Source organism: Flavitalea sp. (assembly GCF_035489435.1).
Taxonomy (GTDB): domain Bacteria; phylum Bacteroidota; class Bacteroidia; order Chitinophagales; family Chitinophagaceae; genus DATHKG01.
This window is the reverse complement of sequence record NZ_DATHKG010000066.1, coordinates 1-57,671: the sequence shown is the minus strand read 5'-3', so window position 1 is coordinate 57,671 and position 57,671 is coordinate 1. Positions and strand designations below refer to the sequence as shown.

The 57,671-nt window shown below is 42.4% G+C and carries 40 protein-coding genes and 1 pseudogene (1 of these 41 running past the window's edge); 15 read left to right on the top strand and 26 right to left on the bottom strand.

Annotated elements, in window-relative coordinates:
- The 8 genes from VK664_RS10380 to VK664_RS10345 form a co-directional block, all read right to left on the bottom strand.
- On the bottom strand, positions 1–1,780 hold the 5' portion of the coding sequence (locus VK664_RS10380; protein WP_461398584.1) for a chloride channel protein. The gene continues 62 nt to the left of window position 1, outside the view; the window shows 1,780 of its 1,842 coding nt (coding positions 1–1,780); its start codon is at positions 1,778–1,780; its stop codon lies beyond the left edge, outside the window.
- Positions 1,781–2,024: 244 nt separating this feature from the next.
- Positions 2,025–2,732 (bottom strand): hypothetical protein, encoded by a 708-nt coding sequence (locus VK664_RS10375; protein WP_461398583.1) that lies wholly within the window; start codon positions 2,730–2,732, stop codon positions 2,025–2,027.
- A 530-nt stretch (positions 2,733–3,262) separates the two neighbouring features.
- Positions 3,263–5,329 carry an alpha-ketoacid dehydrogenase subunit alpha/beta gene (locus VK664_RS10370; protein ID WP_461398582.1) on the bottom strand — a complete coding sequence of 689 codons (2,067 nt, stop codon included), beginning with the start codon at positions 5,327–5,329 and terminating at the stop codon, positions 3,263–3,265.
- Positions 5,330–5,473: 144 nt separating this feature from the next.
- On the bottom strand, positions 5,474–6,085 hold the full coding sequence (locus VK664_RS10365; protein ID WP_461398581.1) for a fumarylacetoacetate hydrolase family protein: 612 nt from the start codon (positions 6,083–6,085) through the stop codon (positions 5,474–5,476).
- Between the two features lie 141 nt (positions 6,086–6,226).
- Positions 6,227–6,805 carry an aminoacyl-tRNA hydrolase gene (gene pth / locus VK664_RS10360; RefSeq protein ID WP_461398580.1) on the bottom strand — a complete coding sequence of 193 codons (579 nt, stop codon included), beginning with the start codon at positions 6,803–6,805 and terminating at the stop codon, positions 6,227–6,229.
- Between the two features lie 180 nt (positions 6,806–6,985).
- Positions 6,986–7,633 carry a 50S ribosomal protein L25 gene (locus tag VK664_RS10355; RefSeq protein ID WP_461398579.1) on the bottom strand — a complete coding sequence of 216 codons (648 nt, stop codon included), beginning with the start codon at positions 7,631–7,633 and terminating at the stop codon, positions 6,986–6,988.
- Between the two features lie 33 nt (positions 7,634–7,666).
- The gene (locus VK664_RS10350; protein ID WP_461398578.1) at positions 7,667–8,617 is read right to left on the bottom strand and encodes a ribose-phosphate pyrophosphokinase; all 951 of its coding nucleotides are present in this window, start codon (positions 8,615–8,617) and stop codon (positions 7,667–7,669) included.
- A 222-nt stretch (positions 8,618–8,839) separates the two neighbouring features.
- Positions 8,840–9,061 carry a hypothetical protein gene (locus VK664_RS10345; protein WP_458924065.1) on the bottom strand — a complete coding sequence of 74 codons (222 nt, stop codon included), beginning with the start codon at positions 9,059–9,061 and terminating at the stop codon, positions 8,840–8,842.
- A gap of 245 nt (positions 9,062–9,306) precedes the next feature.
- Here VK664_RS10345 and radC point away from each other — a divergent pair, with 245 nt between their 5' ends.
- The gene (gene radC, locus VK664_RS10340; RefSeq protein WP_461398577.1) at positions 9,307–9,999 is read left to right on the top strand and encodes a RadC family protein; all 693 of its coding nucleotides are present in this window, start codon (positions 9,307–9,309) and stop codon (positions 9,997–9,999) included.
- A gap of 57 nt (positions 10,000–10,056) precedes the next feature.
- Here radC and VK664_RS10335 read toward each other — a convergent pair whose 3' ends face one another.
- The 7 genes from VK664_RS10335 to VK664_RS10305 form a co-directional block, all read right to left on the bottom strand.
- Positions 10,057–10,371, bottom strand: coding sequence for a DUF3467 domain-containing protein (locus tag VK664_RS10335; RefSeq protein ID WP_461398576.1), 315 nt, complete (start codon positions 10,369–10,371; stop codon positions 10,057–10,059).
- A gap of 127 nt (positions 10,372–10,498) precedes the next feature.
- On the bottom strand, positions 10,499–12,025 hold the full coding sequence (locus VK664_RS10330; protein WP_461398575.1) for a SusD/RagB family nutrient-binding outer membrane lipoprotein: 1,527 nt from the start codon (positions 12,023–12,025) through the stop codon (positions 10,499–10,501).
- 18 nt (positions 12,026–12,043) lie between these two features.
- The gene (locus tag VK664_RS10325; RefSeq protein ID WP_461398574.1) at positions 12,044–15,232 is read right to left on the bottom strand and encodes a SusC/RagA family TonB-linked outer membrane protein; all 3,189 of its coding nucleotides are present in this window, start codon (positions 15,230–15,232) and stop codon (positions 12,044–12,046) included.
- A gap of 433 nt (positions 15,233–15,665) precedes the next feature.
- A complete protein-coding gene (locus VK664_RS10320; RefSeq protein WP_461398573.1) occupies positions 15,666–16,091 on the bottom strand; it encodes a hypothetical protein in 426 nt (141 codons plus the stop codon).
- Positions 16,092–16,458: 367 nt separating this feature from the next.
- Entirely contained in the window at positions 16,459–18,555 is a 2,097-nt protein-coding gene (locus VK664_RS10315; RefSeq protein ID WP_461398572.1) for a hypothetical protein, read from the bottom strand.
- A 1-nt stretch (position 18,556) separates the two neighbouring features.
- A complete protein-coding gene (locus VK664_RS10310) occupies positions 18,557–19,402 on the bottom strand; it encodes a hypothetical protein (RefSeq protein WP_461398571.1) in 846 nt (281 codons plus the stop codon).
- 347 nt (positions 19,403–19,749) lie between these two features.
- Entirely contained in the window at positions 19,750–21,831 is a 2,082-nt protein-coding gene (locus VK664_RS10305) for a hypothetical protein (RefSeq protein ID WP_461398570.1), read from the bottom strand.
- A 130-nt stretch (positions 21,832–21,961) separates the two neighbouring features.
- On the opposite strand from VK664_RS10305, the gene VK664_RS10300 reads away from it, so the two are divergent.
- The 3 genes from VK664_RS10300 (at position 21,962) to VK664_RS10290 (ending at position 25,951) form a co-directional block, all read left to right on the top strand.
- The gene (locus VK664_RS10300) at positions 21,962–22,837 is read left to right on the top strand and encodes a bifunctional 5,10-methylenetetrahydrofolate dehydrogenase/5,10-methenyltetrahydrofolate cyclohydrolase (RefSeq protein WP_461398569.1); all 876 of its coding nucleotides are present in this window, start codon (positions 21,962–21,964) and stop codon (positions 22,835–22,837) included.
- A 284-nt stretch (positions 22,838–23,121) separates the two neighbouring features.
- The gene (locus tag VK664_RS10295; protein ID WP_461398568.1) at positions 23,122–23,748 is read left to right on the top strand and encodes a 7-carboxy-7-deazaguanine synthase QueE; all 627 of its coding nucleotides are present in this window, start codon (positions 23,122–23,124) and stop codon (positions 23,746–23,748) included.
- A 280-nt stretch (positions 23,749–24,028) separates the two neighbouring features.
- Positions 24,029–25,951: an OmpA family protein gene (locus VK664_RS10290; RefSeq protein ID WP_461398567.1), complete on the top strand. Its 1,923-nt coding sequence runs from the start codon at positions 24,029–24,031 to the stop codon at positions 25,949–25,951.
- 31 nt (positions 25,952–25,982) lie between these two features.
- Here the strand turns inward: VK664_RS10290 and VK664_RS10285 are convergent.
- A pseudogene (locus tag VK664_RS10285) lies at positions 25,983–26,240 on the bottom strand (DUF4372 domain-containing protein); the annotation flags it as partial.
- Between the two features lie 408 nt (positions 26,241–26,648).
- On the opposite strand from VK664_RS10285, the gene dprA reads away from it, so the two are divergent.
- From dprA to VK664_RS10255, 6 genes are all read left to right on the top strand, one after another.
- Positions 26,649–27,749, top strand: a complete 1,101-nt coding sequence (dprA, locus tag VK664_RS10280) for a DNA-processing protein DprA (RefSeq protein ID WP_461398566.1) — start codon at positions 26,649–26,651, stop codon at positions 27,747–27,749.
- A 287-nt stretch (positions 27,750–28,036) separates the two neighbouring features.
- Positions 28,037–29,536, top strand: coding sequence for an IMP dehydrogenase (gene guaB / locus VK664_RS10275; RefSeq protein ID WP_461398565.1), 1,500 nt, complete (start codon positions 28,037–28,039; stop codon positions 29,534–29,536).
- A 181-nt stretch (positions 29,537–29,717) separates the two neighbouring features.
- Positions 29,718–30,986 carry a lipoprotein N-acyltransferase Lnb domain-containing protein gene (locus VK664_RS10270; protein WP_461398564.1) on the top strand — a complete coding sequence of 423 codons (1,269 nt, stop codon included), beginning with the start codon at positions 29,718–29,720 and terminating at the stop codon, positions 30,984–30,986.
- 4 nt (positions 30,987–30,990) lie between these two features.
- Positions 30,991–31,785, top strand: coding sequence for an alpha/beta fold hydrolase (locus VK664_RS10265; protein WP_461398563.1), 795 nt, complete (start codon positions 30,991–30,993; stop codon positions 31,783–31,785).
- A gap of 34 nt (positions 31,786–31,819) precedes the next feature.
- Entirely contained in the window at positions 31,820–34,444 is a 2,625-nt protein-coding gene (locus VK664_RS10260; RefSeq protein ID WP_461398562.1) for a PKD domain-containing protein, read from the top strand.
- Positions 34,445–34,624: 180 nt separating this feature from the next.
- Positions 34,625–37,228 carry a PKD domain-containing protein gene (locus VK664_RS10255; RefSeq protein WP_461398561.1) on the top strand — a complete coding sequence of 868 codons (2,604 nt, stop codon included), beginning with the start codon at positions 34,625–34,627 and terminating at the stop codon, positions 37,226–37,228.
- A gap of 556 nt (positions 37,229–37,784) precedes the next feature.
- On the opposite strand, the gene VK664_RS10250 is transcribed toward VK664_RS10255, so the two are convergent.
- The 5 genes from VK664_RS10250 to ruvA form a co-directional block, all read right to left on the bottom strand.
- Positions 37,785–38,105: a hypothetical protein gene (locus VK664_RS10250; RefSeq protein ID WP_461398560.1), complete on the bottom strand. Its 321-nt coding sequence runs from the start codon at positions 38,103–38,105 to the stop codon at positions 37,785–37,787.
- Between the two features lie 60 nt (positions 38,106–38,165).
- Complete coding sequence (locus tag VK664_RS10245) at positions 38,166–38,684, bottom strand: hypothetical protein (RefSeq protein ID WP_461398559.1); 519 nt, start codon at positions 38,682–38,684, stop codon at positions 38,166–38,168.
- A gap of 229 nt (positions 38,685–38,913) precedes the next feature.
- Positions 38,914–39,672: an SDR family NAD(P)-dependent oxidoreductase gene (locus VK664_RS10240; RefSeq protein ID WP_461398558.1), complete on the bottom strand. Its 759-nt coding sequence runs from the start codon at positions 39,670–39,672 to the stop codon at positions 38,914–38,916.
- Between the two features lie 246 nt (positions 39,673–39,918).
- Positions 39,919–47,007 (bottom strand): T9SS outer membrane translocon Sov/SprA, encoded by a 7,089-nt coding sequence (gene sov / locus VK664_RS10235; RefSeq protein WP_461398557.1) that lies wholly within the window; start codon positions 47,005–47,007, stop codon positions 39,919–39,921.
- A 119-nt stretch (positions 47,008–47,126) separates the two neighbouring features.
- Positions 47,127–47,711 (bottom strand): Holliday junction branch migration protein RuvA, encoded by a 585-nt coding sequence (gene ruvA / locus VK664_RS10230; RefSeq protein WP_461398556.1) that lies wholly within the window; start codon positions 47,709–47,711, stop codon positions 47,127–47,129.
- A 252-nt stretch (positions 47,712–47,963) separates the two neighbouring features.
- On the opposite strand from ruvA, the gene VK664_RS10225 reads away from it, so the two are divergent.
- Positions 47,964–48,956: a beta-ketoacyl-ACP synthase III gene (locus VK664_RS10225; protein WP_461398555.1), complete on the top strand. Its 993-nt coding sequence runs from the start codon at positions 47,964–47,966 to the stop codon at positions 48,954–48,956.
- Between the two features lie 92 nt (positions 48,957–49,048).
- Here the strand turns inward: VK664_RS10225 and VK664_RS10220 are convergent, their stop codons facing one another.
- Entirely contained in the window at positions 49,049–50,095 is a 1,047-nt protein-coding gene (locus tag VK664_RS10220; RefSeq protein ID WP_461398554.1) for a nucleoid-associated protein, read from the bottom strand.
- A gap of 325 nt (positions 50,096–50,420) precedes the next feature.
- Here VK664_RS10220 and VK664_RS10215 point away from each other — a divergent pair, with 325 nt between their 5' ends.
- The 3 genes from VK664_RS10215 to VK664_RS10205 all read left to right on the top strand — a co-directional run bounded on the left by VK664_RS10215 (position 50,421) and on the right by VK664_RS10205 (position 54,078).
- The gene (locus tag VK664_RS10215) at positions 50,421–51,647 is read left to right on the top strand and encodes a trans-sulfuration enzyme family protein (RefSeq protein ID WP_461398553.1); all 1,227 of its coding nucleotides are present in this window, start codon (positions 50,421–50,423) and stop codon (positions 51,645–51,647) included.
- 85 nt (positions 51,648–51,732) lie between these two features.
- Positions 51,733–52,197, top strand: coding sequence for a GNAT family N-acetyltransferase (locus tag VK664_RS10210; protein WP_461398552.1), 465 nt, complete (start codon positions 51,733–51,735; stop codon positions 52,195–52,197).
- A gap of 570 nt (positions 52,198–52,767) precedes the next feature.
- Positions 52,768–54,078 (top strand): PQQ-dependent sugar dehydrogenase, encoded by a 1,311-nt coding sequence (locus VK664_RS10205; protein WP_461398551.1) that lies wholly within the window; start codon positions 52,768–52,770, stop codon positions 54,076–54,078.
- 144 nt (positions 54,079–54,222) lie between these two features.
- On the opposite strand, the gene fabD is transcribed toward VK664_RS10205, so the two are convergent.
- The 4 genes from fabD to VK664_RS10185 all read right to left on the bottom strand — a co-directional run bounded on the left by fabD (position 54,223) and on the right by VK664_RS10185 (position 56,970).
- Positions 54,223–55,113 (bottom strand): ACP S-malonyltransferase, encoded by an 891-nt coding sequence (gene fabD / locus VK664_RS10200; protein ID WP_461398550.1) that lies wholly within the window; start codon positions 55,111–55,113, stop codon positions 54,223–54,225.
- A gap of 143 nt (positions 55,114–55,256) precedes the next feature.
- Positions 55,257–55,853 carry a GTP cyclohydrolase I FolE gene (folE, locus tag VK664_RS10195; protein ID WP_461398549.1) on the bottom strand — a complete coding sequence of 199 codons (597 nt, stop codon included), beginning with the start codon at positions 55,851–55,853 and terminating at the stop codon, positions 55,257–55,259.
- 171 nt (positions 55,854–56,024) lie between these two features.
- Positions 56,025–56,447 carry a 6-pyruvoyl trahydropterin synthase family protein gene (locus VK664_RS10190; RefSeq protein ID WP_461398548.1) on the bottom strand — a complete coding sequence of 141 codons (423 nt, stop codon included), beginning with the start codon at positions 56,445–56,447 and terminating at the stop codon, positions 56,025–56,027.
- Positions 56,448–56,559: 112 nt separating this feature from the next.
- Positions 56,560–56,970, bottom strand: a complete 411-nt coding sequence (locus tag VK664_RS10185) for a 6-pyruvoyl trahydropterin synthase family protein (protein WP_461398547.1) — start codon at positions 56,968–56,970, stop codon at positions 56,560–56,562.
- Positions 56,971–57,040: 70 nt separating this feature from the next.
- Between VK664_RS10185 and mqnB the strand changes: the two genes are divergently transcribed.
- Positions 57,041–57,671 (top strand): futalosine hydrolase (mqnB, locus tag VK664_RS10180; RefSeq protein WP_461398546.1); only part of this gene is annotated, 631 nt, incomplete at its 3' end.

Sequence of the window (57,671 nt, the reverse complement as noted above, 5' to 3'; positions counted from 1 at the left end):
GAGATATAAAACCTACAAATTGCCTGTCTTTATTAAGCACCGGTAGGTACCAGCTATTTGTCATATCGAATTTCTCCATAGCAGCATGCATATCCTGGTCTTCCTGCAGAACCGCAGCAGGTTTTTTCATGATAGATCGTATTTCAACCCTCGAAAAACTTGAAGGGTCGAACAGCTGCTGCTTAATGTCATGGAGTTCGATTATTCCCGCGAACTTTCCTTTTGTATCAGCGACAGCAAAAATATTTTTATTACTAAGCTTGATGATTTCGACCAGGTCTCCGAGCTTTTTATCGGTACCTATAGTTGCGTATGTATCCTGCAACATTTCAGTAAAACTTATTGAAGTCAGAATGTTTTTCTCCTTTTGCTGTGTAAAAATCTGTTTGTCCAGGGCAAGTTTTTTTGTCTCCATCGAATAAGGCTCGTAGTGCTTCACAATAAAAAAAGAGACAGATGAAACGATCATCAGGGGTATAAAGAGTTCATACCCGTTAGTGATTTCCGCAATTAGAAAGATTGCTGTAAGGGGACAATACATCACTCCGCTAAGCAGCCCTGCCATTCCTACAATTGCGAAATTTCCGACCGGGAGCTTAAACCAGGGCATGGTGTTCAACAGGTTTGAAAAAAAGAAGCCAAGGTAAGAACCAGCAAACAATGAGGGCGCAAAATTACCACCATTTCCTCCGCTTCCGATTGTAATACCAGCTACCAGTGGTTTGAGTAATACTATTACACCCGTAAATAAAATCACCTTCCACTCGTCGGATAAGTATGAAAGCAAACGCGAGTTATCAGGGATCCTGGGAGTGGAATTCGCGAGTTCCTTGACACTGTCATACCCTTCGCCAAACAACGGCGGAAAAAGAAAGTAAATCAGCATCAGCATAACTCCACCTGCCAGGGCTCTTAAATAAACATTTATTTTCCATCGCTGCAAACGATGCTCTACATTTTTAAAGGTCCTGGCATAGTACAATGAACAAAAACCCGCCATCACTCCAAGAATTATATAAAACGGAACATTGTGAGGATCAAAAGATTGTTTGAGTTTGAAATTGAATAATAAAGACTCCTGTAATATGATTTTCGAACTTAAGGCACCGATAACAGCAGAAATTATTAATGGAATAAAATAGCTCACTACAGATTCCACCAGAAGTACCTCAATCGCAAAGATTACACCCGCTATAGGTGCATTAAAAACGGCAGCAATACCTGAAGCCGCGCCGCATCCAATCAACAGTGTTCTCTCCCTGTAATTTAAATCATGTATTCTCGCAAGGTTTGAGCCGACGGCGGATCCGGTTGCAACAATTGGTGCCTCCAGGCCCACCGAGCCGCCTAGTCCGACAGTAATGGAACTTGTAATGATGTGCTGATAGGTATGTTTCAGTGGAATAAATGAAGAATTTCGCGCTATGGCTTTTAAAACCATGGCAATCCCTTTATCAATACGTCCATTAAACATCAGACGTACTATAAGTACGGTGGCAATAAGACCCAGTGCCGGAAACAACAGGTAAGACAATCGTGAAACGGGGATTTCTTCAATGGAACGTTGCAGATAATGAACGAGCGTTTTGAGCAATACTGCAGCAAGGCCTGAAACCAGGCCAACTACAGTGGCTACAAACATAATATACTGTACCCGGTTGAACCGCGTTGCGAGATACTGGGAAATTGCCTGGTAGAGACTTTTCGCCTCTTTTATTTTTCTCTTCAGATACATGTAGACAACGACAAATGTAAGCCTGTTCACTGAAGTACCAATCACGCCTGTTTATAAAAAGGCGGCCCTGAGGAATCAGGGCCGCGAGTCACATGAGAAAAATTCCAGTACCGCAAATTATTTCCGGGAGCTTTCGCGGTATCTATGAGAGTTGCCCCGGAAAATTTTTATTCGTCCGGCACTTCAGTGCCGGAATAGAAAATAGTTTATATGACAATAATCCTGATCAGCTTATAAGACAAAAGACAATAGGTTTAGTTTTATGTCGGGTGCCTTAACTGTTGATGGTTTAGCTATACTGCTTCGCAACATGTAATGGTCGATGATGGAAAATGCTTACCAGCAAATCAAAAATGTCCTGGTGGCGGTGATTAAACCGAAACTCGGTTTCTTTAACATGAAGATAAAGCGTGTTACCATTAAGTCCCCTGAATTTTACCAGCCTTGCTTTAAGCATACTCCAGAACAATTCGATATCATCAACCGGCCCCTTCAAAGCAATAGGTTTAGGTATGCCACTATGAATGCGAAACAATTTCAGATTGTTGAAATCTAAGATCGCTTCATAAGTTGGCAGGTTGAACTGCTTTGCATAATCATTGCTCCTGGAACCAGCTGATTTGAGCCATTCATATATTTCCTGTTGATCAGGTACAACAATTTTATGGACTCTCAGATTTTCCTTATCTGTCCGCAGACCATACAATGGTTTCTTATAGATAATATCGCTTGGTATAAGTTCGGCGGGTGTATCTGCCGGCATAAGGTGGGCAAACGCGGGTGTATTTATCAGGGACCTATCGGTCATGGGCAATCGCTCATCACAATGCAGTGAAATATGTGATCTGATCAGTTTAAGATATGCATTTATTGTTATGCGGCTAATTCCTGTAATACTTGCAATTTGCGTTGCAGTGAGATCATCGCAAAACAATTTCAATAATTCCCGCACTTTCCTTTCAGAAATATGTGCACCTTTTAGATATCTGTTTTTCATGAAAGAAGTATTAGGTGGTTAATTGATTATTTGGTGATTGATCATCTACGATAGCTTACGTAAATAAGCAACAATTTCAGCAAGACCGATTGTTAAAGTTTTATAAGCGGTTAATCGCGGGGATGTGCGATTTTTGAGCTTATCAAGATTAGTGATCTAAAAACCTTTTGTATACATTGCCTGGACTGGCTTTTGGCAGGCTACTACAATTTCAAATTATGATAAACCTTTGCAGGTACGACCTGGCATTGCGGAAAGAAATCAATTTTGCAGGTTAAACTTTGGGCTATATAATTTTAAATGAATTAAACATTGACTGTTTAACAGAACTGAGGGGTTGAATAGCTTGGCTGTTTGGTAGCAGTCGACTGTGAGAGTAAACCTGACTGTTGTAGTAGACTTTTAACGTAAACCTGATTGATTAATTTGAGTAGACTGCTAGCGTAAACCTGATTGATGTAAACGATTGTAGTTGAAAACCTGACTGTTTGAGTAGACTTTTGTGGCTGATAGACCTGACCATTTTGGGATCAGAAATCAAGGAGATACCTGATTCGTTCCGCAACCTTACCCGCATCAGGCAACATCGCTTTTTCTAACCCGGTATTCATTGGAACAGCAGGGAGGTCCAAAGCTCCGATTACCTCTACGGGCGCATCGAGAAAACGAAAACAGTGATAACTGATCCGGGCGGCAAGAGATTGAGCGAATGAGTTTCCCGCTTGTTCTTCGGTTAATACGATACACTTTCCATGACGGCGAACTGAATTAAAGACCATTGACTCATCCAGTGGAAACAAGGTCCGCAGATCGATGATCTCTACCTGTTGGGGAAACTGTGCAGCAGCGGCAAGCGACCAGTAAACCCCCATTCCATAGGTGATGATACAACAGGTGGCTGTGTTCGAACCGGTATCCGGGTTAGAATCTAACACCACAGCCGCCTTGCCCAGCGGCAATACATAATCTGCACCCGGCTCCGGTTGCCTTGCTGTTTCAGTTCCCGGAACCTTGCTCCAGTATAGACCCTTGTGCTCAAGCATAACTACCGGGTTCGGATCAAGGAAAGCTGCTTTCATTAATCCTTTCATATCGGCAGCATTCGAGGGATAAGCAACCTTAATTCCTTTTATTGATAATAACAAGGTTTCTATACATCCACTGTGATACGGACCTCCTCCTCCATAAGCTCCGACCGGTATCCTGATCAACGATTGAACAGGAAATTTGCCGTTACTCAGATAACAGGATTTTGCGATCTCTGTCACGAGTTGATTCATGCCGGGGAAAATATAATCCGCAAACTGGATCTCGACGATAGGTTTGATACCTGTGGCACTTAATCCAACAGTACTGCCAATAATATAAGCTTCCTGTATAGCCGTGTTAAACACCCGGTGATCACCAAACCTTTCGGCGAGGGTTGCGGCTTCGCGGAACACACCTCCTAATCTTCTACCTACATCCTGGCCAAAAAAAATCGATTCTTCGTATCGATCCATAATTTCACGTATGGCAAATAACCCCGCATCTACCATCAATACAGGTTTGGCACCTGCCGGGCTGCGTTCACCAATTTCTTCTGTAACAGGTGTTGGAACAAAAACATGACTGGACACAGAACCGGGATCGGGTTCGGCCGCTTCAGCCGCAAGGCTGAACTGCTCTTCAACGGCGATAATGCAATTGGTTTCTATTTCAGCGATCACCTGGTCAGTCGCTGATGTTTCCTTTAGACTGGCGAGCAGTTTAAGTAAGGGATCGTTCTCTGCATGTGAAGCCAGATCGGTGGAAGATCTGTAAAATTCTTTTCTCACACCGCTTGTATGATGGCCCAGCAGTGGCACTGCAGCCTGGACAAGCCAGGGCCCACGGTTTTGCCTGACATCAGCTATAACCTCATTCATGCACCTGAAAGCTGATTCAAAATCACTTCCATCTACCCTCACTCTTTTGATTCCCCTGAAACCTTCAACATAATCATAAGCATCCATCGCCCTTGACTCCTGGCTGCTGACGCTGATACCCCATTTATTGTCCTGAACCAGGTAGATAATGGGCAATTGTTTCAGAACAGCGAACTGAATGGCCTCACTAACTTCACCCTCGGTAATACTTGCGTCCCCTAAGGAACAGATAACAACAGGTTTTTCAAGCAGAGGACCGCATACCAGTTTATGTGGCAGATATTTCTCCAGGTGCTGAACGCCCTGGGCAAGTCCAGTAGCCGGAATAACCTGCATACCCGTGGCACTGCTCTGATGAATAATTGTTGGCTTATCTGTACCACGATAATTTGGATGACAGTAATAAGACCGGCCTCCCGAGAAAATATCATCTTTTTTTGCGAGTAGTTGCAGCATGAGCTGAAAAGGTGTAAAGCCCAGCCCTAATAATAAACTGTCATCCCGGTAGTAGGGACTAACATAATCGCATGGAAGCAATTGAAAAGCTGTGGCAAGCTGGATAGCCTCATGTCCCCTGGAGGTAGAGTGAACATAACGACAAACCGGCCTGTTTGCCTCATAGGTTTCCGCCATCGTTTTGGCAGTAAACATAAGGGTATAAGCTCTCAATAAAACTTCTTCACTGACCATGAAAAATACGTTTACTGTTCCTGGCTAAATCTACGGTATTATACCATTTTGGTGCTTTATAAAAAATGCTGACGCACAAAAAAGGACAGCGAACTGTCCTTTCAATTATTTAGCAGATTTGTGTTACAAACCGGATCATTTGAATTATTTGACTTCAACACTAAACATGCTGTCATCTTCTATAAAACCTTCCAGCACGTCACCGACCACGCATTCCCCTACCCCTGCAGGTGTACCTGTAAATATAAGATCGCCGATGTTTATTGAAAAGTAATTGGAGATATAAGCTACTATCTTATCAAAATTATTGATCATCAATCCCGAATTACCTTGCTGAACAAGTTCTTTATTTTTATAAAGGCAGAAATTGATGTCTTTTTTGTTTTTGATGTTTGGAAAAGGAATCCATTTACCAATGGCGGCCGAATTGTCCCAGGCTTTCGCTTTTTCCCAGGGCAGGCCCTTTTCTTTTAGTTCATTTTGAATGTCCCTTGCTGTAAAATCGATACCTGCGGTTATGGCATCATAGTATTTATTGGCAAAACGGTCCTGTATATATTTTCCGTTCTTCGAAATACGAAGTACAAGTTCACATTCGTAATGAAGTTCGTTGGTAAATTCGGGATAATAAAACGGGGTATGTGTCTGAAGCAACGCACTTTTAGGCTTCATAAAGATGATCGGTTCGTCAGGTACTTCATTACCTAGCTCCTTAGCATGTTCAACATAGTTACGGCCAACACAAAATATTTTCATATTCAATAAGGGTTTATCTGTAATGACAGTTTAAAGGTTATTACCTGGACAGGTATGTGGGGAATCGCATAGGTTCATTGAATATCAAAACATTAGTCAGTTACGCTAATTACTGCGAAAATAAAGATTCAAATTAACAATTCATAGTTTAAAATCCAATTTATTAACCTCAGTCATTGTGCGTTCTATACCTATTGAAATAAAGCTTTCTATTGCTTCGACGCTTTTCTGAAGCTTTAGGTTAACAACCGGAAGCTCTTCTTCGGTCCATTTACCGAGCACAAAATCAACCTGCATACCTTTGGGATAATTATTACCTATACCATAGCGGAGCCGGGGATATTTATCGGTCAGCAGCATCTCCTGGATGCTTTTTAGACCATTATGGCCGGCATCACTTCCAGAGCCACGCAACCGAAGTTTACTCAAAGGCAATGCAAGCTCATCAAGCAACACAAGAATGTTTTCTACCGCGATCTTTTCTTTATCCATCCAATATTTTACGGCCTTACCGCTAAGATTCATAAATGTAGTTGGCTTAATAACCACGATATTTTTGCCCTTCCACTTTAGCGTAGCAACATCAGCCAGCCTTCCACCTTGGAAAGTAGCATTATGCTTTTGAACAAAAGCTTCGGCGATGTCGAACCCGATATTATGCCTTGTTTTTTCGTATTCTGAACCAATATTGCCTAAACCCACGATTAAGAACTTTGACATCTGGCTTGTTTGAACTTGTGATAAAAATAATAATAAAAAGGAAATCTATCCAATCTATCACGGTAATGTGTGAACGAAGAAATAGACCGGAGTTTGTATCTACATATGGAGAATTTTTTACAAAAATTTTTTGCAAAAAAAAGCCCGGCATAAGCCGGGCTACTATAAAAGCTTATCAGTTTACTTCTTGGCGGCTGGCTTTGCAGCAGCAGCTGCAGCTGGCTTAGCGGCCGCGGCGGCTGGTTTAGCAGCGCCGGCCGGAGCAGTATCAGCTTCCTGTTTCAACACACGTGTCATTACCACAGAGGCGATAGGAATACGTGGAGAGTTCAGGATTTCGACATTGTCTAACTTAACGTCTTCAACACGAATGTTTCCGTTCAGTTCAAGGTCAGTAAGATCTACTTCGATATTTTCTGTCAGGTATTTAGGAAGTGCCTTAATTTTCAGTGATTTAATCTTGGTAATCAGTTTACCCCCTGCTTTAACACCGGCAGCAGCTCCCGTAAATTTGATGGGAATTGTAGCGATAACGGGCCTGTCTTCAACCAGTTCCATAAAATCAACGTGAGCGAGTTCATCGCTTACCTTGTTAAACTGGATGTCTTTCAAAATGCAACGGTAAGTTTTACCCTCAACACTTAAATCTGCTAACTGGAACTCCGGAGTGTAAACAAGGTTTTTAAAAGCCTTGGCTGGTGCAGAAAAGTTGATTTCATTTTCGCCGCCGTAAATTACACCAGGCACGAGTTCCTGAGAGCGAAGTTGGCGGGTGGCTTGTTTCCCGGTTCCGGTCCTCAGTTGACCCTCGATTGTAATTGTTTTCATTGTTTTATAATTGATTTTTAGTTAACAATTTTCTTAGCGATTCCTCAACTGGCTATGGATAAACAGGCTTGTTATACTCCTGTTTTCGTAAGCGTTCCTGATGGCGATCGCAAAAAGTTCGGCGACGCTGAGTATCTTGATCTTTTTAGATTCCTGCCTGAGCGGAATCGTATCACAGACTACCAGTTCTTCCAACACACTGTTTTCGATGTTTTTATAAGCGTTACCGCTTAAAACCGGGTGCGTGCACAGTGCTCTCACACTGGTTGCTCCCTTATCTTTTAACAATCCGGCCGCTTTTGCCAGCGTGCCACCGGTGTCGCAGATATCATCGATAAGAACTACTTCCCTTCCAACCACATCTCCAATAACAACCATACTTGCAATTTCATTGGCGCGTTTGCGGTGTTTATCGCAAATCACCATTTCTGCATTGAAGTATGAGGCCATTTCACGGATCCTGTTTGCAGATCCCACGTCGGGGGCCGCAAAGGTAAGGTTTTCCAACTGAAGTTGCTGTATATAAGGGATAAAAATAGCCGAACTATCGAGGTGATCCACGGGGATATCGAAATAGCCCTGTATTTGTGGCGCATGAAGATCCATGGTGATAACCCGGTCTGCTCCTGCAGCTACAAGCATGTTAGCTACCAGTTTGGAACCGATCGCAACCCGTGGTTTGTCTTTACGGTCTTGCCGGGCATAGCCAAAATATGGTATAACAGCCACAACTTTATAGGCTGAAGCACGACGGGCGGCGTCGATCATCAGGAGCAGCTCCATAATATTTTCAGCCGGAGAAAAAGTACTTTGAACCAGGAAAACCATGTCCCCCCGGATACTTTCCTGGAAAACCGGCTGTATCTCCCCATCGCTAAAATGAGAAATGGTGACCTTCCCGAGGGAGCCACCAAACTTTATCGCGATTTTTTCAGCAAGGTATTGCGAACCTGTACCAGAGAATATTTTTACCGTTTTTTCCATGCCGTTTTTTAATATCCGGCGAAGATAAACCGAAGCGATTGATTCAGGAATAATCGGGGAAAGAAAATTCAACTTGCCGACCTGGATAAAACCTCAACTGCTGAACAACTGCATGACGCATTTACTGTCCAACACGTATTAGTAGTTGGATACCAGCAAAATTCACATTAATATAAATATTATTTTGTTACTGGTAACATGTTATTTGTAACAGATAACAAGTTATTTTGTTACTGATAACATCACCTGGTTGCCAGAATTAAGCATAGCTGTTTTCCTGGAATCAACAGTATTTACTTTAGCAATCGTTTTCTTTGGGTTGATTGCGTAAAAGATAGCAGAACAGATGAAAATAGAGAAAAACAGGGCGACAAAATACATTCCGATACAAAAAAGAAAAGGCTGGTAACCGCCAATAGCAGCGAGTGTAGATTTGTGTTTCATAGCAGGGGATTTAGAGTTTTTAAAAGGATTTGGATTTGGAACATGTTTCTAACGCTTAACAATCAAGATTATTTCGTTAAAAAACTGTTACTGACATAAAAATAGCAGATAACATTGATCCCCACAATCGCAAAACTACTTGATCAGCCGGATGGTATTTACGGCAGGACCTAAGTCCGCCAAAAAACCAAATCTTAGGGCATAATCACGCTGGCTTAATGATCTTTTGGGCTTAGTATTGACAAATGGAGAAACCGCATCATGCTATAAGAGACTGGGCGCCGGATGATCGCCCACGCGAAAAGTTGCTCAGCAAATCTGCCGCCAGCCTCTCGGATGCTGAACTGATCTCGATCCTGCTTAAATCGGGCACGCCGAAAAGGTCGGCGCTGGAACTTGCGCGGGAGATTATGTTGTTAAGTCAAAACAATCTACAGGAACTTGGTAAACTGTCGGCAAAAGAGATCATGCAGGTCAAGGGAATAGGTTCAGCCAAGGCAGCCACCCTCGTTGCAGCTCTTGAACTTGGACGTCGAAGACAATCGGGCGTTGCCCTCGACAAACTGGTGGTCAAACACAGCAGCGATATGGCCAGGTACCTGCAGGCAATGCTTAAGGACTACCAGCAGGAAGTATTCGGAGTAGTTTTTCTGAACCGCTCAAACCGTGTAAACCACTTCGAGATTATAAGCAAAGGTGGGATTACCGGTACGGTCGCCGATCCCCGGATAATACTGAAAAAAGCGCTTGAAGAAGATGCCGTCAGCCTGATACTCTGTCATAATCATCCTTCAGGTAGTATCAGGCCAAGCAGAGCAGACGAAGAACTCACAGCCAAAATCAAGGAAGCTGCTCATTTCCTGGACATCAAAATACTGGACCATATAATAGTAAGCGAATATGGCTATTACAGTTTCGCGGACGAGGGAATTATATGATAATTGCCGAAAGAGGCAAATTGCTGAAAGAAGCCGGCTTAACCAGTTGTTAATCAACTAAGCCTGTGCGGATGGACCACCAAAATTCAGGGGAAGCTGCACTTCTTCAAGGTCCTGGATTTTGCCATTCGCCGCTTCAAAACGCTGAACATTATCGTTCAGGGCTTTCATGAACCGCTTCGCATGCTGAGGAGTCAGAATGATCCGGGATTTAACCTTAGATTTTGGGGTGCCGGGCATCACGTTTACAAAATCAATCACAAACTCAGCATGAGAATGTGTGATTATAGCCAGGTTGGCATAGGTTCCTTCCGCCGTTTCTTCTGAAATCTCTATGTTTATCTGGTTTTCTGCCTGGTTTTGATTCTGCATATTGCCCGTTTTAATCGAAGTTAAGGGTGGTTATTTACATCAGATCATAAGTAATAAAATAAGTTCTCAAAAATAAGAAAGGGTGCCTTCCAAAGAGGGCACCCTTTCTTATTTATTAAGCCGGGAATTAATCTACATCCCAGAAAATCTTTGTTTTGAATACATCTATAGTTCCCTGTTCAGCAACGTTCACACCATTGCTGGATAATTCCGTCTGTGGGTAATAAAGACGCACCGGAGGTGTTGCATTTGTTGCAGCAGAAGCCGATTTCGGAAGTACCGGGTAATTGGTTCTGCGATATTCAGCCCAGGCTTCAAACCCGGTAAAATTTGTCATTGCAAGCCATTTCTGGAGCCAGATTGTCTGCAGTTTATTAGTGGAAACTGTCCAGTCAGCAAGATCTTTTCCGCTTGTCAACAACGCAGTTGCTGCGGCTGCTGCAGTACCAGTCAGGCGGAAAGATTCACGTACCCCCTGTTCATAATAGTTTTGTGCAGTCTGGGGAAGTGTAACCGAAGCACCATATAATTCCTTTGCTTCTGCTAATAAAAAGAAACTTTCAGCAGCCGTCATAATAACCACGTTGGAGTTAAACTGGCCTCTTACGATTAATGCAGGCCCGAGCGGAGACGTGTTCTGTGATAAGAAACCAGAAGATGTACCAAACGGTATAGCTACATAGTTACTCAGCACTTCAGCTCTTGATCCGACACCTGGGTTTGAACCCTCTCCACCAAAAGGATAAAAGAGTCTTTTCAACCTGAAAGTATCGTTTGTCGCTTTGAACCTGTCGAAAAGGAAAGTTGTTGGTCTTGGGTATCTTCCGAGTGCCTGTGTTGCTCCATTCGCTGCATAACCCCAACGATCATAAATTGGATTGGTTTTACCAGCAGATGAAACATATCCCGGGTTGCTGGTTACATCCAGACCAGCACTTAAAAATCCTTCAGCTGTAGCTGCCGCTTTGTTTATTTCAGCAGTGATATAAGGGGTTCTTCCGGAAATTTTGCTTTGACGAATCAATAAACGCAGTTTCAGGCTGTTCGCAAATTTTATCCAGCTGGCAGTTACACCTTTAAAAACAATGTCAGTTGCCTGTGAACCTGAGACGAATGCATTTGCGCGAAGATCAGTGATTGCTGTATCAAGGAGCTTGATAAGATCTTCATAAACGACTTTCTGATCATCAAATTTCGGACTTAAGTTGCCGATTGCCTTTAAAGCCTGGGTATACGGTATGTTTCCATAAACGTCAACAAGCTGTTGATAAATCAATGCCTTCATAACTCTTGCAGGACCCTTGGCATAAGGCTGCTCAAATGAATCTGCCTTATTAATTACAAATTGATAATCGTTCAGGATGTCATACCAGGTATCCCAGTAGTTAAAATTTGTGTTATTAAATATATACTGGAACTGTGAACCACTGATGATATAAGTATTCGATTGTGTCCATTGACCACTCCAGTAAGATCCCAACTCATTAGGATCAATATAGCCGGCGGTGCGATTAACAGCCCCGGTGAACAGGAATGCTGGAAGCGCAGTGGGTAACTCGTTTGGATTACTATTAATATCCAGCCATTGCTTTTTACAACCAGTCAACGCCGTGCTCACTAATATAAGAGATAAAATAAAATGTTTGAGCTTCATAACAATGATGTTTATTAATTATTTAAATGTCACGTTCAGGTTAATACCATATTGACGAACGGGAGGAGTTTGTGAGGTATTGCTGATACCCAAACCATTGCCAGTAGTAAAACTGAACTCAGGGTCCACGAAATCATTTTGGGAATCAACGATAGTGATAAGATTTCTTCCGTATAGTGCCACACTGGCTTCGCCAAAGATTTTGGTTTTCTGCAGCAATCTCTGCGAAAAACTATAGGAAAGATTGATATCCCTTAGCTTGATAAACCAGGCAGGAACTGTGAAGTTTTCAGTAATCAAACGATAGTGATCAACCCATAATGAATACTCAGCTTCCTGTACATTCACATTAGTATTTTCAACAAATTTTCCTGTACCATCGTCATAGGCTGAATTTGGAAACACATGAGGAACACGATTCTCTGTCCACCCACCAGAACCCGTGAATGTCATCTGTCTTCCAAGATCGCTGTAGATCACATGACCACCACGGTATTCGAAGTTTGTAGCAAGAGAAATATTCTTGTAGTTAAGTTTAGTTCCCCAACCCATGATTTTGTTTGGAAGTGCACGGCCCAGGTCTTTCAGTGGTCCGTTTGACAATGGATAGCCGGTTGTGCGATTTACAATAACACGATTTGTTGCCGGATCACGAACGTATCCGACTGCTTTAATTTTCGGGAAAGAATTGTCTTTCATCACATAAGAACCAGCATATGAATAACCACTGGATAGGAATTCTGTTAAACCAGGGAAGATCTCAACCACCTTGTTATCGTTGTAAGAGTATCTCCAACTCAGTTCCCAATTGAAATTCTCCGAACGGATTACCTGTCCACGAAGGTCAATTTCATAACCCCAGTTTTTGGATTCCCCTACGTTCAACAAGAGGCTTGTGAAACCAGTGGAATTTGGAATCCTTGCGGTAACCACCGCATCGGTAGTTTTTTGTGTGTAATAGGTAAAGTCAACGTTGATCCTGTTATCAACCAACTGCAATTCGGTACCGACTTCAAAAGAATTTACTTTTTCAGGTCTCAGGTCCGGAGCAGGTAAAAGGTCACCTACCGTTAATCCTACTGTATTTCCATATGGGAAACCAGCGCCGTTCGGATAAACAGGGTCCAGACCGTAGATTCTTATATTGTCAGCAACGTTGCTGCTGTAGCCGGCACGAAGCTTCGCATAGTTCAGGATAGTATTCTTTATCGCCGGGAAAATTTCAGTTACGTTAAATGACACGTCAGCCCCATAATAAGGATAGGTAAACAGGTCCTTTTCACGATTTGGCTTATAGAACTTAGATGTACCATCGAAACGGGCAGAACCATGTAAGAAAACAAGGTCTTTCCAGCCAACAAGTAGATCCGCATAATAACCATACTTACGATATTGAGAAATGCCTTCTCCACCACCAAGCTCACCGGTGCGGTTTGCTACGTTATAGATATCCGGTACCACGATAGAGGCGGAGCTCACTTCTACAATTTTGGTTCTCCTGTCGTATAAGCTGAAACCAAGAAGGCCTTTGGTAGAGAAATCTCCAAAGTCTTTATTTGCCTGGATCTGGAATTCATTGTTGATGATATTTTCAGTTTCAGTTGCATCATAAACACTACCCGCAAGATCAGTTACCGTCCTGGTAATACCTGATCCATCAGCCTGGTCATATGCAGGAGGCACTTTAGCCTGGGTTTTAGCATATGGAGAGTATATGTATTTTCCGACAGTGTTTTTCCTGTTCCTGGTGTTATTAACAACACCGAGTTTGTTATACAGGTTTAACCATTCAGCCACTTTGAAATTCAGTTCCATGTTACCCTGGAAATTGTTATCGCCGTAGTTCTGACGGTCGTTGTCCAATCTGAAATAAGGGTTTGTGAAATAATCATTGTAGTAGGCATCAGGGCTGGCAAACTTGTTGGTTTTCCAATCACGCAGATCCTTCAATGGAATGTGCGCAGCCTGGTTGATTGATTCATTGTAGAAATCAAAAGTTGTACGATCATAACTTGCCTGTACATAAGCAAGATTAAAACCCGCTTTCAATCTTCCTGCTTCTGTTGTCGCAGCAAGACGTACACCGGTACGTCTGCTTTTATCTTCAGGTACAACACCTTGTGCAAGGTTATTTTCTACTGAAAGATAGAAGGTAGAATTTTCGTTACCACCGCTTACTGACAACTGGTTATTGGTAGTGAGCCCGGTGTTCCAGATATCTTTTCTAGAATTTTTAATAGCTGAATAAGGTAATTCATAATAAGAACCATCCTGCAAGAGTCGACCGGCTGGTCTTAAACTTCCGTCAAACCGATCACCGAACTGCTGGTTTTCATATGAACGCCAGTTATCCTTCATCCTCGCCAGGTAATCAGTTTTATAACCGGCGGCGCCAAAACTTGCTGCGTAATGTGAGCCACTACCAAACTGGTCCTGGAAATCTGGCAGGAAACTTACTTGTTCAATATTTGTAGCATTGGAGTATGTTACTCTTGCTTTACCTTTTGAACCTCTTTTTGTTGTAATTACCAACGCACCGTTTACACCATCTGATCCATAAAGGGTCGCTGCCTGTCCGCCTTTAAGTACGGATACAGTTTCGATATCATTTGGGTTAAGCAGATTCAACATGGTTGATGAACCAGGAGGCATAGGTAATCCATCGATTACTACAAGCGCATCATTGTTACCAGTCATTGACCTGTAACCCCTGAGAACAATTTTTACTGCAGGGTCAACGGAGTTGTTAACATTAAATACCGCAAGGCCAGAAACCTTTCCTGATAAACTCTGTGCTAATTGTGGTGAACGACCAACTGTAATGTCATCGTTATTAACTCTGGCAACAGAATAACCAAGTTCACGTGGCCTTCTGCGTATACCTTGTGCAGTTACAATTACCTCATCAATTAAACTTTCAGACTTTGCAAGATTTGCATCGACAGTGGAAGAACTGCCTACCGGAACTTCAGTCTGACCATACCCGATTGCAGAAAACACGAGTACGTCGCCACTTTTTGCTGTGATTTTGTACCGCCCCTGTGCGTCTGCTGATGAACCTGTTGAAGAATTTTTGATTTTTACTGTCGCGTAGGCAATCGGTGTGCCCGCCTCATCTTTAATCTGGCCGGAAATTGAGCCGGCCTGGCCAAATGCCAGACTGCATAGGCAGACCAGCATTGACAATAGCAATGGAATTTTTCTCATGTGTTTTGTGTTTGATTTGACCGTTTGAACTGGAATGTGACTCTGAAAATTACTAGAATTGATAATGAAAAAAAAAATAAATTAAATATTCGTTAAATCATAAGTCAACGTTTCAAACTAAAGCGCTGCTTTACCGTTTAAAAATTCCGCCTGCAATGGTATTTTCTTGATCTTGCTCAATAAGATCTTGATAATCACGGTGATAAAAAAATGATCACGGTCAAAAAATTGATTTAACTTATCATGTAATTCCATTAAACTACTATTTACGATTGTTAATACCTCTTGCTTTTTTTAAACCGTTTTCTAAGATTTCATCGAATACCTGTCATTTCAGATGCTATTTTGGCATAACAACAAGAGATTTTTACTTTCTTTAATGCAAAACTACCAGGTAAGAATTTGAGTATTTATACGCAAAAAACGGAAGCTTTTAGTTCTTATTTTTTTTATTAAAAAATTTATTCACAGTCTGCCAATTCCCAACTTTCCACTCATTTTTACCAATAGGGTCCATAATTGTCTCTATAATATTATGATCACTCTTACATTTTAGTGGCCGTTTCATCCGGAGTCTTATCAGCCACAATCGTTGTAAAATCTGCGAAGTGAAGCTCTCTCGATAAAGAAAGAATGGAATTTTCTGCTGCGTTGATTTTGGTTTTAGCTGCTGTGCCGACTGTAGTAGCTTATTTCTCCATTTGAAGTACCTGTAGTTTTCTTTTGATTCTGACCCTCGAAAATGGGGAATGGGATTTCCCTGGTCATCATTTATTCTAACAGACACCTGCCTGATATACCCTAACGCCAATACTGCAAAGCGTAAAAGCGCTGCGGGCAGTGTTAGAATTTTTCTCATGTAACTTGTTAGTTTTTGTTCGTAAACGTGACTTAGTAGGACAAACAATAATCAAGTCAGATTAGGGTCACGATAACCTTTACATATAGCAAGGCGGGAAAAATACTGATGCAAATATGTGAAAATTTTTAACTTATTAAAAATATTGTTTATTATAATGTTTAGATTAGATGCTTTAAAGCCGATTCTATTGATAACATTGAATAAAACTGAGGTTTTATTAACCTTATAATCTCCAGATTATCCAGTATTTATTTGAATTATATAACATGGCAATAATTACTATATATCTAAAGATCGTACTGGCAGTGCAGTTATTCGGTAATTAAAGTATTGTTATCCGGTGAAGAGTGCTATTATCCGGTGATTAAAAGGCGTACATGATTTGAACTTTTATCTCCGACCTGGATGAACGATTTATTTTATCCAGTCCTGAGCCGAAGGAATTCACTGACTGGTTTATTATTTCTCCATATTTCAACCAGATGTCAAGGCCGTCAAATTTCCACTTATGAATCACCGGTTCAAGATGAATGTTTAAATAATATCTCCAACCAGTTTCAAAAAATGCAGGAATACTTGTGTCATACAAGGGGCCGTTTTCATATGCATATATACGGGTGTTGTAATCATCCATATCAAAATATTGTAGCCTCGCACTGCCGGAAACTATCCCGGTCATAGGCTTCCAGACCAGATCCGAAAATCCGAGAAATCCTTTTTTTGGCATCTGATTACCAACTTCTCCATACCAGCTCAAAGCTGCCCTCGAGCGGAATAAAACCGACCTCGTAAATTGAGTTGAAAATTGCAGCCGCCATTCTTTCCGGGTTACAAACTGGATCTCTGGCTCTGCGAGCAGCGAACCCGAAACATTCAACCATTTTTGTTCATTGGAAAAACGAGTATAAATTTCAACCCTCTTGTTGGGTGTATTGATAACCTGAAGCAGGTATCCCCTACCCCTTGCCGGCGCATCCGTTTTGAAACGCAACCAGGGTGAATCACAGACATCACTGTAAATATTGATAACCCAGCCTGAAGCAGGCCTTAAAGAAAAACCGGCATAGAGTCCTTTTTCATTTGATGGGGCACTGTTTTCTGTGAACGAACTTCCTGCCATTGACTGATAAGCGTTATTGAGGTTCCTGTATACAATTGAAAAATCCAGCTTTCGGTCAAGAGCTATTAAAAAACCCTGTAATAATGCAAGCTTTCTTTTTGCGTCAATTGCTACCTCACCGTAGCTGTGAATGTTCCGAAAAGTATAACTATAATCCACACTATAGTTTGACCAACGATCCGCATTTATTCCGTATAAATCATATGGCTTATCCTGCGGTCTCAAGGGAAATTGAAATTTATAGTGGACCGTATTTAAAGAAAAACTGCCCTGCCTGAAATTATATTTCAATACGCCCCCTGCAGCCAATGCAACAAGATTTTTCCGCTTCTGTAATTCAAGTTCAGTACGATGATAGCCAGAAGTTACAAAAGAGCTCACGTATTCGCCATTTTCATCCCTGTCCATACTTGCAGACAATTGCCGGTAAGATGCAAAGGCTGTAACGGAGAATCGCTTTCTCTGAAGGGTGATTCCGGCACCGCGATTAAAATTGTACTCCCCGGCAGACCGGTATGGTTTTAACGTCGGCCCCTGTCTTTTAATCATCATCGCGTCGGCATTTTTTCGCAAACCACTACTTTGCCAATGAATAAGACCTTGTCCCATACTCACAGTATAATCTCCCAGCGCAAGCGCCTGAATCATTCCCATTTTTCTCAAAAAAATATGATAGGAATAAAAATCAAAGCCCATCTTTTGACGACCCTGAAAAAATTGTTCGCCTGCGTCTTTATCGCCAAGTAACCCGTACTGCAGCAGGTTCTTGTAATTATATTGATATCTTGCAAATAATCTCAACGGGCTACCTGTATAACCGCTGGCCCCGGTATCAGCTTTAAGATAACCTGCAGATAGCTGTGGCACAAAAGAAGTCCTGAATATTATATTGCTGTTTCCTGAACGCAACCTCGAAAAAATACCTTTGAATACAGGTTCACTTTCATTCAGTACAACATAGGGCAAAACCTTCCTTATGGTTTCCAGATCCCAGCCAGGTACGGCCTGCAGTTCATAGATACTTATGAGTTTGCCTAATAACATTCTGTAACTTATGAGTTGATGAATCTGCAGGTCCGTGAGTATGCGCAGCTCCCGGAATATATTTTCGTCAGCGGTGTTGATTGGCAAAGGATGTTTCCGAAACTCGTTAAGTGTCACCAGGTAACTATCATCATCAACTTCTCCCTCCGTTTCAGATGCCTGTGTTTCCAGTAGCATTTCTTCCTGCATAGTAAGTACCCTTTCTTCCTGCGCAACCAGATTTACCTGAACAGAAATCAAGATGAACACTGGTAATATTAACCTGGTATAAGTTTCAGTCTTCGCATTAAAATGCATGTCAGTTACTTTTTTGTTTCTTGAAACTGATCATGAGAGCGGGTGTAAACCCAAGATCCGGATGATAACTACCATCTATGCCTAACCGAAAATCATTAAGAAACCACTCAACCCCGGCAAAAGGCTGACCCACATTGGTGTTTAGCCCCCCACGAAAGCTTAACCTGCTGTCTAGCCGGTATTGCAACAAAAGCTGAACATTTACGGTTTTCCCCGTTTCCTTGTATAGTTCACCGCCAAGAAAACATTTGTCAGCAATCTCGTATCCCATTCCAAGTTTATACAACGATGCAAAATGTTCAGACTTATCAGGTCCGAACGGAACTGGTATGGGATTAATGGCCTGTATCCCTGCACGCAACTTTTCGGTGAGTTGCCATATCACCGAAATATCAGCAGACCAGGTGGAGGTAGAACCATAACCGGAGATACTTATCTTATGATAGTTGAATCGCATACCAACTCGTAATTTCCCGAGATCACGCCCATAACTAAGTGAGGCAGATGATTCATTATAGTCGGAGAAGCCGGAATAATGCAGCTTCACACCGATATTGGCATGCGTAGTCGAATGAGCGAGGACAAGGTAATACTGGCTTAACTCTTTCAACATAAACCTTCGTTCACTGTAAATGCCGGCGCTGAAACTTTCAGATCCGGTGGAAGCTGCCGGGTTGTTTGCCAGGCAGAAAATATCAGTGAATTTTTTGCTGAAAGCTCCAGGTCCTCTTTCAGTGAAAGACTCAGAAGAACTGGCTGATTGACCATTTACATCAACCGCTAACAGGCAAAAAATATAAAGAATAAGGGTAATTATCAATAAAACACTCAACCGCTCCGTCATCATTTGCACAAAATTTTTAACTGGATAAAAAACAGCTACTACCAGGTATGCAAATACCAGAAAAATTTTTTTAGCGCGCTGGTTTTTTCCTCATTGACAGTTAAATAGTTTTCATTACTAATAAAATGGAGTCGACTATTTCAGACGAATATCTCAGACGATTATCTCAGACGATTTTTCAGACGAATATTAAGATGAGTATTTGCGACGATTATTTGCGACGATTATTTGAGATGATTATTTAAAACGAATATTTCAGACAATAAGATGCAAACAATAAGATGGAGACAATGCCAGGGAGAATATTTCAAGGAGATTATTATTTTGCGATCAATAACCTGATTTAGATTCTAAGGTATAATTTTTTCAAAGGAAACAATTTTGCCATCTTCCGTAAATCCTTCAACTACGATTTTCATTTGTTTTACTTCGCCGTAATTAATAAATGATATCACGGCTTTGTTATCCTCGCCGGCAACATAGATCGAAGGATTCCAGTATATGGTTGGACTAAAATACCCGTTTTGCTTTTTGCCGTATGATGGCGCACCCTGGAAAGGTTTAACAGGTGTATATCCAGGATACAGAAATGTATTTTCATTTTTCAAGACACTTTTGCCGGTAAGGTCTTCTGGTCGTTTAGTGTAAATAGCCAGTGCTCCAATATTGCCCATTCCAAGCATGCCGCTGTTTCCGGGAGGAAAATATTTTACAAGTGCAACATCATTTACCGGCAGGGTTCTGACAAAATCCTGGTTGCTTAATTGTTCGTCTAAATAAACATTCACGTGCGGATAAGGATCTGTCATTGTTGAGACCCTTGTACTGGTAAGTTGATAGCCGTTGTTGAGTCTCACGATGTTTAGCCCCGATATTTTACCCTGCAGATAATCAAGAATATTTGCGCCTGCCTTTACGGGCTCATTTATCAGATCAATCACTTTAGCCATATTTGAATTTGAAAACACCCCCCTGGTATATTTTGCATTCACTATTTCCTTTGGAGATTTGGTTTTGCCTTTTACAAAAACGGTATCTAGCATTGTTGCATCTGTCAATTGTTCTATCAATCCTTTTTGCATTTTTCCAAAAACAAGCATTGCTGATGAATCGGAAAAAAGCCCGGCTTCATAAAAAGGTAACCGGGTCGGCCAAAGCTTAAACTGACCTCCGGGTTTTGGGAGATCGAAATCAATTTTCATTTTCCGGTTCGATTTGCTCCAACCATAGCTGATAGTAGCAGTATCTTCAAAAAATAACTTATCAAGATTAACCTCACCATTTTTTGAAATTTCAGGAGTTACTGTAAAACTGGATGAATCCCGGTTTTGAACAAAAAAGATCAGATCACCTTTCCCGATCTTAACCTTCGAATTTGGGAGATCGATTTTTCCTTTTATACTAATGAAGTTAGTGTCGGGCAACCACTTCGGTTTTTGAACAAATTCTCCGGAATTATCGATTTCGATATGCCCAATAGCAGAGTCTTTTAGTAAAGAAGTGAAGATGTTTTTTGCCCGGGGATTAAGATCTTTACCTGGATCTGTAACCGAAACAGAAAAAGTACCTGCAATACCTGCCGGAAATCCAAGGGTGAAGACATTCCTCCCATGGGAATCGGTCCGGAAACTGTCGATATTTAGCGTTAATTCCAGGTTTGATGAACCATTATCAATAGATGTCAGTCCTTTTGATAAGATAGTTCCTCCTTCGTTTGCCAATACAAAATGAAGGATCCCGTCCGGCAAATCAAGAGTTGGAACCTGCATGGATTGTGTCTGGGTCTTTAATATAAATTGGTGTGCAAAAACTACCTGGTTTTCCATAAGCCCGAAAATCCGCCACGACTTACCTGTTGAGGTCGAATCCGGGAACTCTACATTGACCAGCCTGCCTTTTGGCGATTTTGATGCCGAAATCGATATATCAGTTGCAGCTAGTTCCGACCCGGCAGGTGCTGAGGGAGGCTGTTTCACTGATCCTTCCTTATTATCAGCATTAAAAATATAGAGGGGCCGGCTGTAAACTTCTTCCGGTAAAGGCTTCGACAACTTAGTAGTCATTGTATTTAACAAATAAACACCTTGAGGTATCCCTGAACCGAGCTCAATAGATCCGGCAGCCGTGCCGCCCGTAACAGGAATTAACCCGGCAGCCCTGACGTTTCCGGAAAGATCTGACAATTGATAAATCAGCGAAGAACTTAAATCGCTGGGAGCAAACTGAAGGTAAAGATAGGCTTTGAAAAAAACCGTTTCCCCCGCCAGGTATACGTTTCGATCAGTATGTATATAAATATGCTCTTTTGAAGCAATCTGAGCATTCGCCATGAATCCTGCAGGCGACACCGCTGCGCCGAACACAGCTGCGGCCAGTACAAATGCCTTCCTGTAGATTTGATAGAAGCCCATTGGCCTGGTTCCATTTTTCATAAAAGAAGGTTTTTAAGATGATTGTCGACCGTTCAACAATTCAAAAGCGTCAATGGCAACACTAAAATCGTGAATATTTGCTGTCAAATTTTTAAGTATTCTATTCCAAATGGAAATATACCTTTGCGAAATGGAAATTTTAGACGGCGTACTCACATCCCAGGCTATAAAGGATGAGCTCAAGATCAAGGTTGCCCAGCTTACAAATGAAGGAAAAAAAACACCACATTTGGCCGCTATCCTGGTCGGAAATTCCGGCGCTAGCGAAACCTATGTTGCATCCAAAGTGAAAACCTGCGAAGAAATCGGGTTCAAAAGTACCCTGATCCGTCTCGAGGAAGATATCAGCGAAAACAGGTTGCTGACCATCATTGAAGATCTGAACCTTGACTACGATGTGGATGGCATTCTTGTACAGTTACCATTGCCAAAACATATCTCAGATGAAAATGTGATAAATGCCATCGATCCAACAAAAGATGTCGATGGATTTCACCCGGTAAATGTAGGAAAACTGGTTCAGGGCTTGCCTGGCTTTGTTTCCGCGACACCTTATGGAATAATGCTTTTACTGGCTCATTATAAGATAAATACGGCAGGTATGCACGCGGTTGTTGTGGGAAGAAGCAATATAGTTGGCCGCCCGATAAGCATTTTGCTCAGCTCCAATAAAAACCCGGGAAACTGCACCGTTACCCTTTGCCATTCGCACACCAAAAATCTGAAGGAAATTTGCCAGAGCGCCGATATAATAATTGCCGCTCTCGGTAAGCCGGAATTTGTTAAAGCTGATATGGTAAAAGACGGCGCAATAATAATAGATGTAGGAATCACCAGGGTTCCGGACACTTCTAAAAAAAGTGGTTACGCAATCAAGGGTGACGTTGAGTTTGCGAGCGTTTCACCGAAATGCAGTTATATCACACCAGTTCCCGGAGGCGTTGGCCCTATGACCATTGCAGCGTTGATGACGAACACTTTTATAGCCTGCCAGCAAAAAAACTGATCAAGAGAGATGTGAAGAGAGATATGAATTATGAGTTATGAGTTATGAAACTGAGATACGAATTATGAAATTGCGTACAACCCCGGCAGGAGTTGACTACATGGAAATTTGAACCAACTCCGGTAGGGGTTGATTTCGCATAGCCCGGGTGCCCCCCGGGATTGGGTAAAACCCCGGCATCGGTGAAACCCCGGGATCGGGTGAAACCGCGGAATTGGGTCGAACATGCGGGATGATGGAATGTTTTACAATAAAATGATTAAAGACCAGGGCGATAATTGGTGATGAAAGAATTGACAGAAATATTGACAAAGGTTCAGCTTCCGGTTATGGAAGCTTTTTATACCATCCAGGGAGAAGGTTTTCACCAGGGCCGGGCCGCATATTTTGTTAGGCTCGGTGGTTGTGATGTGGGTTGTGTATGGTGTGATGTAAAGGAGAGCTGGGATGCATCCAAACACCCATTAATGGATATCGACATAATAACCAGCGAAGCTTCGGCTTATCCTGGCCGCCTGGCGGTAATTACTGGTGGTGAACCACTTGTGCACGACTGTGGTCCACTGACTAAAGCGCTGCACGTAGCCGGTTTTGAAACCAATATTGAAACATCAGGGTCAAGTGCCCTGAGCGGCGACTGGGACTGGATCTGTCTTTCTCCCAAAAAATTCAAATTTCCCCTGCCTGAAATTATGCCATTGGCAAATGAACTCAAGGTAGTTATCTATAACAATTCCGATTTTGAGTGGGCAGAACAACATGCGCGGGCGGTTTCCCCTGATTGCAAACTATTTTTACAACCGGAATGGACAAAATCCGCACAAATGACGCCGCGAATCATTGAATATATCAAGCTGAACCCCCAATGGGAATTTTCACTTCAGCTTCATAAATACATAAATGTCCCTTAAAATTGGTAGTGGCGAGCCCGCATTACGGCATGTTTGACAACTTTCACCCGCTACTTCCCATCTTCATCCAACATTGAAGCAGAAAAACATGTTTGATAAGAAGCTGAGAAACCTGTTTGATTAAAGGCGGCGGTGTGATTCTATTGCCAGGCCGGAGCTTTGTGGATGCAGTTTCATGGTGTTTTCGGTACTGATTCAGCCTGACTACTGTCATGAAATGACATGTTTCAATTGTTATTTGAATATTTAATAATTAATATTGATTTACTAATTCCAATTCATGTCTGCCAATCCTGGAAAATACCTGCTTTTGTTGTCATTTTCACTATTTACCCTGGCTATTCAGGCCCAGTACTATCCTGAAAAAGTTGGGAAAAAAGCCATGGCCCTCTATCGCCAGGGACTGGAAAAAGCCAATGACGGAAATTTCAAAGAAGGGATTCAGCTTCTTGATAATGCAGTAAAGCTTGATGCTAAATTCATGGATGCATATCTTTCTATAGCTGGCATGTATGGCGAACTCAAAAATTATCCGGCTTCCATCGATAATTACCTGAAAGCCAAGGCTATCGATGCCGATTATTTCAAAGATTACAATCTCCCCTATTCTATCAACCTGGCAGGACAAGGTGAGTTTGAAAAAGCGATCGCTGCTATCACCGACTTCATAAATATCCCGACTCTGAATGAAAAGAGCAGGCTGGCAGCAGAATATCGAAGGAAGAGTTTTCAGTTTGCGGTAGATTACGCAAAACAGAAACCACTTGGTGACTATAAATTCGAGCCAAAAAACCTCGGCGATAAAATAAACAGCAAGGTGTCTGAATATTTCCCGACCCTGACCATCGATGGGAAGGAGTTGGTGTTTACCAGGCGTGTCGGTAATACCAACGAAGATTTTTATAGCGCTTCCAGAAACGACACCAGCTGGAGTGCTGCCGCTGCCCTGAGCGGTCAGATAAACTCTCCATCAAACGAAGGCGCACAAAACATTTCGCAGGATGGACAGTGGCTGATATTCACGGGCTGTAACTTCCCGGAAGGACTTGGCAGTTGTGACCTTTATATTTCATATCTCACAAATAACGGCTGGAGCAACCCCGAAAACCTGGGTAACAAGATTAACACCGAATCCTGGGAAACCGCCCCTTCACTTTCGCCAGATAAAAGGGATTTATATTTTACAAGCAACCGTCCGGATGGTTTCGGCGGTTCTGATATTTATATCAGCAAAAGACTTCCCAACGGCACCTGGAGCGAACCACAAAATGCCGGGCCGGAAATCAATACACCAGGCGACGAAAGTTGCCCCTTTATACATGCAGATAACCAGACCTTGTATTTCACTTCGAGCGGCCACCTGGGTTATGGTGGAGAAGATTTGTTCCTAGTACGAAAAGGTCCCGGAGGTACCTGGTCAAAAGCTATTAACCTCGGCTACCCGATAAATACCATTGAAAATGAAGGCAGTCTCTCTATTGCTGCGGATGGAAAAACAGCTTATTATGCATCAGACAGGAGCGATAGCAAAGGCGGTCTTGATCTTTATACTTTTCAATTACGCGATGATATTCGTCCTGCCCGTACGCTATGGATAAAAGGAAAAGTGTTTGATAAGAAAACATCGAAGGGTTTACCGTCCTCTGTTGAACTTACAGATCTTGCCACCCAGCAAACATTGAGCAGTATCCAGACCGATGGTACCGGCAGCTACCTGATCACTTTGCCGGTTGGAAAGGATTATGCATTCAACGTTAACCGTCGTGGCTACCTGTTTTTCTCTGAGAATTTTTCCCTGACAGAAAAATCACCTGACTCAACCTATAATATTGATATACCACTTCAACCGATAGAAGCTAATGCCACTATTGTATTGAAGAATATATTCTTTGATGTAAACCAATTTGTGATTAAGCCCGAATCCTATTCGGAACTTGATAAAATCGTTATGTTGTTAAAAGACAATCCAACATTGACAATCCAGATCAATGGATATACGGATAATGTTGGAAAGGCAGCTGATAACATGAAGCTATCGAATGACCGTGCCGAAGCTGTGGTGAAGTATATAGTTGCCAAGAGCATAGCTGCAAACCGCTTGTCTGCAAAAGGTTTTGGGGCGAGTGTTCCGGTTGCTGCGAATACTACAGATGCAGGCAGAGCACAAAACCGGAGAACAGAGCTAAAGGTGATAAGTCAATAGGGTTTGACGTAAAAAATTATCCGGACTTTAATTAGTTAACAACCAAGATTAGCCATATATATAATTGTTTGGCCTGCTCGATTAAAAGCATTGCCAAATCAAAATAAATAAGAGAAGATCTATTTTCATTAGCAGTTGAAAGTGTACTTTTCGAGACCACTTCACCAATACCAAGATGATAGGTTTTATCAGCATTTGCTTTTAAGCATAACATCGTATCGCTTAAACTTTCCCGATTTGTAATCTGTCCAAAAGCCATGTATAAGTATTGTTTCCAGCATCTAAAATCCTTAACCTTATATAAGCAACCTCAATACAGACAATATTTTCAAAGAACTTGCAAACAGAACATCAAAACGCTAGTGATTTGAACTATAACCGAAGCTTTAGCATTTTTTCTGCTATTAGATAATCAGCGAAGGAGGCGGGTTTGCTCATAGTCTGACCTTATTCAATGTTAACCTGGTATATGATTTGATCATACCATCTTATTCATAACCTCTTAATCATAACCTCTTAATCATAACCTCTTAATCATAACCATCTTAACCATATCATCTTAATCATATCATCTTATTTAAGATCCCGCTGAAGTTTTTAGCCCATTTATCCCTGATGATTTGACGGCATAAATCGGGGAATTAAACTGGTCCCATACTATAGATCTATTGTATTTTTTCCTGTTAAGAAACAGGACATGAATTCAGACCTTATTTTTCAACTCGCCCTATGCCAGGTTCCTTATGTCGGTGCCGTAAATGCGAAAAAGCTGGTGGACCATTTTGGTACTGCCGAAAACGTCTTTAGCGCTCACGTCAGCGAAATAGAAGCGATTGAAGATATCGGACCTATCAAAGCAAATAAAATAAAATATTTCCGGGATTTCAGATCAGCAGAAAATGAAATAAAATTTATTGAAAGGTATAAGATTGAACCTTTGTTTCTTACTGATCCCGGCTATCCCCGGCGTCTCCTGAATTGTTATGATCCGCCTACACTGTTGTTTTATCGCGGCAATGCAAATCTTAACAATTCAAGAATTATCTCCATCATCGGAACAAGATCAAGTACTGACTATGGCAAATCAACCACTGAAAAACTGGTCCAGGCATTACAGCCCTATGATGTCATAATAGTAAGTGGACTTGCATTTGGCATTGATTCATTTGCACACAAAGCGGCTATCAAAAATAATATCCCGACTATTGTTGTGCTCGCACATGGACTTGATACCATCTATCCACCGGAACACTCCGGACTCGCAAAAAATATGATAAAACATGGTGGACTGTTATCAGAATTTAAAAGTAATACGCAGCCCGATAAACATAATTTTCCGAGCAGGAACCGGGTGGTTGCCGGTATAAGCGATGCAACAATCGTCGTGGAAACTGGCATAAAAGGAGGCAGCCTGATAACAGCTAACCTGGCTAATACTTATCATCGGGATGTGTTTGCCTGCCCGGGCAGAATAACTGATCTAAAAAGCCTCGGCTGTAATCTGCTGATCAAAACGCATAAAGCAGCTTTGTTAACGGAACCAGAAGAATTTATTGAGACCATGGGCTGGAACGATGATAAATATGTAAAACAGAAAAGAGCCAGGCAATTATTTGATGATCTGAATGAGAATGAGCAGATAATTATTAACCTGCTGCAGGAAAATGCGCCTATGCATATTGATGAACTGATGTTCAGAAGCGGAATGAGTAATAGCCTCACCGCATCAGTGATCCTGGGCCTGGAGCTAAGAAGTATTATCGCGACCTTGCCCGGTAAAAGATTTAATCTTATTTGATGAAAAGAGAAGAAAAAAAGTAAAGAAGAAAAAAGATTTAATCTTATTCGAAGAAAAGAGTGGAATAAAACGAAGAGGAAGGAAATATTGATAGGACAGGGTGGCAATTTCCGCAGCAGTAACAGTAAAGCTGGCTGGTACTGCGGTAACGTCAGCTTTATACAGTTAAAATTTTAACAATGCAATCATTATAATCACTCCCTGGTTGATCTTCAACAGTTAGCATCACTGAATGCGTAACAAAAAAATCATTTGGAACCAATTTACCTGTTGCGCTATCTTTGCACATGGCAACAATAAATAACGCTTCAAAATCTAAGTCTCCCAGGCAAGAAAAATTTTTTGGTGAAGGACTAACCTTCGACGATGTACTGCTGGTGCCAGCATATTCACAGGTTTTACCACGCGAAGTGAACATTCGTTCTCAACTTACCAAAGACATTACACTTAATATTCCTATGCTGTCTTCAGCGATGGATACCGTGACCGAAGCCAAACTGGCGATCGCTCTTGCGCGCGAAGGCGGAATAGGCATTCTGCATAAAAACATGTCGATTGAGCAACAGGCTGAGCAGGTTCGTAAGGTAAAACGTAGTGAAAGCGGGATGATTCTCGACCCTATTACCCTTCATGAAGAATCAGTGCTTGCTGATGCACTGAAGCTGATGAAAGATAACAAGATCGGCGGTATCCCGATTGTAAACGATCAGAACCAACTTGTTGGAATTTTAACCAACCGGGACATGCGTTTCGAAACCGACATGAGTAAAAAGGTGAAAAGTGTAATGACAAGCACAAACCTGATTACCGCTCCTGAAGGTACTGATCTCAAAAAAGCAAAAACCATTCTGAGTCAATATAAGATTGAAAAATTACCGGTCGTTAATAAAGCAGGTAAACTGATTGGCCTTATTACCTACAGGGATATACTACAATTGCACAGTTTTCCCGATGCTGTAAAAGATTCTTACGGACGTTTACTTGTCGGAGCTGCATTAGGTATAACCGAAGATTTGCTGGACCGCGCATCTGCACTGCAGCAAATAGGCGTTGACGTTGTTTGTCTTGATAGTGCACATGGTCACAATACCGGTGTATTGAATGCTTTGAAAAAAGTAAAGAAAAATTTTAAAAAACTACAGGTCATTGCCGGAAATATAGCAACCGCAAGTGGGGCGATTGCCCTTGTAGAAGCAGGAGCAGATGCTGTTAAGGTGGGTATTGGACCAGGCTCTATATGCACAACAAGAATTGTAGCCGGTGCAGGTATGCCGCAGATCACCGCTATCATGGAAGCTGCAAGTGCATTACATAAATTGAAGGTGCCGTTAATTGCGGATGGGGGTATCCGTTATACCGGTGATATGGTGAAGGCACTCGCAGCCGGTGCGAACGTAGTTATGATGGGAAGTGTATTTGCCGGCACAGAAGAAAGTCCTGGCGAAACAATCATTTATGAAGGTCGTAAGTTTAAACAATACCGGGGCATGGGTTCAATCGGTGCAATGAATCTGGGAAGCGGCGATCGCTATTTCCAGGATGTTGAAGATGATATTAAGAAATTTGTACCTGAAGGAATTGAAGGCAGGGTTGCTTTCAAAGGAAATTTACACGAAATAGTATATCAATATACAGGTGGCTTAAGAGCCGGGATGGGATACTGCGGTGCAAAAGATATACAGGCGCTGCAAAAATCGCAATTCGTGAGAATCACTAACGCAGGTATGCGCGAAAGCCACGCTCATGATATTGAAATCACGAAGGAAGCACCAAATTATAGCCGTTAATGCAATAGTTTGATTATAGACGTTAATTCAATAGCTTGGAGTAGAATCCCCGATAATTGCTTCCGGATATCAAATGCAGAATGGTGAGTATGAAACATTGTAAGAAGAATTAAAAGGCAGGAATTGAATACATAATCGAAATTAAGACTTTGGTTTTCATATGAAACATTGCCGGTACTTTATGAGAATGCTATTATTAATTGTGCTCCTGTATTGTACCTCGGTTTGTTTAGCCCAGGACACTCCCCGCAATAACAAGTTAACTCAAAACGATTCTATTAAGAAGGGTTCAAATCAATTTGATACCGCTCAAAACGATTCAACCCGCAACAACTCAACTCAGACCGATTCCTGTAATCTCCGGATAAGTATACTTACCTGCGGGCCCGGTGAAGAACTATATTCCATCTTTGGCCATTCTGCCATCAGGATCACAGATGCTTCAACAGGTATGGACATAGTTTATAATTATGGCACCATGGAATTTGACGATTTCTCTTTTTACGTAAAATTCACCAAAGGTCAGATGTTGTATTCCTTGTCTTACGCTGATATGGACTCCTTCCTGTATGAATACCAGGTAACCAAACGCAGCGTCATTGAACAACAATTGCGTCTGACCTGCGAGGATAAAATGCGATTATTCGAAGCATTAAAACTGAATGCAAGAGAAGAAAATAAATATTACGATTATTCATTCCTCTACGACAATTGTTCAACCCGGATCCGGGACATCATTTCAAAGACTCCAAAATCGCTGATTAGATTCAATAACATTCTTCCGGCTAAGGTGCCCACTTTCCGGAACATGATCCATGAATCCCTGCATAAGGGTCAGCAACACTGGAGCAAACTCGGCATCGACCTTCTGCTGGGTTCATTGATCGATAAAAAAGTCACGAACGAACAATCGATGTTTTTACCTGATTATCTTATGAAAGGATTTGACTCTGCGAGCATATTGATAAGGCCAGATCCAAAAGCATTGTCCCCCCTGGTTACATCAAAACCTTACCTCTACCAACCTCCTGTGGTTGAGTTATCCATGCCCTGGATTAATCCATACCTGGTGCTCACTGCTCTCTCAATTTTTCTGCTGATTTTATCTTTTTTACATTCTACCTCCGAGAAAACTGTGAAGCTCTTAGACAAATCATTGTTCCTGGTTACGGGTTTACTGGGCATCCTGATGCTCAGCCTTTGGTTATTCAGGGAGGATACAGTTTGCCGTAATAATATGAACATCATCTGGGCAATTCCGACCCATGCGGTCGCCGCATTCTTTATCGGAAAACAGAAGAAATGGATAAAGCCATATTTTCGGGTTTCCGGCATCCTGGGGGCATTATTGTTGCTGGGATGGCCATGGTGGCCACAGGAGCTCAATAACTCTCTGATACCGGTAATCTTATTGCTTGTTATCCGGTCCTTTATCCTCTCTAAAAAATAATCGTATGGTCAAATCATTAAGTTATCAAAAAGGCAGGATCAGTTATTCTGTTTACGGGAAAGGAAAGCCAGTGCTGTTGATACATGGTTTCGCAGAAGACGCGACCATTTGGGAAAACCAGGTGAGCAGGTTCAGGGAGGATTACCGGTTAATTGTACCAGATCTTCCGGGCAGTGGCAAATCGGATTTTATCCCGGAGGTCTTCAGTATGGATGATCATGCAGATATGCTTGAACAACTTCTTAAAGAAGAAGATATAGAAGCCGCCGACATTATAGGCCATTCCATGGGTGGGTATATCGCGCTGGCTTTTGCCGGAAAATATCCTGAAAGGATGACCGGGCTTTGTCTTTTTCATTCGACAGCCTATGCTGATACAGAAGAAAAGATTGAATCAAGAAGGAAAAGTATCCAGTTTATCAAACAAAATGGTTCTCTTAAATTCCTGCAGCAGGCAACCCCAAACCTTTTCTCAGATCAAACAAAAAACGAGAATCCTGGGATGGTTGAAGAAATTATCAACCGCTATTCCAACTTCAATCCAAATTCTCTCGTACATTACTACGAAGCAATGATTCAGAGACCCGACAGGTCTGAAGTTTTAAGAAAAGTTCCGAAACCTGTGCTTTTTATCGCGGGTGAGCATGATTCTGCCATCCCGATTAAACACATGCTGGAACAATCTTATTTGCCTGAATTATCATATTTTCATTCTCTAAAGAATTCCGGCCATATGGGTATGCTGGAAGAACCCGCGAACAGCAATCATTATCTGGAGATCCTCCTGAATAACAGCTAAGCGGAGGTACCGGTGAATACTGTGGATTAATTGCATGAAGAAGTTTCTGGCTATACTTATAGGTGTATTTGGTATGGTGCTGCATGTTATGGCGGAGCATATCAAGGGTGGTGAACTATTTTATACTTATATAGGTCCGGGTTCTGCGCCGGGCACTTCCAATTACAGCGTCTCCCTGAAACTTTATATTGACTGCGGTGCTTCCAGTTCGGGTCAGCTTGATCCCAGCATTTCACTCACAATTTTCAACAAAGCGACCAACACCCAATATGGTTCTATAATTTCAGCACCTTTTACCGGTGAAAGCTTCAGTCGTTTTGATCCGGCTTCCAATCCATGTATTGGCAATCCACCTACTGATGTTTGTTACCGCGTGCGGGTTTATAGTACCAGCGTCACTTTGCCCGACTCACAAAATGGTTATACCATCGCATTTCAACGCTGTTGCCGGATTGGTGGAATTGTAAATCTCGCACAGCCAAGCAATGCATCTGGCGCCACTTATTATTGTGAGATCCCGGGCACAGGTGCCCTTCCGGATGCCTATAAAAATTCAAGCCCCCGGTTTTCAACAAATGATGCAACTGCCATTTGTACTAACAGTGGATTCACACTTGATTTTTCTGCAGTTCAGCCTGATGCCGGAGATTCATTAGTATATACACTTTGCAGTGGTTTTGTTGGTGGATCCCAACAAAATCCTAATCCTTCGGTAACCAGTACACCGCCATTTTCCGAATTAAATTACAGCAACCCATACAGCGGAACCTCCCCGATTGGCTCGCGTGTGACTATCAATCCTCAAACAGGTTTGATTTCCGGGATAGCTCCTATTGCGCTTGGTCAATACGTTATTACAGCCTGCGCTTATGAATATCGCAATGGAGTGTTGATAAACATTCATAAAAAAGACATACATGTGCGGGTTTCTGATTGCGTTCCTTTACAGGCTTTCCTTAAACCTGATTATGCTTTCTGCGATGATTTCCTGGTAACTTTCAAAAACGAACAAAGTAATCCCCCGGGTTCTGTCTATACCTGGGATTTCGGCGATGGCACCCCTGTCGTAAATTCAAATGATGCACAGGGTGCGGTGAATCATCAATATGCTGATACCGGTACTTATTTAGTAAAACTGAAGGTAGTACTGGCGGGTCAATGCGTGGATGAAACGACTACGCTGGCCAAAGTTTATCCGGGATTTTTTCCTGGTTTTACCACCCAGGGAACCTGTGTTCTTCTTCCCTTACAATTTGTAGACACCACATCTGCGAGATATGGCCAGGCAAGCAAGTGGCGCTGGAATTTTGGTGATGAATCCACATTGGCTGATACTTCTTTGAGTGCAACCCCATCCTGGAAGTTTAGTTCAACCGGTATGAAAGATGTAGAACTGATTGTTGAAAGTTCCAGGGGATGCCGTGATACAATTTCGCGACAAGTAGAAGTAAGGGATAAACCACCCGTACTTTTAGCATTTAAGGATACCCTGATCTGCAGTATTGATACCCTCCAGTTAAAAGCTACCGGGCCGGGCCTTTATTCATGGACCCCGGTGGGTGGTAATATCATGAATGAAAATACCGCCACCCCACTGGTCTGGCCAAAAACGACCACCAGTTACCAGGTGAGCCTGAATGAAAATGGTTGTATAAATACAGATATCGTGCGCGTTCGGGTGGTTGATTTTGTGACCCTCGATGCAGGACCCGATACAACAATCTGTTTAACAGATACCATAAGGTTGCGACCTTCAGGTGACGGACTAAAGTTTACCTGGTCGCCCACCGCAACCCTTCTTAACCCGCTTACACGGAATCCGCTGGCTTTTCCAACTACAACAACAACATACAACGTAATTGCCAGTATCGGAAAATGTGATGCACCTGGTGAAGTAACCATAAAAACAGTCCCATACCCTATTTCCAATGCAGGGAATGATACCGTGATTTGTTACAATGATCCTGCATTTCTTAATGCATCGATTGTTGGCAGCCGATTCAACTGGTCGCCAATAAGCTCTTTAAACAATTCATCAGTACTGAATCCCATTGCAACACCGAGGGCAACAACCATTTATACCTTGCGTGCCTATGATACCCTTGGCTGTCCGAAACCAGGCATCTCTGAAGTAGAGGTTAAAGTAAGGGATAGGATAGTTGCATTTGCCGGTAATGATACTTCAATAGTTATTGGACAACCTTTACAGTTAAATGGAAAAGGTGCAGATGCTTTTGACTGGACGCCGCCACTCGGCCTTGATCAACGTAGCATTGCAACACCAATTGCCCGTGTTAATGAAAACACCAGTTATATCATGCGGGCATATACTGAAGAAGGTTGCCAGGCCTTTGATACCATAAATATTAAAGTCTTCAAAACACAACCTGATATTTTTGTTCCGAATGCATTTAATCCTACCGGTACAAAAAATGTTGTTTTCAGACCCATTCCTGTAGGCATTTCATCACTCGATTACTTCAGGGTTTATAACAGGTGGGGGCAGCTTATATTCCAGACAACACAGATTGGCAAAGGCTGGGACGGAACGCTTGCGGGCAAAAACCAGGACGCAGGAACCTATGTCTGGATGGTTAGCGGAAAAGATTATACCGGTAAAACGGTGGTGAAAAGAGGTTCGGCAGTGTTGATCAGGTAAATTATAATTCTTTCAAAACCGGGGCCCAATGATGAACAAAAACGCTTAAATTGATACCGGTTTCCTTCCTCCCTATTCAAATTCATCCTGCGAAATCTTCTACTCTTTAAGTTCAGAAATATGTTTAGGTACGCGGCAAACCCGGACTTGAGATCCTCCGTATTTAATTCTTACGAGTGAATGAAAAAACTGATCTTAATAACTTGTCTGACTATCCTGTGGATGCAAAACATCCTGGCAAGACATATTAAGGGTGGAGAGATTTCCTATGAATACCAGGGTGCCGGCTCTAACCCTAACACCGATCGCTATATAATCACGCTCCGGCTTTTTCTTGAATGCAATGCTTCCGGCCAGCAGCTTGATGAAATGGCCAATATCGGGATATTCAGGATTTCTGATAACCAGTCTATTGCCGGCTCTCCTTTTAACTTCCCACTGGTCGGAGATGAATTCATAAACATCCGCCAGCCAAATCCCTGTATAGTAAATCCATCCCCCGTTTGTTACAGGCTCAGAACCTATGTAGGAAGTGTAGATCTTCCAAGAGATCCGAACGGTTATACTGCGGTGTTCCAACGTTGCTGCCGGATTGAAAACCTGTCAAATCTCAGCCCAAATAATAATATCGGTTCATCCTATACCAGCAACATCCACGGTATTGATGCCATACTGCCGGGAGAACACAATTCAAGCCCCTCATTTGCGGTAAAAGACACCGTGCTGATTTGTCAGAACCGCCCTTTCGAGCTGGATTTTGGGGCCGTTGATCCTGACCGTGACTCACTGTCTTATGAGTTCATAGACGCGTTTAACGCACCCGGCGGCGGCGGCGGCGGAGTACTTAACCCTGTTCCGCCGGGGTCGATCCAGTTTGTGAACTATGCTTCCGGTTTTTCCGGTAAGGAGCCGCTTGGCAAAGGGGTCACCATCAACCCGGTGACAGGCCTGATTGCGGGAGTTGCCCCGAGAGGCGGTGATTATGTAATGAGTGTACTTGTCCGCGAGTGGCGGCATGGCAAAATGATCAGTGATCACCGTAAAGATTTCAATATTAAGGTTGATGAAAGATGCGATCTCGCGGCGGCCCTGCTAAAGCCGACCTATAGTTCATGCGAAGATTTTACATTCGACTTCAGAAACGAAGCACCTTCAAGTTCATTGATTCACACCTATACCTGGGAATTCGGTGATAAGACGGGCGCTGGTTCAACCCTGGCCTCCCCGGCTTTTACCTATGGTGATACAGGTGTTTTCAATATTAAACTGGTGATCAATAAAAATGAACAGTGTTCCGACTCAGCTACGGCTAAACTTTTTGTTTTTCCCGGATTTTCACCGGGCTTCTCATTAACCGGTTCCTGTTATCAGAACCCATTTATTTTTACGGATACAACCAGGGCTAAATATGGATCGGTGAATAGCTGGTCCTGGGATTTCGGTGATGAATCGGTAGCAAACGACACCAACAACATCCCGATTGCATCCTGGAAATATGCCGTTGCAGGTTTTAAACAGGTTGTGTTTAATGTTACTACCGACAAAGGTTGCGAAGCAAACGTTACAAAGGTTATTGAGGTGAGGGATAAACCATTGGTGGACCTGAACTTTCGTGATACTCTTATTTGCAGTATTGATTCCCTGCAATTAGGTGCCAGGGGCGGAGGCATATTTACCTGGTCGCCTGGTTACAATATAATCAACGCGGGTTTAATCAACCCCATCGTATACCCGAAAACCACCACCTGGTATTATGTTCATCTCAATGATAATGGATGTGTAAATACAGATTCGGTTCGTGTGCGTGTGGTAGACGAGGTAACTTTATATGCCACACCAGATTCGACCATTTGCTTAACCGATCCTGCGCAGTTAAACGCTTATGGTGATGGATTGAAATTCAGCTGGACACAGGCACCGACACTTAACAATCCACTGATCAGAAATCCTATAGCTAAGCCGATTGGCAACACGCTTTACACCGTTACTGCATCCATTGGGAAATGCTCTAAGACTGAAGACATAAATATCAGCACCGTGCCTTATCCATTTGCAAATGCCGGCAAGGATACCACTGTTTGCTTTGATGACACCGCACAGATTCATGCTTCAATGACAGGGAATCGTTTCGTCTGGACACCGGCAAACACACTTGGCAATTCTACAAACCTTGATCCCATTGCTTTTCCACGCAGGTCAACCGTTTACACGTTGACTGTTTTTGATAATATTGGCTGCCCAAAGCCCGGCGTTGATGACATACTTGTAAGCGTTAAAGATAAAATAAATGCTTTTGCCGGCAACGATACTTCTATTGTGATAGGCCAGCCATTACAGTTGACTGGTTCCGGATCCGATCTCTATGAGTGGACACCATCCATCTACCTAAACCGCAGTAATATTTCAGCGCCGGTGGTGCATTTGAATGATAACATGACCTATATTATGCGAGCCTTTACAGAAGAAGGTTGTTCTGCACTCGATACTATTAACATCAAAGTGTTCAAATCAGGACCGGATATTTTTGTTCCTAATGCCTTTACACCAACGGGGCGTAACCGTATATTCAGACCTATTCCTGTTGGAATTAAGCAGCTGAAATATTTCCGGGTTTTCAATCGCTATGGTCAGCTGGTATATGAGACTTCAGAAGTTGGTAAAGGCTGGGATGGAATGCTTGGAGGAAAACTGCAGCAAAGCGGAACCTTTGTCTGGATGGTCAGTGGGATTGATTATACCGGTAAAGCGATGCAAAAGCGCGGGACGGCAATGTTGATACGATGATTCCTGCTCCTTAATGGTGATCTGTTGATTTTCGATGTTCATGGCGTTCACTCGGTTCTAAACTTCGCCGGATGGGCCTTTCGGTTGGTTTGATTTTGCCACTGTGATTCCTGGTTAGTTTGTTTGCTCACGCTGATGGCTGCTGTTGCCTCCGGTCAGCTTTTAGTGCCTTGATCGGCTTTGTTAAGTATGCATTTAGCGGTAGCTGGTATTGGGCCCTGATCGGCTTTAGTAACTCCGAACAGGAATCGAATGTGGCAAATCAAACCAACCTCAGGCCCATCCTGCACGTTCTAACCTCACTCACTTGAGGAAATATGCGATCAGCACAACACAATTCAACATTCACTTATTGGAGTTTTTAGTATTGCAGTGTCGTATTCCATAATCAGCACTACAGTTATCAGCATTGCAGTTATCAGAGTTGTTGTCATCACAATTATTGTTATCCGAATAAGCTTTCTGTATGACGCTTGTTTTAATTACACTTGTTGAATTATATATAAACAATCTCGATATAGATATTCGGCCGTGATGATACCGGCAATAAATCCAACTATGAAAATAGCAATAAAGGACTGGTAAGAATTGTAATGACTGGTCGCATATCTTCCAAATGGATGAGTGAGTTGGGAGCGGGATGGTGCCTTTGAGCGGCCTTCGTACCGTGGTTAGAGTTACTGAAGCCGATCAGGGCGGGGCAGCAACTACCACCTGATGAATGCCTGACAAAGCCGATCAAGGCACAAAAAGCTGACCGGAGACAACAGCAGCCACCGGCATAAAGAATGAAACTAACCACGGGACACAGACGCGAAAAGGCACCATCCTGCTCCCAACGGAGCGAAGGAATGAAACAGAACTGTTGCTCTGTCATACTAGTACAAATTCGTCAACCTACTCCATCTCCCCGCGCAACTTTTTAATTGAGAAACTATTATTTTGATACAGTTGCAGCTGTGGTTGCAGCAGTCGATGCAGCTGCTGTTTTTTTCAACAACAATACATAGCCGCACAACTTCTTTTTTGATTTATTCACCTGTACCGGTTTGATCATATGGTATTCAGTTGTCTTGGGAACATAGTTATAGGTGATGATATTGCCATCTACTTCACCCCATTGATTTTTCTTATACACTACCTGTTTCTCGCTCCAATCGAACATACGAACTTCGTAGAGTTTTGAGCCGGGGTCGCCGATAAATATGAACTGATACCAGGTGCCCTCATTCATAGGAACAACTATGGGCATTTCATATTGACTTTCCATAGTCATAGAAGCTTCTCTTACAATAGTGTAGCCCTGGGTTGAATAAATTTGTTTGAGACTGTCTATCGAAATCTGGTAAGGTTTGATGTCACAACCTTGTTGTTTGATGTGATCGGTTTGAGCAGAAAGTTGACCCGACAATAATAAACAGAGTGGAGCAATGATATTGCGAATGGTAATTTTCATAATTAGGATTTATTGGAGGATTCAGGAACAAAACTAGTCATAGATTCTGAACGATCAAAGTGCCTTGCTCCGGTTTCTCTTCTCTTTCTTCAATTTTTCTTCCCTTCTACTATCCCTTTGACCGATGGAATTTCAGGCTGGTTTTTTTGCTTCCTTATTCTCTATGATAACGATGAAGGATCGGAATTATTACAAGGTTTGCCAGATTTTAGAACCAGGATAACTTGCATTAACCTTTAAAAGTCAGAAAAGAGTTCGCCTGGGCCGTACAGGTTACTACAAGATCATTGATACAAACATGCGCAGGTAGCGTTGCACAGTAATAACAGATGTCAGCTATATCTTCAGCAGCCAGTGCTTTATATCCTTCATAAACCTTAGCTGCAGTTTCTTCGTCGCCCTTAAATCTTACTCTCGAAAATTCCGTGTCAGCAGCCCCCGGATGAACGGCAGTTACTTTAATTCCATGCCTTAACAGATCTATCCGCATTGCCTTTGAAATGGCATCGACTGCATGTTTTGTTGCGCAATACACATTGCCTTTTTCATATACTTCTTTTCCTGCAGTTGAACCTATATTTATGATCTGTCCACGCTTCGCATTGATCATAAATGGAACTACTGCTTTGGTTATATACAACAGTCCCTTAAGATTTGTATCGATCATCGTATCCCAGTCATCCAGCGATGCTTCTTCAAAATAATCCCGCCCAAGCGCAAGACCCGCATTGTTGATTAAAAGGTCTATTGTTTTCCATTCCTCCGGCAAATTTCCAATTGCTGTTGCGACTGCTTCACGATCCTGCACATCCAGCTCCAACTGATGACTGTTTGTACCATATTTATCCTTCAGGTCTTTGCTTAATTGTTCGAGGCGATCCTTCCTTCTCCCCGTAATAATCACATCATAACCTGCCGATCCAAACTTTTCAGCAATTGCCTTTCCAAAACCCGAAGTTGCCCCCGTAACCAAAATTATTTTTGCCATAATGAAACTTCTAAGAAATCGCAATTTAAGAAAAAGGCTTGAAGAAGACTTGAAGAAGACTTGAAGAAGACTTGAAGAAGATATGAGTTATGAGTGATGAGTGATGAGTTAGTTATGAGTTGTTATTAGAGATGAGTTAACTCGCGGGTGATGATAAGACAATCTGTGCCAGGTTGAACCCGGAGACTTTTGAAAGGTGCATTGATGGAAATAAGCATCAAAGAAAATAATTAGCGATTCAATTGGCTATTGTGCCAATGAAATACGGATCTGCATGCCAGCACGGGTTGTTGTGATTGGCGGTGAAGTTGAGATCTTTGGCTCAACACGACGCTGTTCGAAATAAAGCTTGACGTTAACCCGGTTACTAAGCACGTAATCGATCGAAGGATTGATAAACACAACCTTCTGTCCTGCCGTCGGCAAAGCCTGTGTCTGATCAAGACGGCTGTTCGAAGTTGCATCATCACGCATACTCAGATCGAGCCTGAAACTTGCGTCATTCTGCATTGGTTTACCCTTGATACGTATAAATGAGAAAACTCCACGTTTACGGAAGCCTCCACCAATTGTATATTCAGTCGATTTCGATTCGCTCACCTGGAAATCGATAAGGCTTAAACTCACAGTGCGTGATTTCTTGTAATCAAAACTAAGCGTTACCTGGTTGGTGAACTGCATATCAAAATTGATCAGCGGTTCAAATCTTTCACTGATAGAGATGTTCGGGACAAGGAAATAAGGAATAAAACTTCCGGTCAATGTGTCGATAAAGCTTGGATAACTAAGCCTGAAAGGATCCTCGAACAGCAGTGCCGAATTGAAACTGTTCATGCTCAGGTTGGAGTTGTAGGCATGGCTAACGCTGAATGCGCTGAACACCTTATCAAGATTGCCAATGCGGTTTAAGCCATTATAAGTGATTCTCCAGTTTGGCCTTGGCAATATGCCGGAGAATGGGTTCGACTTAATATTTGGATTATTCTGTTTTATTAATGGAATTGAATTTGGATCCTTATCTGTATAAGCTGCCAGGAAAGCTGGTATCAATACATCTTGTGCATATCGGCTGTATCCATTGTAGTATCCGTCAGACAGGAATTTCTCATTGGCCGGAAGACTCTGCCAATAAGGATTTCCTTTTGCTAATCTTTCAGATAAGAGGATACGATTATCTTCAAAGCGCTTAAACGTAGCCGTTACTTCGTTGGTGCTGAACTTTTCAAACATCGTTTGATAAGAGATATAGCTGACACTGAAGCTACCTGCGGTATAAGGATTCAATCTCACGAAACCACCCAGACCACCAGTATCCTTAAATAATTCGCTATAGCCTTTACCAAAGCTCTTATCCAGGTTCAGGTCTATCGTGAGATCCCTGAAAGGCACAAGCTGTGCATTGATTGAAAGCTTCTGATTGTAATCCTGTCTGTTCTGGAAATTGAAATTGGTATCTGCAGTGAGCCAGCCTTTTTGAGCAAACCTGTTGATGAAACTGGTATCGGGTTGTTGCCCAAATATAAATCCAAGCCCAGGAGCACCTGATTTAAAATTCATACCAAGTATATGTGTACTATCGGTATAACCATAAATAGTGGAGCTGGCGTTTTCGGAATAAGCAATACTTACTCTTTTCAGCGAAGTGATCAACCTTCCTGCTAATTTGAGCGCGCCACTTATCTGGGGCGGATCATTTTTATCCCTTGGCCTTTTCGCGGCAAGGCTGTCACCTGCGGGTGCAGCTGCAGCCGGGTTCGCTTCAGCTGGTTCCTCTTCCAATGCACGCAGCCATCGTGATTTTGCATATAATCGCGTGAAATCCAATTCAGCCGTCGCGTTTTTCTGCTGACTGTTTGAGATTGAATTACCAAAATTGCGTGCAATCAGTGAAGCACCGAGCCAGTCGAATGTTGCAACATATCCTAAACGGATATTTGTCCAGTCGAGCAAAGGAATCTTGGCTGTTGGTAAAGTATAGGAAACGTTAGCATTCTGCTGGTATAAAATTGTTCTTCCGCCCTTTGCAAAATTATCCCACATTTTTGCTTTCTCACTTTTGTCGAGGCGGCCGGAATCTTCATCGACCCATGATTTATTCACGGCAGTATAATCAAGATTCAGGGAACGTGTAAGATCCCAACGGAGATTATAATAACGATCGAAAGTAAAGTACTTGTCATAGGTTTCCGGGATAAAACCTTTTGGCGTACCAACACTTCTTGGACGGAAACTTCCAAACTGCCTGTTTACATCAGCCCTGAACCCAAGAAGGGAAGGCAGGTAATTGATATTAAGATCCCTTACCAGTGATAACCAGTTTGATTGTGATTTGATTCTTCGTTTCAGGGGTTCCCAATACTTTGGCGTTGCCACATAATTATAACCAAGTCCCGCACGATGCCGCGTCACCTTATTATTTTCAATAAGCGGGTTATGTTGTTCTTCTTTATAGTATGAATAACTCAGATCGATATTTTCAATGCTCCATGGTTTCTGAACCTTACCGGTGGTGTTATTCTTTTTAACGTTGGTAAAATTGAGGGTGGTGATTGTCCGCACATCCACGGCATCATCACGAATAGAATCTTTTAGTTCAGCAGGTGCAGCTCTTAATTTGTCTTTCAGTTTTATATCAAGGTCATATGGATCATATTCAGGGGTTGAAACCGCTTTTTGGAGGCCCGCATAAACCGGGATTGAAATACCTGCTTTTTGTGGTAACAACTTTCCGAGTTCAAGATTTGTTGCAATATCAAACTGGTCATAATTTTCTCTTGACCTTTCATTCACTCTTTGTTCGAGAAGGCCAAAACCTATGCTTCTTGAACCTCCGGACACATATACCGTTCCGAGGTCCGCGAGTTTAATGTCAACACGACCCAAAGCTGCCCAGCCACTCTTTTCATCCAGTTCTGATAACCGGAGTTCATTGAACCAGATTTCAGTACATGCTGTGGCCTGGCGGCGGTTCTCTACCCCAAGGAAAAATATTCTTATCTCCCCGAGATTTGGATTTCCAAGTATACCATATTCCTTACCATCACTGTCTGTTGACTTGAAATATGTACCGACACTACCGGTAACATTTCGGAGCACTTTCAATTTTGTCAGTCTTTCGATTGAAAGGTTCAATTCATTCTGGGTCGGCCATATAATCGCATCGTCTGAAGCGCCCCATGGCGTCATCTTAAGCGGCATCTTGATTTCATAATAGTTATTAATCAGATCCGCGCCTATACGTATCACACTATACAATTCATTGTCCCTGATATCACCGCTCGAATTTATGGACTCAGCATGTATGAAAAGCTCGAGTTTACCATATTGCCTCAGATCGAGATTCATGGTTTTAAAAACACCCCTTGATTCATTTTGCTTGAGATCACAGGTCTGCATACTCAGCGATTGTTCGTTCAATAACAGGTTCACATTGTTATTGCTTAATTGTTGCTGGCGAACAACACCCGGCGGTGTGCGGTAAGGTATTGGCAGACGTGAACTGTTCTCTTCTACGTTAACCGCAAGCTGGTTAAAAGTAGTTGTTGTATTATCCGGAATAGGCAGGTATTGACCTGTCGTATCCAGCTCGTAGTTAAACCTTCTCCAGGTATTACGAATGAGTTCCAGTTTTGCAAAACGAAGTACCACTGAATCTTCAAATCCATTCAGGTACATTCTTACAAAACGGATTGATTTGAAATCGGGAATGTCACCAACCTTCAATTGATATTCGGCAATGGGTATCCTGAACAGGTACCATTTTTCCTGTAAGCCACCGTTCGGAGTAACTACTCTTGTATCGGTAATAAAATTTTGTCCAACCCTTAAAGCGCTGTTTTTTAAATCAACCTTATACTGGAAATATTCTTCCAGCTCATTGAGCGTGTTGTCGCGGTTGAATTCTTCCTGGTCAGGGTACAATGTAAAGGCGTTTACAAATTCATCACCCGTAGTCGCAACCGGTGAGTTCCCCTGTGGGCTATTTACATTTTTATATCGCCCAAGTATATCTGTCTGGCCGGCATCATAAGTGGCGTCCCGGTAATTTTTGAAGTTGTCGTTTGCAGGATCTTTAAGCGCATCCTGGTAAATCTTTGAGTTGGCGCCAAAAGTTGTCAGCAACTGGTTCAGGTATTCGCCAAACTTTCTTACTTCAGCCTGGTCGTCCAGACCATCAAGCCCTGCATCCTGTAAAGGTCTGTCTGCCGGGTCATTACTAAATGCCTGGGTTACCTGTATCGGGTTGCCAGGTACCTTACCCCAACGGGTATTCGAATCTTCAAGTGTTTTGGTAACAGCACCACTGATACCATTTTCAAAAAATCTTTTACCATCTTTCAAAATATCTTCTGAAATATTACCAAGGTTAAAATAAAGCTGACCACCGTTAACACCTAGCGAAGGGTCCTTTATGAAAGGATCCTGTAACCAGAATTCAATAAATTCAACATTACCGGTTTCAAAATCCACCTGGTCAAGGCCACGCATAATTCCACCCCATCTTGTCTGAGGGTTTGCGAGTTTGCCATTAGCATCAACACTGCCTGGTCTTGCATCAAAATTATAAGGACCTTTTTCCTTCGGATAAAATGCCATATCAAAAGTAACCAGTTGCGCCTGGCCATAATCTGCCGTACGCTGGGGATAAAGTTGTTTTACTTCAATGGCCCTGATGCGTGGATCGGTGAAATCCTGGTAACCTTTTACCGGGTTATTAGCTCCTCTTTTATCCTGCAACACCGGCTCGATATTATACCAGGATACCCGGGCGCGGTTAAACCCGTAAGGAAGTGAATCATGCCCTTCAGCTTCAGGAAACAATCCATTGCCTGCCGGGGTAGAAGCCAGTCCCCAGTTGGTAAGCGGGAAACGGAGATCGATTGAGTTACGTGTTCCTTCAAAATCATCAACGAAGATTAGTCCGGCACTACCCTCTCCAATCTGTTTTGGGTGGCCGGGCTGCAACAAAGCAGCTTCACCATAGGCAGTAATCGTACTTACTTCCGTTGTTGTATAAAAAGGTAACTTATCAAGCCATCTTGTAAGCCTTGGTGCTTCAGCGCGATAGTTGAAGTCAAGACCATACATGGTATTTTTGATGGGATCTTCATTGTAGGAAGTCTTGGTGAAAAAGGGTCTTTCCCCCAATCTTACCACGGAGGTACCAATACTCAATGATTCTTTTTCCGTGTTTTTGGCCATATAATCCAGCCGCAGACCCATAAAGTTTCGCTGCTGGATTCCAAAACTTGCATTGTTTTCAAACTGAACTGTTACCGGGAGGCCGGCATTCAATATCGCCTGGTTAATAATCTTTACCTGGCCAAGATTATAATCAATGGTATAGTCAATATTTTCTTTTAGTACCTGTCCACCGGCAGTCATGGTAACTGAGCCGGGAGGAATATTAAATGCACCAAGTGAAATCTCAGAGGTGTTGGAACCTTTGGCCGAACCACTGATGATATAGCGATCAAGATTTGCAAAGTTTTTTGCGATCTCCTTTATCGTATCATACAGGGGATAAAAAATATACTTGTCTTTTACGCTCTGCGGCTGGTTCAAAAATGCAAGTGTATCAAGATCCTTTCCAAAAGGTTCGAGCAATGGAAAAATGATCCTGGCCTGTTGGGAGATAACGGTAAAACCTTCAATATAATCAAAGACGCCATCCGGTAAAGGATCATTACGCGCGTTTAACCGGTCAAGATTCAATATCGAAATTAACGGAGTACCGGGTTTATCTCCTTCAGGCAGGAAACGTTTTAATCCCTGGCTGGGTTCTTCATATAAAACATTCAGTTTGAAATCTGCAGGTTGAACCGATGACAGGGTATATCCGTCACGGGTTTTTAACGCATATACGTTTTTCATCATCAGGTCCCAAAGCGGAAGATTGGTCCTTTGCGATGTTGCTTTCAATAATTTAAGGAACAGTATTTTTTGAGTACCACTTACAGTTTGGGTAGTATCGGGCGGAACATCCTGGCTGAACTCACCCACCTGGTAGATCTTTCCATTATAGCTATACTGGTAAGCCACACCGAGTACCTCATCCGGTTGTAAGGGAACAGACAGGGAAAGAAAACCAATCTGTGGATTGAAGTAAAAATCTGTTGGTGCCAGCTTTCTTGCAAATGTTTTTTCAAAATCCTGGACTGCACGCAGGCCTTTGGATGATAATATACTGGTTATAGAAGAAGAGTTCCGGCTGTTTGGCGTGTTTATAACCTCCCTGTAAAGTGGATTTGCATCATTCGCCGGCAATCCGTTTTGACTCGGTGGATTAGGTCTGAATGCCTGGTTGTAAGGCTCGGTTTCACCAAGATCCATCAGCGCAACGATATCGCGGGTATCGGTAGTGGACCCGTTACGGTTGGTAACCCAGACTTCCATCCTGAGTATCTGGACCTGGGAATTAACAACCGGCAAACTCTTCATCGCCTTATTGTAGTTCTTGCGAAAATACTGGCCCACCAGGAAGTGACGGTTTTCTTCGTAATCATGCGCCTTGAATTCAAATGAACTCTTGGTAGAACCGCCTTGCAATCCAAGTGTCTGTCTTTGTGCACGTTGATTGGCAAGTACACCGGTAACAAAAAGTTTTCCAAACTGCAATTGTGTCTTCACTCCAAACAAAGACTGGGCACCCGGGATCAGGGTACCTTTTGAAGTGAAAGCGACATTACCCGCTTCAATTCTTTTGATAATCTCATCCTCAGTACCCGTGTAATCGAGTTTCAGCTGGTTCTCGAAATCGAAATTTGCCTGTGTATTATAGCTGATTGGCAGTTTAAGTTTGTCCCCGATATTGCCTATCACGCTAAGGTTGGCATTCATATCAAAATCAAACCCACCGTTTTTACGGGCCCTTTCGGGTAAAGCTGGATTTTTGATATTCTGTCCCTGGTATCCGGCAATGATGGTAACATCACCCTGGGGGCGTATTTCCACTTTGCCATTTCCAAATATGCGGTTGAAGAGGTTGTCGGTGACCGACATTTTTGGTTTTACCAGTTTTCTATTCAGACCGTCGAGGATATTTGAACGTTTTTTGAAATAATCAACTTCAGACTTCCTGGCCTGAATTTGCATAAACTCATCGAAAGTGAGATAAGTTGGTTTCCGGTAGTAGAAGCCGCCAATTTTTTCAATAATGAAATACTGGCGCGTTGCCGGATCGTAAACAATTGAGTCAGTGATGTTTGAGGGATCCTTTAGGTCAAAAGATGACCTGACCGGGTTGCTGAAGCGATCGCCTCTCCTGTCCTGGAGGGGAAACTTAAGCGTATCGGCAGTGGAAGTTGTTTTTGTTGAATCCTGTTGTGCGTTCACACTTGAACAACACATGAGGATACAGGCAAACAACTTAACCGCAGTTAGAATGATTTGGTTTGATGAAAGGAACAATCTGGTTTCTCAAGAATTAGTTAGGTAGAGATCCGGCGATAGGCTTAAATTGATTTTAAAGCTTTTTTAATGATGTGTTCAACTTGACTGAGTTCCGGCTCTGATTGGAGTACCCTTTGAATGGCTTGTTCGCCGGTCGACCTTGCTATACCCAGAGCAATAAGTGCATTTAACGCATCCTGTTCAAGGGTATTGTTTATAAGAGGGGAAATATTTGATTCAGAAGTGATTCGGCCCATTTTATCCCTGAGTTCCAGGATGATTCTTTCGGCAGATTTTTTACCGATTCCCTTGATACTTTCCAGTTGTTTTGTGTTGCCTTGGGTAATAGCTTTTGAAATCTCCGAAGGTTTGAGGCTGGACAGCATCATTCTCGCGGTAGAGGTGCCCACTCCGGAAACGCTGGTAAGCATCAAAAACATCTCTTTTTCTGACAATTCGAAAAATCCGTAAAGCAAATGGGCGTCTTCCCGGATATGCAGGTGTGTAAATAAGGTTCCTGCGGGAAGGGACTGAATCTGGATGTAGGTGTTGAGACTGATATGCAGTTCATAGCCAACTCCATTCACATCAACATGAACGAGGGTCGGAGTTTTATGGACAAAATTGCCTTTGAGAAATGCTATCATCGGCGCGAAAGTAAAGCGAATTACTAAAATAGCAATTTTGGATATTTCAGAAATCTGCAGATTTCTTCAATTAAGCTAGGTGATTCCTATTAAATCAGGCAATTGATGGTGATTATTGTTTGCCTGGTCTGTCTTTATTGTTCGCTTATTCTGGTTTTAAACTGTGACCAGGGTCGACACAACATCCCGAATATGAATGTTTTTCCGTTAATTTTGCGAACCTGAAGCTAAATTTAAATCTCTTTGAACATAATGAGTCAGAAAATTAACGCGGCCATCACAGCAGTTGGAGGTTTTGTACCCGATCATAAACTTACCAACAAGGATCTGGAACAGATGGTAAGTACAACCGACGAATGGATACGCACGAGGACAGGAATAGAAGAAAGACGCATTTTAACCGGTGAGAGTAAAGGTACTTCTGACCTGATTGTTCCTGCAGTTCTGGAACTTTGTGCTAAACGCGGAATAGATCCCATTGAAATTGATTGCCTGATAGTCGCTACAGTAACTCCTGATATGTTTTTTCCCTCCACAGCGAACCTGGTTTGTGAAAAAGTTGGTGCCAAAAATGCCTGGGGATTTGATCTTGCTGCTGCCTGTTCCGGTTTCCTCTATGGACTCACTACCGGCTCGGCACTGATAGAAAGTGGCCGATATAAAAAAGTTGTAGTGATGGGAGCAGATAAAATGAGCTCTATTGTAGACTATACTGATCGTTCAACCTGTATTATATTCGGCGATGGTGCTGCAGGTGTATTGCTTGAACCAAATTCCGATGGATCAGGGGTCCTGGATTCTATTCTCAGAAGCGATGGTGCCGGTGGCAAACATCTGCATATGAAGGCGGGTGGTTCATTGAAACCTTCATCAGTTGAAACAGTTGCTTCAAAAGAACATTTCATTTACCAGGAGGGACAGGCTGTATTCAAGTTCGCAGTCAAAGGAATGGCCGATGTGAGTGCTGAGCTTTTACAAAAAAACAACCTTACCGGGGATGATATCGCGTGGCTGGTACCTCACCAGGCAAACAAACGTATTATTGATGCCACTGCTGAAAGAATGGGCGTGCCAGCTGAAAAAGTGATGCTGAATATTCATCGTTATGGTAATACCACCGCGGCCACTATTCCACTTTGCCTTTGGGATTACGAAAAGCAGTTGAAAAAAGGTGACAACCTGGTGCTGGCAGCTTTCGGAGGCGGTTTTACCTGGGGAGCAACCTGGGTTAAATGGGCTTACTAATCAGCAACCCGGCTGTAAATTCAGTCGGAATACCGGGATTAAAGAAACGTCGGGATTAAATGATGATAGTAGCTTGATTTGTGAAGAGAGGATCAATGCTCCTCTTCATAATAAATCTTATAATATTTTTTTCCACTCATCTCATCTCTGCCACGTTCAATGAGATCGCGACGCCCGTGGATATAAATGTGGAAGTTTTTATCAAGTTTTACAACTGTTTTGAAAGCAGCAGCCTGTTTTTTAACGGCTGATAAATGGATGTCAAATTCATCATCCATTCCGAAATTTTTCGAAGCTTCAAAATTCTTTTTATACTTCATGAATGAGTCCTTCACATCTTCATGATGAATCACCTCATGGGCAAATTCATCCAGGCTGAACTGTTCTTTGGATTTGAAATATTCCATTGAGCGGCCAAGCATCTCTACCTGGTCAGACTTTGTTACTTCAAATTTTTCGGGATATTCATTGGTAATAAACTGCTTGCAAAGATTGAGATATTTGTCGGTCTGATGATAGCTGTCCCCCAGCGGGCTCACCTGCAAAAAATCATTTATCCAGTACTGTGCCTCCTGTTGTTTGTTTGTATTATCAACCACACAAACCCGGTAACCATCTTCACCTTCAACCCTGAAAATAAGACAACCTTTGTCCAGTTTATTTACACTGATCCCGGCTTCAGCAGATAAGGTGATGTCTTCGTCCTGCGGATAAACCGTCAGAAATGTATCCCGGTTTTCTGATTTAAAGATTCCTATCCCTGAAATATCTTGTCCATCAAAGGGCAGATTACCGAAATACGCAATGTATAACTCACCTTCTTTGACCCTGACATGCGTAGATTTTGAATACAGGAACTGAGCTATCAGCTTTGATTGCCCTACAAAACTTTCAGCATCTTCAAAAATGGCTGAAACATAGGTGTAGACTTCGTTCAGGTTCACATCACTAAGGTGGGAGAAACGGTATAATTCGTTTTCGTTAAATGAGGAGAGAAAATATTTTTTGAGAATACCATTGAGTATTTCTTCCCTGATATCCACTTCACCGGCTGATAGTTTCAACTCCTGACCCCTGGTGGGGTTTCCTACTTTATGTATGATTAAATGCTTTAATAAAATGTCTGAAGAAGCGATCAATTGAGTTATGAATTATGAGTGATGAGTTATGAGTGAGTTAAGAATTGATGAATTATGGGATAAACTTATGGTTTATAGATCAGATATAGATTATGGGTTATAGGTCGTGGGTTTTGAGATATTGGTTCTACTTTATTGGTTCTACTTTATGGGTCTTACTTTATTGGTTTTAAGTTATGAGTTCTACTTATTTTGGTTTTAAGTTATGTGTTTTACTTTATTGGTTATGGATCTGGTTTATTGGTTATGGGGGTGCAAATTAGAAAATTGAATCGAGAACCGTTTGCATTTTGTTATTGACTAATTTGCAGCCTAAACTTTTTTTATGGCTGATAAGAATTTTCCATTGAGCGGTTTTAGTTCATTGTCTATACATGGCGGTCACCAGCAGGATCCAAATTACGCGCATCTTACACCTATTTATGCCTCTTCAACTTATACATTTGATAATGCAGAACAGGGAATGCGAAGGTTCAGCGGCCAGGAAGATGGATTTATCTATTCCAGGTGGGGTAATCCAACCATGCAGGAGGCAGAAGAAAAAATCTCAGCCATGGAAACTTTCAATCTCTCAGCAGCCAATGGTGAATCTTTGCAAGCCAAAGCAATTCTTCATGCTTCAGGTATGGGAGCTATCAGCACCTTGTTTTTTTCTACCCTGAAAGCCGGGGATAAAGTGCTGTCACATTTTTCATTGTATGGTGGCACACAGGAAATCATAAACCGTATCCTTCCTGATTTTGATATGGAAGGCATCATTGCAGACCTCCGCGATCTTCAGAAAACAGAAGATATCCTTAAAGCGGATCCCGGTATCAGGATGATCTATATCGAAACCCCGGCGAATCCGACTATTCAGTGTGTTGATATAGAAGAGCTGACCAAACTCGGTAAAAAGTATGGAAAGATCGTAGCCTGTGACAACACATTTGCAACTCCGTATTTGCAGCAACCATTCCGCTATGGAGTTGATTATATAGTTCATTCAACAACAAAGTTTCTAAATGGTCATGGTACAGCGATTGGTGGTGCATTTGTGGGAACAGATATAGAATTTATGAAAACAAAAGCCACTAAGGTCCATCGTTTATTGGGTGCCAATGGCAATGCCTTTGATGCTTTCCTGCTGATCAATGGGATGAAAACACTGGAGGTAAGAATGGAACGTCATTGCCACAATGCAGCAGAGATTGCCGGATACCTCGAAACACATAAAGCGATAGCAAAGATCAATTATAACGGACTGCCCTCACATCCTGATTATTATACAGCGATGAAACAAATGAAGCATCCGGGTGCCATGATGAGCATTGAGTTGAAAGGCGGATTAAATGCCGGCACTGCGATGATGAACAAACTTAAGATGTGCACCCGGACCGTGTCGCTTGGCACCTGCGATACACTGTTGTCTCATCCTGCTTCCATGACTCACTATGGAGTACCCAAAGAACAAAGAGAAAAATATGGTATAACGGACGGGCTCATACGCATGAGCATAGGTATGGAAAATGTGCAGGATATCATGGCAGATCTTGAACAGGCGCTGGCATAAACAAGATGCATCACCTGCACCATCAAATCGAAATGCCAGCATAAAACAGATAACATCGCATTTATTAAAACCCAGAAGCATTGTTATGAATATTAATATCAGGAGAGCTGTTGAAAGCGATTGTTCCAGGTTACTTGAACTGGTTCGCGAACTGGCTCTTTTCGAACGGGCACCGGAAGAAGTGACGGTTACGCTTGAACATTTTGTGGAAAGCGGCTTTGGAACAAAGCCGGTATGGTGGGCCTTTGTAGCAGAAGTTACTGAAGATGATGGTACAAGCCTGGTTCAGGGTTTTGCTTTATATTATATCCGTTACAGCACCTGGAAAGGTCAGCGCATGTATCTTGAAGATTTGCTTGTTACCGAACATATGCGCGGCCATGGACTTGGTAAGTTGTTGTTCGATCGTTTGATTGAAGAAGCAAAAGAAAAAAAATATTCAGGAATGGTCTGGCAGGTGCTTGACTGGAACGAACCGGCAATTAATTTTTATAAACGATACGGTGCAACGCTTGATGACGAATGGATTAATTGCAGTATGAGTTTTTAATAATTATAGTTCTTAAGGTACCAGTTCTTAAGGTACGAGTTCTTAAGTCACAGACTTATTTCACCAATCTTAAGGCACCAGACTTAAAGCACGGGACTTAAAGCACAGGACTTAAAGCATCAGCCTTTGGGCACCAGTCTTAATACATCAGTCTTAATACATCAGTCTTAAAGCATCAGTCTTATAGCATCAGTCTTATAGCACCACTCTTAAGGCACCAGGGAGCTCTTTGACACGCGATTTTGAAAATGACCGCTATTTCAGTCAAATGGTGGGTATAATGACTGAAATAGCGGTCATTTTAAAAAACTGTCCAAATTGACATATTACCAGAGGACTTTTCCAGGTTACCAGATGATTTTTCCAGGTTACCAAAGATTTTTCCAGGGCTATCTTTCCTGCGATATTCGATCCTGATTCTGGTAGACAGTGAATTGATAAATTTTTTATGAAGTTTTCGTGAATGTTTTAAGTTTATAGATTTACTTATCATAGAAATAGATTCCATTTCATTGAAATAGATCCTTCTGATGAATTCTTTCTCCTTTTATCATCAAAACGCAGTTCTTCATGTTTAAACTTGTCATAACTTTTTGCATATTATTGAATGGTTGGAAAGGTTTTCATCTCATACATGAAACAAATCCAACTTACACTGATCCCACTTACACTGATCCAACTTACACGGATCCCACTTACACTGATATATCTGGCAATATCCCTGGAAAGGTTTTGCCGGATACATTAGCTCCCGTTGAAAAAAAACCACCAAATACAAATTACAAAGCAGCTTTTGCGGGTCAGACACGCATAGGAGGTATCTCTACTCAAACACCTTATGAGGCCAAAATATTAACCGACAAATTAAGATCGCCCTGGGCAATTGCTGTTTTGCCGGATGGAAGATTTCTTATCAACCAGAAGTTTGGTGATATGCGGATTGTAAACAACAAAGGCGCCTTGAGTGAACCGATCACAGGCTTACCTGCGGTTAACCCATCCGACCAGGGCGGTTTGCTCGGGCTCGCCCTTGATCCTGACTTTGATAAAAACAGGATAGTGTACTGGGCATTTTCAGAAAATCATGGAGAAGAAAATGTTACCGCCGTTGCCAAAGGAAAGTTATCGAACGATGAAAAAACAATGGAGAATATTTCCGTAATATACCGTGCAACTCCCATTTATAAAGGCACGATACATTATGGGGGAAGATTACTTTTTGATAAAGCAGGTAATTTATTTTTAACAACCGGCGAAAGAGCTCATCTCCAGACAAGGCACCAGGCTCAGCAACTGAATTCCGGCCTTGGTAAAGTTATCCGTATCACCAGTGAAGGCAAGGCTGCATCCGGAAATCCTTTTGCAGGTTCGAAAAACGCCGAAGACCGCGAAGAAATTTATTCTTATGGACACCGTAATGTACAAGGTATCGCCATACATCCTGTTAGCGGGGATCTTTGGGAACATGAGTTTGGTCCGAAAGGAGGAGATGAATTAAATCTTATCAGGCCCGGCAGTAATTATGGCTGGCCTATCATAACCTATGGAACTGAATACAGCGGCAGAAAGATCGGCGATTCTATTCAGCAAAAAGAGGGAATGGTGCAACCGGTTTATTATTGGGATCCCGTGGTTTCGCCCAGTGGTATGACATTCTACACGGGCACCAATATGCCTGAGTGGAAAAACAATCTTTTCATCAGCTGTCTTGGCGGGCAACAGGTAGTTCGCCTTAGTATAGACAATAACCGCGTTACCGGCGAAGAAAGACTGCTGGAAAAAGAAGGTCAGCGATTCAGGGATATTGTGCAAGGTCCTGACGGGGCTTTATATACTATCACGGACCAGGGTAGATTTTACAGGATTGGAAAAAAAGATTAGTCGGAGCTAATTCAAATCTCAATCTCCAAAAGAACTGCATACAGCAATCCCAATAAAGAAACAGATAGAACGTTTTGCAGGTTTTTTCAGATCTAATCAAATGTGCCCTGCTGACTGAAATTCAAATGCTCTTGAATTTTGTGTTTAATCAACCTTATCAACCTGTACATCTTTATTGATCTTATGCACCAGTCCCTGTAACACCCTTCCCGGCCCAACTTCTGTGAACCTGCTGGCACCGTCACTGATCATTGCATTTACGCTTTGCGACCATTTAACAGCACCGGTTAACTGATCGATGAGGTTTTTTTTGATATCATCTTTACTCACCACTGCTTTTGCTACCACGTTCTGGTAGATCGCCGCATTAGGCGTATAGAAAGTAGTTTGTTCAATTACCGTTTTAAGTTCTTCCATGGCCGGTTCCATAAATGGTGAATGAAAAGCTCCGCTTACCTGCAGCATCAGCGCCCTGCGTGCACCTGCAGCCTTCAAACGTTCATTTGCCAGCTCAACTCCACGCAAGGATCCGCTGATCACCAATTGCCCTGGACTATTGTAATTCGCCGGAACCACCACTTCCCCACTCTCTTTTGTTATATCCGCCAGTATCAATTCAACCTTTTCATCTTCCAGCGCTAAAATTGCAGACATTGCGGAAGGAGCGAGCTCACAGGCCTTCTGCATGGCTGAAGCACGGACCGCCACAAGATTGAGCCCATCTTCAAAACGAAGCACACCATTGGCCACAAGCGCTGATATTTCGCCGAGAGAGTGGCCCGCCACCATATCAGGACGAACACCATCAATGCTTTTATATGCAATCACTGAATGGATAAAAACTGCTGGCTGGGTAACATTTGTCTGTTTGAGTTCGGCTTCAGTGCCTTCAAACATGATATCGGAGATTCTGAAGCCTAAAATTTCATTGGCCTGTTCAAACATCTTCTTTGCAAACGCGCTGTGCGTATAGTGTTCCTTTCCCATTCCCGGAAATTGTGAACCTTGTCCCGGGAAAATATAGGCGTGCTTCATAATACAACATTTAAAAAGAGGACAAAAATGCCTTAAACTGGTAAACTTGCAAAAAATGATTATCGACAATAAGGATTTTTGCTGATGTGCCGATCTTTTCGAAACACGCTCAGTCCCTCCCACCCTGCATTTCAGAGGTTAAATCAGTGAAGTGTGGCTGTGATCAATTTAAGGAATTCGCTGCGGGTTTCGTTCTTTTCGAATTCACCATAAAATGCGGAAGTGGTTGTTACAGAATTTTGTTTCTGCACCCCGCGCATCATCATGCAAAGGTGAGAAGCTTCTATTACAACGGCTACACCCAGCGGCTGCAGGGAGTCTTTTATAGCACCGAGTATCTGGGTGGTCAATCGTTCCTGGACCTGCAACCTTCTTGAATAAACATCCACCACCCTTGCGAGCTTGCTCAGGCCGGTGATATAGCCATTGGGGATATATGCCACATGTGCCTTGCCGAAAAAAGGTAACATATGATGTTCACACATGCTGTAAAGTTCAATATCCTTTACAACGATCATTTCACTCACGTCTTCGTGAAACTTGGCTGAATCCAGGATAGCCTTTGCATCCATCGCATATCCCTGGGTCATGAACTGCATTGCTTTGGCCATCCTTTCAGGGGTTTTGGCCAAACCTTCCCTGTCAGGATTTTCGCCGAGCAGGCTAAGGGCTTTTTTATAAGTGGATTCCAGACCGGAAGTCGTTTGCTCATCATATTCTTCAACTTTCCTATAACCCATATGCTAGTGTATAATTGCTGTTATTATTTTAATTCTGATGCTGTTCTATGATTGTCCCTGGTCGATAATTATGCCTGGATTGATGATTTTCCATGATCAATGATTTTCCATGATCAATGATTTTCCTGATTTTCAGACATGCCTTACCGAAATTATAAACCTGGTTGAATATTAAGCTGGTTCAACCGGGTATTCAACAAAGTTCCTTTCCGTTTCATACAACCTCACCTGGATATCAAATGCAGGATCAATCAACTTTCTCATGATATCAAAGATCACAATACAGATGTTTTCTGCTGTTGGATTTTTATCCTTAAATAAACCAGTGTCAAGATTCAGGTTTTTGTGATCAAGCTTTTCAATCACATGTTTCCGCAGCAAATCACTCAGCATCTTCATATCCATTACAAAGCCGGTGGCAGGATCAGGTTCGCCTATCACCTTTATGATCAGCTCATAGTTATGCCCATGGAAGCTTGGGTTGTTACACTTACCAAAAACCTCATCATTTTTTTGCATATCCCAGGCCGGGTTATACAACCGGTGGGCAGCATTAAAGTGTTCTTTCCTGAATACAGCGACCTTGTTTCCCATAACAGTTTAAAACGTTTTTAAAACAGATCTGATGTTTGCAGTTCCAATGTTTCACAGAACAAAAACCCGTCCAATGCCTCACAGAACAATGATGTAGCGTAAATGTTTGGCTTTATTCACCAAAATACTCTACGTAAATCCTTGGCGTCTCGTACAATTTGATGCAATGCAACTTCACTTCTGCAGGTATATGAGGAGCCAGCTCCTTCCAGATAGCGATGGCAAGGTTCTCCGTAGAACATAACTGCCCCTTCATAAACTCAACATCAACATTAAGATTTTTATGATCAAGTTTATCAACCACGTAAGTATTGATGATATTGCTCAGTCTTTTTACATCATACAAAAACCCCGTATCCGGATTTGGGTTTCCTTTTATAGTAACATATAAATCATAGTTGTGCCCGTGCCAGTTCTCATTGGCGCATTTGCCGAAAACCTGCTCGTTCTCCTCCACGCTCCACTTAGGGTTGAAAAGCTTGTGCGCAGCATTAAAATGTTCTTGCCTGGTCAGATATACCATTTCTCCTCAAAATTTTCGCAAAGTTAATATTTAAGCAAACAATGGCAATAATCGGAACTAAAACCGGATTTTGAAGATATTTGCAGCAATGAACATCCTACTGGTCTCCGCCACCGATATGGAAATTGCTCCCTTCCGCGATGCTTATCTCAGTAAGGCAGCTTCCGGATCTAAGGGCCCTGAAATCCGTTTCCTGACGAGTGGTATCGGGATGCTGGCCACCGCTGCCAGGCTCACCGCTGCTTTGCAACAATTTAAACCTGACCTTGTAATACAGGCTGGCATAGCTGGAAGTTTTTCAAACAATCATGCGTTAGGTTCTGTTTACAGGGTAGCCTCTGATGTAATTGCGGATATGGGTGTAACTGAAAATGGCGAATGGAAGGATGTGTTTGATCTTTGTTTGGAAGATAGCGACTCACCACCCTATTATGGTGGGATGTTAAAAGCAATTGAACCGGGCTTCCTGGATCTTAACCATATCCCTCAGGTTATTGGGGTCACTGTCAATACCATCACAACAGATCCGGGAAGAATCGAAATACTAAAATGGAAGTACAGTCCGGATCTTGAAAGCATGGAAGGAGCAGCGTTTCATTTTGTTTGCATTGAAAACGGTATTCCTTTCGTCCAGTTGCGCGCGGTTTCAAATTATATAGGAGAAAGGAATAAAGCCAACTGGCAGATCCGGGAGGCAGTGT

Coding starts and splice junctions, on each gene's coding strand:
- VK664_RS10375 (WP_461398583.1), bottom strand. CDS start 2,732: ATGAAAAACAGATATCTAAAAGGTGCACATATTTCTGAAAGGAAAGTG.
- VK664_RS10370 (WP_461398582.1), bottom strand. CDS start 5,329: ATGGTCAGTGAAGAAGTTTTATTGAGAGCTTATACCCTTATGTTTACT.
- VK664_RS10365 (WP_461398581.1), bottom strand. CDS start 6,085: ATGAAAATATTTTGTGTTGGCCGTAACTATGTTGAACATGCTAAGGAG.
- pth (WP_461398580.1), bottom strand. CDS start 6,805: ATGTCAAAGTTCTTAATCGTGGGTTTAGGCAATATTGGTTCAGAATAC.
- VK664_RS10355 (WP_461398579.1), bottom strand. CDS start 7,633: ATGAAAACAATTACAATCGAGGGTCAACTGAGGACCGGAACCGGGAAA.
- VK664_RS10350 (WP_461398578.1), bottom strand. CDS start 8,617: ATGGAAAAAACGGTAAAAATATTCTCTGGTACAGGTTCGCAATACCTT.
- VK664_RS10345 (WP_458924065.1), bottom strand. CDS start 9,061: ATGAAACACAAATCTACACTCGCTGCTATTGGCGGTTACCAGCCTTTT.
- radC (WP_461398577.1), top strand. CDS start 9,307: ATGGAGAAACCGCATCATGCTATAAGAGACTGGGCGCCGGATGATCGC.
- VK664_RS10335 (WP_461398576.1), bottom strand. CDS start 10,371: ATGCAGAATCAAAACCAGGCAGAAAACCAGATAAACATAGAGATTTCA.
- VK664_RS10330 (WP_461398575.1), bottom strand. CDS start 12,025: ATGAAGCTCAAACATTTTATTTTATCTCTTATATTAGTGAGCACGGCG.
- VK664_RS10325 (WP_461398574.1), bottom strand. CDS start 15,232: ATGAGAAAAATTCCATTGCTATTGTCAATGCTGGTCTGCCTATGCAGT.
- VK664_RS10320 (WP_461398573.1), bottom strand. CDS start 16,091: ATGAGAAAAATTCTAACACTGCCCGCAGCGCTTTTACGCTTTGCAGTA.
- VK664_RS10315 (WP_461398572.1), bottom strand. CDS start 18,555: ATGCATTTTAATGCGAAGACTGAAACTTATACCAGGTTAATATTACCA.
- VK664_RS10310 (WP_461398571.1), bottom strand. CDS start 19,402: ATGATGACGGAGCGGTTGAGTGTTTTATTGATAATTACCCTTATTCTT.
- VK664_RS10305 (WP_461398570.1), bottom strand. CDS start 21,831: ATGAAAAATGGAACCAGGCCAATGGGCTTCTATCAAATCTACAGGAAG.
- VK664_RS10300 (WP_461398569.1), top strand. CDS start 21,962: ATGGAAATTTTAGACGGCGTACTCACATCCCAGGCTATAAAGGATGAG.
- VK664_RS10295 (WP_461398568.1), top strand. CDS start 23,122: ATGAAAGAATTGACAGAAATATTGACAAAGGTTCAGCTTCCGGTTATG.
- VK664_RS10290 (WP_461398567.1), top strand. CDS start 24,029: ATGTCTGCCAATCCTGGAAAATACCTGCTTTTGTTGTCATTTTCACTA.
- dprA (WP_461398566.1), top strand. CDS start 26,649: ATGAATTCAGACCTTATTTTTCAACTCGCCCTATGCCAGGTTCCTTAT.
- guaB (WP_461398565.1), top strand. CDS start 28,037: ATGGCAACAATAAATAACGCTTCAAAATCTAAGTCTCCCAGGCAAGAA.
- VK664_RS10270 (WP_461398564.1), top strand. CDS start 29,718: ATGAGAATGCTATTATTAATTGTGCTCCTGTATTGTACCTCGGTTTGT.
- VK664_RS10265 (WP_461398563.1), top strand. CDS start 30,991: ATGGTCAAATCATTAAGTTATCAAAAAGGCAGGATCAGTTATTCTGTT.
- VK664_RS10260 (WP_461398562.1), top strand. CDS start 31,820: ATGAAGAAGTTTCTGGCTATACTTATAGGTGTATTTGGTATGGTGCTG.
- VK664_RS10255 (WP_461398561.1), top strand. CDS start 34,625: ATGAAAAAACTGATCTTAATAACTTGTCTGACTATCCTGTGGATGCAA.
- VK664_RS10250 (WP_461398560.1), bottom strand. CDS start 38,105: ATGACAGAGCAACAGTTCTGTTTCATTCCTTCGCTCCGTTGGGAGCAG.
- VK664_RS10245 (WP_461398559.1), bottom strand. CDS start 38,684: ATGAAAATTACCATTCGCAATATCATTGCTCCACTCTGTTTATTATTG.
- VK664_RS10240 (WP_461398558.1), bottom strand. CDS start 39,672: ATGGCAAAAATAATTTTGGTTACGGGGGCAACTTCGGGTTTTGGAAAG.
- ruvA (WP_461398556.1), bottom strand. CDS start 47,711: ATGATAGCATTTCTCAAAGGCAATTTTGTCCATAAAACTCCGACCCTC.
- VK664_RS10225 (WP_461398555.1), top strand. CDS start 47,964: ATGAGTCAGAAAATTAACGCGGCCATCACAGCAGTTGGAGGTTTTGTA.
- VK664_RS10215 (WP_461398553.1), top strand. CDS start 50,421: ATGGCTGATAAGAATTTTCCATTGAGCGGTTTTAGTTCATTGTCTATA.
- VK664_RS10210 (WP_461398552.1), top strand. CDS start 51,733: ATGAATATTAATATCAGGAGAGCTGTTGAAAGCGATTGTTCCAGGTTA.
- VK664_RS10205 (WP_461398551.1), top strand. CDS start 52,768: ATGTTTAAACTTGTCATAACTTTTTGCATATTATTGAATGGTTGGAAA.
- fabD (WP_461398550.1), bottom strand. CDS start 55,113: ATGAAGCACGCCTATATTTTCCCGGGACAAGGTTCACAATTTCCGGGA.
- folE (WP_461398549.1), bottom strand. CDS start 55,853: ATGGGTTATAGGAAAGTTGAAGAATATGATGAGCAAACGACTTCCGGT.
- VK664_RS10190 (WP_461398548.1), bottom strand. CDS start 56,447: ATGGGAAACAAGGTCGCTGTATTCAGGAAAGAACACTTTAATGCTGCC.
- VK664_RS10185 (WP_461398547.1), bottom strand. CDS start 56,970: ATGGTATATCTGACCAGGCAAGAACATTTTAATGCTGCGCACAAGCTT.